At 66.7% G+C, this 56482-nt stretch carries 52 protein-coding genes (2 of these 52 cut by a window edge); 26 read left to right on the top strand and 26 right to left on the bottom strand.

Features of this window, described 5'->3' with window-relative positions; all coding sequences use genetic code 11:
• The 4 genes from arcA to fabY all read left to right on the top strand — a co-directional run.
• Window positions 1-1065, top strand: the 3' portion of a protein-coding gene (gene arcA / locus LT948_RS25975) for an arginine deiminase (protein WP_003111744.1). Its footprint begins 192 nt before the window's first position; the window shows 1065 of its 1257 coding nt (coding positions 193-1257); its start codon lies beyond the left edge, outside the window; it ends in the stop codon at window positions 1063-1065.
• A gap of 79 nt (window positions 1066-1144) precedes the next feature.
• Window positions 1145-2155, top strand: a complete 1011-nt coding sequence (locus LT948_RS25970; RefSeq protein WP_003096197.1) for an ornithine carbamoyltransferase — start codon at window positions 1145-1147, stop codon at window positions 2153-2155.
• Window positions 2156-2215: 60 nt separating this feature from the next.
• On the top strand, window positions 2216-3148 hold the full coding sequence (gene arcC, locus LT948_RS25965; protein WP_003096199.1) for a carbamate kinase: 933 nt from the start codon (window positions 2216-2218) through the stop codon (window positions 3146-3148).
• 452 nt (window positions 3149-3600) lie between these two features.
• Entirely contained in the window at window positions 3601-5505 is a 1905-nt protein-coding gene (fabY, locus tag LT948_RS25960) for a beta-ketoacyl-ACP synthase FabY (protein ID WP_019681080.1), read from the top strand.
• Window positions 5506-5554: 49 nt separating this feature from the next.
• On the opposite strand, the gene LT948_RS25955 is transcribed toward fabY, so the two are convergent.
• The 4 genes from LT948_RS25955 to nudE form a co-directional block, all read right to left on the bottom strand.
• Entirely contained in the window at window positions 5555-5785 is a 231-nt protein-coding gene (locus tag LT948_RS25955; protein WP_123809160.1) for a hypothetical protein, read from the bottom strand.
• A 61-nt stretch (window positions 5786-5846) separates the two neighbouring features.
• Window positions 5847-6548, bottom strand: coding sequence for a hypothetical protein (locus LT948_RS25950; protein WP_073657416.1), 702 nt, complete (start codon window positions 6546-6548; stop codon window positions 5847-5849).
• A 403-nt stretch (window positions 6549-6951) separates the two neighbouring features.
• Window positions 6952-7773 (bottom strand): 3'(2'),5'-bisphosphate nucleotidase CysQ, encoded by an 822-nt coding sequence (gene cysQ, locus LT948_RS25945; RefSeq protein ID WP_003135988.1) that lies wholly within the window; start codon window positions 7771-7773, stop codon window positions 6952-6954.
• Window positions 7770-8336: an ADP compounds hydrolase NudE gene (gene nudE / locus LT948_RS25940; RefSeq protein ID WP_003135989.1), complete on the bottom strand. Its 567-nt coding sequence runs from the start codon at window positions 8334-8336 to the stop codon at window positions 7770-7772. Before nudE ends, cysQ begins: the two co-directional genes overlap by 4 nt.
• A gap of 125 nt (window positions 8337-8461) precedes the next feature.
• On the opposite strand from nudE, the gene yrfG reads away from it, so the two are divergent.
• Complete coding sequence (yrfG, locus tag LT948_RS25935) at window positions 8462-9127, top strand: GMP/IMP nucleotidase (protein ID WP_003135990.1); 666 nt, start codon at window positions 8462-8464, stop codon at window positions 9125-9127.
• A gap of 51 nt (window positions 9128-9178) precedes the next feature.
• Here the strand turns inward: yrfG and lysM are convergent, their stop codons facing one another.
• Entirely contained in the window at window positions 9179-9616 is a 438-nt protein-coding gene (gene lysM / locus LT948_RS25930; protein ID WP_003096210.1) for a peptidoglycan-binding protein LysM, read from the bottom strand.
• Window positions 9617-9789: 173 nt separating this feature from the next.
• Between lysM and LT948_RS25925 the strand changes: the two genes are divergently transcribed.
• The 5 genes from LT948_RS25925 to LT948_RS25905 all read left to right on the top strand — a co-directional run bounded on the left by LT948_RS25925 (window position 9790) and on the right by LT948_RS25905 (window position 15267).
• Entirely contained in the window at window positions 9790-10710 is a 921-nt protein-coding gene (locus LT948_RS25925; RefSeq protein ID WP_033961833.1) for a LysR family transcriptional regulator, read from the top strand.
• Between the two features lie 58 nt (window positions 10711-10768).
• Window positions 10769-11608 (top strand): formate dehydrogenase accessory sulfurtransferase FdhD, encoded by an 840-nt coding sequence (gene fdhD, locus LT948_RS25920; protein ID WP_003135991.1) that lies wholly within the window; start codon window positions 10769-10771, stop codon window positions 11606-11608.
• A 7-nt stretch (window positions 11609-11615) separates the two neighbouring features.
• Complete coding sequence (locus LT948_RS25915; RefSeq protein ID WP_033937898.1) at window positions 11616-13937, top strand: FdhF/YdeP family oxidoreductase; 2322 nt, start codon at window positions 11616-11618, stop codon at window positions 13935-13937.
• Between the two features lie 309 nt (window positions 13938-14246).
• Entirely contained in the window at window positions 14247-14762 is a 516-nt protein-coding gene (locus LT948_RS25910; protein ID WP_003096217.1) for a hypothetical protein, read from the top strand.
• 97 nt (window positions 14763-14859) lie between these two features.
• Entirely contained in the window at window positions 14860-15267 is a 408-nt protein-coding gene (locus LT948_RS25905) for a glycine zipper domain-containing protein (RefSeq protein ID WP_003096219.1), read from the top strand.
• A gap of 68 nt (window positions 15268-15335) precedes the next feature.
• Here the strand turns inward: LT948_RS25905 and LT948_RS25900 are convergent, their stop codons facing one another.
• The gene (locus tag LT948_RS25900; protein ID WP_003096222.1) at window positions 15336-15551 is read right to left on the bottom strand and encodes a carbon storage regulator; all 216 of its coding nucleotides are present in this window, start codon (window positions 15549-15551) and stop codon (window positions 15336-15338) included.
• A 223-nt stretch (window positions 15552-15774) separates the two neighbouring features.
• Here LT948_RS25900 and LT948_RS25895 point away from each other — a divergent pair, with 223 nt between their 5' ends.
• On the top strand, window positions 15775-16332 hold the full coding sequence (locus LT948_RS25895; RefSeq protein ID WP_003118024.1) for a chorismate mutase: 558 nt from the start codon (window positions 15775-15777) through the stop codon (window positions 16330-16332).
• Here LT948_RS25895 and LT948_RS25890 read toward each other — a convergent pair.
• Genes LT948_RS25890 through LT948_RS25875 form a run of 4 tightly spaced genes read right to left on the bottom strand, consistent with a single transcriptional unit; the run spans window position 16314 to window position 20997 of the window.
• Entirely contained in the window at window positions 16314-16757 is a 444-nt protein-coding gene (locus LT948_RS25890) for an acyl-CoA thioesterase (RefSeq protein WP_003141906.1), read from the bottom strand. The two genes, LT948_RS25895 and LT948_RS25890, sit on opposite strands and share 19 nt — an antisense overlap.
• 22 nt (window positions 16758-16779) lie before the next feature.
• Window positions 16780-17943, bottom strand: a complete 1164-nt coding sequence (locus tag LT948_RS25885; RefSeq protein WP_009314468.1) for an iron-containing alcohol dehydrogenase — start codon at window positions 17941-17943, stop codon at window positions 16780-16782.
• A 26-nt stretch (window positions 17944-17969) separates the two neighbouring features.
• Window positions 17970-19760 carry an acyl-CoA dehydrogenase C-terminal domain-containing protein gene (locus LT948_RS25880; RefSeq protein WP_003141910.1) on the bottom strand — a complete coding sequence of 597 codons (1791 nt, stop codon included), beginning with the start codon at window positions 19758-19760 and terminating at the stop codon, window positions 17970-17972.
• A 1-nt stretch (window position 19761) separates the two neighbouring features.
• Window positions 19762-20997, bottom strand: coding sequence for a 3-hydroxyacyl-CoA dehydrogenase (locus LT948_RS25875; RefSeq protein ID WP_003135998.1), 1236 nt, complete (start codon window positions 20995-20997; stop codon window positions 19762-19764).
• 142 nt (window positions 20998-21139) lie between these two features.
• Between LT948_RS25875 and LT948_RS25870 the strand changes: the two genes are divergently transcribed.
• On the top strand, window positions 21140-22048 hold the full coding sequence (locus tag LT948_RS25870; protein ID WP_003096239.1) for a LysR family transcriptional regulator: 909 nt from the start codon (window positions 21140-21142) through the stop codon (window positions 22046-22048).
• 14 nt (window positions 22049-22062) lie between these two features.
• On the opposite strand, the gene LT948_RS25865 is transcribed toward LT948_RS25870, so the two are convergent.
• Window positions 22063-22665 (bottom strand): nitroreductase family protein, encoded by a 603-nt coding sequence (locus LT948_RS25865; protein ID WP_003136000.1) that lies wholly within the window; start codon window positions 22663-22665, stop codon window positions 22063-22065.
• A 253-nt stretch (window positions 22666-22918) separates the two neighbouring features.
• Between LT948_RS25865 and LT948_RS25860 the strand changes: the two genes are divergently transcribed.
• Window positions 22919-23275: a hypothetical protein gene (locus LT948_RS25860; RefSeq protein WP_003109981.1), complete on the top strand. Its 357-nt coding sequence runs from the start codon at window positions 22919-22921 to the stop codon at window positions 23273-23275.
• Window positions 23276-23331: 56 nt separating this feature from the next.
• On the opposite strand, the gene LT948_RS25855 is transcribed toward LT948_RS25860, so the two are convergent.
• Both LT948_RS25855 and hslO read right to left on the bottom strand, forming a co-directional pair.
• Window positions 23332-24873 (bottom strand): phosphoenolpyruvate carboxykinase, encoded by a 1542-nt coding sequence (locus LT948_RS25855; protein ID WP_003096242.1) that lies wholly within the window; start codon window positions 24871-24873, stop codon window positions 23332-23334.
• A 115-nt stretch (window positions 24874-24988) separates the two neighbouring features.
• Window positions 24989-25882 (bottom strand): Hsp33 family molecular chaperone HslO, encoded by an 894-nt coding sequence (hslO, locus tag LT948_RS25850; protein WP_003109983.1) that lies wholly within the window; start codon window positions 25880-25882, stop codon window positions 24989-24991.
• 112 nt (window positions 25883-25994) lie between these two features.
• Here hslO and LT948_RS25845 point away from each other — a divergent pair, with 112 nt between their 5' ends.
• Window positions 25995-26798: a phosphatase PAP2 family protein gene (locus LT948_RS25845; protein ID WP_073657417.1), complete on the top strand. Its 804-nt coding sequence runs from the start codon at window positions 25995-25997 to the stop codon at window positions 26796-26798.
• 37 nt (window positions 26799-26835) lie between these two features.
• On the opposite strand, the gene LT948_RS25840 is transcribed toward LT948_RS25845, so the two are convergent.
• The gene (locus tag LT948_RS25840) at window positions 26836-27231 is read right to left on the bottom strand and encodes an RNA-binding S4 domain-containing protein (RefSeq protein ID WP_003136003.1); all 396 of its coding nucleotides are present in this window, start codon (window positions 27229-27231) and stop codon (window positions 26836-26838) included.
• Between the two features lie 143 nt (window positions 27232-27374).
• Between LT948_RS25840 and rimB the strand changes: the two genes are divergently transcribed.
• From rimB to LT948_RS25825, 3 genes are all read left to right on the top strand, one after another.
• Window positions 27375-27875 (top strand): retropepsin-like aspartic endopeptidase RimB, encoded by a 501-nt coding sequence (gene rimB / locus LT948_RS25835; RefSeq protein ID WP_003109986.1) that lies wholly within the window; start codon window positions 27375-27377, stop codon window positions 27873-27875.
• Between the two features lie 131 nt (window positions 27876-28006).
• Entirely contained in the window at window positions 28007-28912 is a 906-nt protein-coding gene (gene rimK / locus LT948_RS25830; RefSeq protein ID WP_003096254.1) for a 30S ribosomal protein S6--L-glutamate ligase, read from the top strand.
• A 190-nt stretch (window positions 28913-29102) separates the two neighbouring features.
• Window positions 29103-30026: an LD-carboxypeptidase gene (locus LT948_RS25825; RefSeq protein ID WP_023876151.1), complete on the top strand. Its 924-nt coding sequence runs from the start codon at window positions 29103-29105 to the stop codon at window positions 30024-30026.
• A gap of 76 nt (window positions 30027-30102) precedes the next feature.
• Here LT948_RS25825 and amgS read toward each other — a convergent pair whose 3' ends face one another.
• A complete protein-coding gene (gene amgS / locus LT948_RS25820; protein WP_003109988.1) occupies window positions 30103-31422 on the bottom strand; it encodes a two-component system sensor histidine kinase AmgS in 1320 nt (439 codons plus the stop codon).
• Window positions 31423-31516: 94 nt separating this feature from the next.
• Window positions 31517-32260 (bottom strand): two-component system response regulator AmgR, encoded by a 744-nt coding sequence (amgR, locus tag LT948_RS25815; RefSeq protein ID WP_003096259.1) that lies wholly within the window; start codon window positions 32258-32260, stop codon window positions 31517-31519.
• A gap of 188 nt (window positions 32261-32448) precedes the next feature.
• Here amgR and LT948_RS25810 point away from each other — a divergent pair, with 188 nt between their 5' ends.
• The 3 genes from LT948_RS25810 (at window position 32449) to gshA (ending at window position 36979) form a co-directional block, all read left to right on the top strand.
• Window positions 32449-34788 (top strand): Tex family protein, encoded by a 2340-nt coding sequence (locus tag LT948_RS25810; RefSeq protein WP_009878279.1) that lies wholly within the window; start codon window positions 32449-32451, stop codon window positions 34786-34788.
• 38 nt (window positions 34789-34826) lie between these two features.
• Window positions 34827-35189 carry a PaaI family thioesterase gene (locus LT948_RS25805; RefSeq protein WP_042115369.1) on the top strand — a complete coding sequence of 121 codons (363 nt, stop codon included), beginning with the start codon at window positions 34827-34829 and terminating at the stop codon, window positions 35187-35189.
• A gap of 206 nt (window positions 35190-35395) precedes the next feature.
• Complete coding sequence (gene gshA, locus LT948_RS25800; protein ID WP_023094938.1) at window positions 35396-36979, top strand: glutamate--cysteine ligase; 1584 nt, start codon at window positions 35396-35398, stop codon at window positions 36977-36979.
• Between the two features lie 42 nt (window positions 36980-37021).
• Here the strand turns inward: gshA and argA are convergent, their stop codons facing one another.
• On the bottom strand, window positions 37022-38320 hold the full coding sequence (gene argA, locus LT948_RS25795) for an amino-acid N-acetyltransferase (RefSeq protein WP_003096265.1): 1299 nt from the start codon (window positions 38318-38320) through the stop codon (window positions 37022-37024).
• 336 nt (window positions 38321-38656) lie between these two features.
• On the opposite strand from argA, the gene LT948_RS25790 reads away from it, so the two are divergent.
• A complete protein-coding gene (locus LT948_RS25790) occupies window positions 38657-39358 on the top strand; it encodes a MarC family NAAT transporter (RefSeq protein ID WP_003096266.1) in 702 nt (233 codons plus the stop codon).
• On the opposite strand, the gene argE is transcribed toward LT948_RS25790, so the two are convergent.
• The 3 genes from argE to LT948_RS25775 all read right to left on the bottom strand — a co-directional run bounded on the left by argE (window position 39331) and on the right by LT948_RS25775 (window position 42577).
• Window positions 39331-40485: an acetylornithine deacetylase gene (gene argE, locus LT948_RS25785; protein ID WP_003136032.1), complete on the bottom strand. Its 1155-nt coding sequence runs from the start codon at window positions 40483-40485 to the stop codon at window positions 39331-39333. The genes LT948_RS25790 and argE overlap by 28 nt on opposite strands.
• Before the next feature lie 99 nt (window positions 40486-40584).
• A complete protein-coding gene (locus tag LT948_RS25780) occupies window positions 40585-41853 on the bottom strand; it encodes an inorganic phosphate transporter (protein WP_003100079.1) in 1269 nt (422 codons plus the stop codon).
• Window positions 41854-41899: 46 nt separating this feature from the next.
• Window positions 41900-42577 (bottom strand): TIGR00153 family protein, encoded by a 678-nt coding sequence (locus LT948_RS25775; RefSeq protein ID WP_003096272.1) that lies wholly within the window; start codon window positions 42575-42577, stop codon window positions 41900-41902.
• 113 nt (window positions 42578-42690) lie between these two features.
• Here LT948_RS25775 and LT948_RS25770 point away from each other — a divergent pair, with 113 nt between their 5' ends.
• The 4 genes from LT948_RS25770 (at window position 42691) to LT948_RS25755 (ending at window position 47012) form a co-directional block, all read left to right on the top strand.
• Window positions 42691-44055 (top strand): CYTH domain-containing protein, encoded by a 1365-nt coding sequence (locus tag LT948_RS25770; protein ID WP_009314472.1) that lies wholly within the window; start codon window positions 42691-42693, stop codon window positions 44053-44055.
• A 37-nt stretch (window positions 44056-44092) separates the two neighbouring features.
• Window positions 44093-45877 (top strand): GspE/PulE family protein, encoded by a 1785-nt coding sequence (locus LT948_RS25765; RefSeq protein ID WP_003096276.1) that lies wholly within the window; start codon window positions 44093-44095, stop codon window positions 45875-45877.
• 221 nt (window positions 45878-46098) lie between these two features.
• The gene (locus LT948_RS25760) at window positions 46099-46551 is read left to right on the top strand and encodes an NfeD family protein (protein ID WP_003109994.1); all 453 of its coding nucleotides are present in this window, start codon (window positions 46099-46101) and stop codon (window positions 46549-46551) included.
• A 131-nt stretch (window positions 46552-46682) separates the two neighbouring features.
• Window positions 46683-47012, top strand: coding sequence for a DUF2388 domain-containing protein (locus LT948_RS25755; RefSeq protein WP_019485021.1), 330 nt, complete (start codon window positions 46683-46685; stop codon window positions 47010-47012).
• A gap of 34 nt (window positions 47013-47046) precedes the next feature.
• Here the strand turns inward: LT948_RS25755 and gcvP are convergent, their stop codons facing one another.
• The 6 genes from gcvP to LT948_RS25725 form a co-directional block, all read right to left on the bottom strand.
• Complete coding sequence (gcvP, locus tag LT948_RS25750; protein ID WP_031285798.1) at window positions 47047-49923, bottom strand: aminomethyl-transferring glycine dehydrogenase; 2877 nt, start codon at window positions 49921-49923, stop codon at window positions 47047-47049.
• A gap of 173 nt (window positions 49924-50096) precedes the next feature.
• Complete coding sequence (gcvH, locus tag LT948_RS25745; protein WP_003107397.1) at window positions 50097-50486, bottom strand: glycine cleavage system protein GcvH; 390 nt, start codon at window positions 50484-50486, stop codon at window positions 50097-50099.
• A gap of 46 nt (window positions 50487-50532) precedes the next feature.
• Complete coding sequence (gene gcvT, locus LT948_RS25740; RefSeq protein ID WP_003136048.1) at window positions 50533-51615, bottom strand: glycine cleavage system aminomethyltransferase GcvT; 1083 nt, start codon at window positions 51613-51615, stop codon at window positions 50533-50535.
• Window positions 51616-51765: 150 nt separating this feature from the next.
• On the bottom strand, window positions 51766-53385 hold the full coding sequence (locus LT948_RS25735) for an ABC transporter permease (protein WP_023098222.1): 1620 nt from the start codon (window positions 53383-53385) through the stop codon (window positions 51766-51768).
• A 67-nt stretch (window positions 53386-53452) separates the two neighbouring features.
• Window positions 53453-54451: an extracellular solute-binding protein gene (locus tag LT948_RS25730; protein WP_023098223.1), complete on the bottom strand. Its 999-nt coding sequence runs from the start codon at window positions 54449-54451 to the stop codon at window positions 53453-53455.
• A gap of 67 nt (window positions 54452-54518) precedes the next feature.
• Window positions 54519-55433: a LysR family transcriptional regulator gene (locus LT948_RS25725; RefSeq protein WP_015503819.1), complete on the bottom strand. Its 915-nt coding sequence runs from the start codon at window positions 55431-55433 to the stop codon at window positions 54519-54521.
• A 96-nt stretch (window positions 55434-55529) separates the two neighbouring features.
• On the opposite strand from LT948_RS25725, the gene LT948_RS25720 reads away from it, so the two are divergent.
• A protein-coding gene (locus LT948_RS25720; RefSeq protein ID WP_033995448.1) for an MFS transporter crosses the window boundary here: on the top strand, window positions 55530-56482 show its 5' portion. Its footprint extends 241 nt past the window's final position; the window shows 953 of its 1194 coding nt (coding positions 1-953); its start codon is at window positions 55530-55532; the stop codon falls past the right edge of the window.

The raw sequence follows: 56482 nt of genomic DNA, 5'->3' as shown, positions 1-56482 counted from the left end.
CGCGGCATCGACGTCCTCGAGATGCACAACCTGCTGACCGAGACCATCCAGAACCCGGAAGCGCTGAAGTGGATCCTCGATCGCAAGATCACCGCCGACAGCGTCGGCCTGGGCCTGACCAGCGAGCTGCGCTCCTGGCTGGAGAGCCTGGAGCCGCGCAAGCTGGCCGAGTACCTGATCGGCGGCGTCGCCGCTGACGACCTGCCCGCCAGCGAAGGCGCCAACATCCTCAAGATGTACCGCGAGTACCTGGGCCATTCCAGCTTCCTGCTGCCGCCGTTGCCGAACACCCAGTTCACCCGCGACACCACTTGCTGGATCTACGGCGGCGTGACCCTGAACCCGATGTACTGGCCGGCGCGACGACAGGAAACCCTGCTGACCACCGCCATCTACAAGTTCCACCCCGAGTTCGCCAACGCCGAGTTCGAGATCTGGTACGGCGACCCGGACAAGGACCACGGCTCCTCGACCCTGGAAGGCGGCGACGTGATGCCGATCGGCAACGGCGTGGTCCTGATCGGCATGGGCGAGCGCTCCTCGCGCCAGGCCATCGGTCAGGTCGCCCAGTCGCTGTTCGCCAAGGGCGCCGCCGAGCGGGTGATCGTCGCCGGCCTGCCGAAGTCCCGCGCCGCGATGCACCTGGACACCGTGTTCAGCTTCTGCGACCGCGACCTGGTCACGGTCTTCCCGGAAGTGGTCAAGGAAATCGTGCCCTTCAGCCTGCGCCCCGATCCGAGCAGCCCCTACGGCATGAACATCCGCCGCGAGGAGAAAACCTTCCTCGAAGTGGTCGCCGAATCCCTCGGCCTGAAGAAACTGCGCGTGGTCGAGACCGGCGGCAACAGCTTCGCCGCCGAGCGCGAGCAATGGGACGACGGTAACAACGTGGTCTGCCTGGAGCCGGGCGTGGTGGTCGGCTACGACCGCAACACCTACACCAACACCCTGCTGCGCAAGGCCGGCGTCGAGGTCATCACCATCAGCGCCAGCGAACTGGGTCGCGGTCGCGGCGGCGGCCACTGCATGACCTGCCCGATCGTCCGCGACCCGATCGACTACTGACAGACAACCCTCTCTCGAGCTGAACGGCGGCGTCCCCAGGAGGGGCGCCGCCCACCGACTTCCCACAAGGAGATCAATCATGGCTTTCAACATGCACAACCGTAACCTGCTCAGCCTGATGCACCACAGCACCCGCGAGCTGCGTTACCTGCTCGACCTGTCCCGCGACCTCAAGCGCGCCAAGTACACCGGCACCGAGCAGCAGCACCTGCAACGCAAGAACATCGCCCTGATCTTCGAGAAGACCTCCACCCGCACCCGCTGCGCCTTCGAGGTGGCCGCCTACGACCAGGGCGCCAACGTCACCTACATCGACCCGAACTCCTCGCAGATCGGCCACAAGGAGAGCATGAAGGACACCGCGCGGGTCCTCGGCCGGATGTACGACGCCATCGAGTACCGCGGCTTCAAGCAGGAAATCGTCGAGGAACTCGCGAAGTTCGCCGGCGTTCCGGTGTTCAACGGCCTGACCGACGAATACCACCCGACCCAGATGCTCGCCGACGTGCTGACCATGCGCGAGCATAGCGACAAGCCGCTGCACGACATCAGCTACGCCTACCTGGGCGACGCGCGCAACAACATGGGCAACTCCCTGCTGCTGATCGGCGCCAAGCTCGGCATGGACGTACGCATCGCCGCACCGAAGGCGCTCTGGCCGCACGACGAGTTCGTCGCCCAGTGCAAGAAATTCGCCGAGGAAAGCGGCGCCAAGCTGACCCTCACCGAGGATCCGAAGGAAGCCGTGAAGGGCGTGGACTTCGTCCACACCGACGTCTGGGTGTCGATGGGCGAGCCGGTGGAAGCCTGGGGCGAGCGGATCAAGGAACTGCTGCCCTACCAGGTCAACATGGAGATCATGAAGGCCACCGGCAACCCGCGGGCCAAGTTCATGCACTGCCTGCCGGCGTTCCACAACAGCGAGACCAAGGTCGGCAAGCAGATCGCCGAGCAGTATCCGAACCTGGCCAACGGCATCGAGGTGACCGAGGACGTCTTCGAGTCGCCCTACAACATCGCCTTCGAGCAGGCCGAGAACCGCATGCACACCATCAAGGCGATCCTCGTCTCGACCCTCGCCGACATCTGACCGCGCTCCTGCGCCCCGGCCCACGCGGCCGGGCGCAGCCGCCTTCCGGAGGTAACCTATATGCGTATCGTCGTCGCATTGGGCGGTAATGCCCTGCTACGCCGTGGCGAACCCATGACCGCGGACAACCAGCGGGAAAACGTGCGGATCGCCGCCGAACAGATCGCCAAGGTGGCGCCCGGCAACGAGCTGGTGATCGCCCACGGCAACGGCCCCCAGGTCGGCCTGCTGGCCCTCCAGGGGGCCGCCTACGACCAGGTCTCGCCCTACCCGCTGGACGTCCTCGGCGCGGAAACCGAGGGCATGATCGGCTACATGATCGAACAGGAGATGGGCAACCTGCTGCCGTTCGAAGTGCCGTTCGCCACCATCCTCACCCAGGTCGAGGTGGACGGTAAGGATCCGGCGTTCCAGAACCCGACCAAGCCGATCGGCCCGGTCTACTCCAGGGAAGAAGCCGAGCGCCTGGCCGCCGAGAAGGGCTGGAGCATCGCCCCGGACGGCGACAAGTTCCGCCGCGTGGTGCCCAGCCCGCGGCCGAAGCGGATCTTCGAGATCCGCCCGGTGAAGTGGCTGCTGGAGAAAGGCACCATCGTCATCTGCGCTGGCGGCGGCGGTATCCCGACCATGTACGACGAGGCCGGGAAGAAGCTCAGCGGCGTCGAGGCGGTGATCGACAAGGACCTCTGCTCCTCGCTGCTGGCCCAGGAGCTGGTGGCCGACATCCTGATCATCGCCACCGACGTCGACGCGGCCTACGTCGACTGGGGCAAGCCGACCCAGAAGGCCATCGCCCAGGCCCACCCGGACGAACTGGAGCGCCTCGGCTTCGCCGCCGGCTCCATGGGACCGAAGGTCCAGGCCGCCATCGAGTTCGCCCGCGCCACCGGCAAGGACGCGGTGATCGGTTCGCTCGCGGACATCGTCGCGATCACCGAGGGCAAGGCGGGAACGCGGGTCAGCACGCGCAAGGCGGGCATCGAGTACCGCTGATACACCACCCCCAGGGCCGCTTCGCGGCCCTTCTTCATTCTCCTCTGCCGGCATCGGGCGAAGGGCGGATAGCGCCACGCGTCATCCGCCGCCTCCGCGGACGCCCCGGCGCCGCGCCTCTGCGCGCGGACTTTCAAGCAAGTCCCGCAACACTCGCCCACGCACCACCTCTGCCAACAGCCCGGCCATGGGCGTCAATCCCCCCACGGCAGACCGCCAGCACTTGTGGAAAGCCCACGCAACGCGGTATTCAGTAGGAAAATACGTGACTCGATAGTCATGATTCACGTCAGCATAGTCACCCTGATCATTTCAACGGCCACTGGCTCGTGCCCGGGTCCGTGAAGCTCGCCTCGCCGACGGGAAAGGCCGCCATCGCCGCCACGCGCTTCCCGCTCCGGACCAGGCAGCAGCCCGGCACGCGAACGACTATTCGAAGGAGTTTCTGAGTGATGTCTCGACTACCGGTCATTGTTGGTTTCGGTGGCTACAACGCAGCAGGCCGTAGTTCCTTCCACCACGGCTTCCGTCGCATGGTCATCGAATCGATGGACCCGCAGGCGCGCCAGGAAACCCTAGCCGGCCTGGCGGTCATGATGAAACTGGTCAAGGCCGAAGGCGGCCGCTACCTGGCCGAAGACGGCACGCCGCTGTCCCCGGAGGACATCGAGCGGCGCTACGCCGAACGTATCTTCGCCTCTACCCTGGTGCGGCGCATCGAACCGCAGTACCTCGACCCGGATGCCGTCCACTGGCACAAGGTCCTCGAGCTGTCCCCTGCCGAAGGCCAGGCGCTGACCTTCAAGGCCTCGCCCAAGCAATTGCCCGAGCCGCTGCCGGCCAACTGGTCGATCGCTCCCGCGGAGGATGGCGAGGTACTGGTGAGCATCCACGAGCGCTGCGAGTTCAAGGTCGACAGCTACCGTGCGCTGACGGTGAAGTCCGCTGGCCAGCTGCCCACCGGTTTCGAACCGGGCGAGCTGTACAACTCGCGCTTCCACCCGCGCGGCCTGCAGATGTCGGTGGTCGCCGCGACCGACGCGATCCGCTCCACCGGCATCGACTGGAAGACCATCGTCGACAACGTCCAGCCCGACGAGATCGCGGTGTTCTCCGGCAGCATCATGAGCCAGCTCGACGACAACGGTTTCGGCGGCCTGATGCAATCCCGCCTGAAGGGCCACCGGGTCTCGGCCAAGCAACTGCCGCTGGGCTTCAACAGCATGCCCACCGATTTCATCAATGCCTACGTGCTCGGCAGCGTCGGCATGACCGGCAGCATCACAGGCGCCTGCGCCACCTTCCTCTACAACCTGCAGAAGGCTATCGACGTCATCACCAGCGGCCAGGCCCGGGTGGTCATCGTCGGCAACAGCGAGGCGCCGATCCTGCCGGAGTGCATCGAGGGCTACAGCGCCATGGGCGCACTGGCCACCGAAGAAGGCCTGCGCCTGATCGAAGGCCGCGACGACGTGGACTTCCGCCGCGCCAGCCGGCCGTTCGGCGAGAACTGCGGCTTCACCCTGGCCGAGTCCAGCCAATACGTAGTGCTGATGGACGACGAACTGGCCCTGCGCCTGGGCGCGGATATCCACGGCGCGGTAACCGACGTGTTCATCAACGCCGACGGTTTCAAGAAGTCCATCTCCGCCCCCGGCCCGGGCAACTACCTGACGGTAGCCAAGGCGGTGGCCAGCGCGGTGCAGATCGTCGGCCTGGACACCGTGCGCCACGCCAGCTTCGTCCACGCCCACGGCTCCAGCACGCCGGCCAACCGGGTCACCGAATCGGAAATCCTCGACCGCGTGGCCAGCGCCTTCGGCATCGACGGCTGGCCGGTCACCGCGGTGAAGGCCTACGTCGGCCACTCCCTGGCCACCGCCAGCGCCGACCAGCTGATCTCCGCCCTAGGCACCTTCAAGTACGGCATCCTCCCTGGGATCAAGACCATCGACAAGGTCGCCGACGACGTCCACCAGCAGCGCCTGAGCATCTCCAATCGCGACATGCGCCAGGACAAGCCGCTGGAGGTGTGCTTCATCAACTCCAAGGGCTTCGGCGGCAACAACGCCAGCGGCGTGGTGCTGTCGCCGCGAATCGCCGAGAAGATGCTGCGCAAGCGCCATGGCCAAGCGGCCTTCGCCGCCTACGTCGAGAAGCGCGAGCAGACCCGCGCCGCCGCCCGCGCCTACGACCAGCGCGCGCTGCAGGGCGACCTGGAGATCATCTACAACTTCGGCCAGGACCTGATCGACGAGCACGCCATCGAGGTCAGCGCCGAACAGGTGACGGTGCCCGGCTTCAGCCAGCCGCTGGTATACAAGAAGGACGCGCGTTTCAGCGACATGCTCGACTGAGCGCCGCCACAACGGCAAAGGCCCGGCTAGAAGACCGGGCCTTTTCGTTTCAGTGCAGCGCGCGCGCCAGTTGGATCAGTTCGCTGCGCCACTCGGCGAGCCTATCTGGATGCGCTGGATCAGGTGATGGCCAGTTCCAGCGTTTCACCGACAGCCGCTGGAAGTTCACGGGTACGATGCCGATCTGGACTTCCAGCGTCCCATGGATGAACAAACAGCGACGAGGTTCCTGGCGGAGCTGAAAAAGCACGGATCGGCCAATTTTGACATCAAGTTCCACGGTGAAGCTCCCATTGAGTTATCAGGCACTGGATATCCGTTCTGATAGCCCCTCGAAACACCTATTTATTGACAGGTGTTTTCTCATCGCTGGAGGAAAGCACATAGTAAAAAAATACGAACCCCAGCCATAGGGGAAGCATTGCCTCATAATCCCCACTGAAAAAAGAGCAGGCAAACCCTACCAGCCAAACCGCAAGAAGAATTCCACTCAACACCTGTGTGGTCTTACTGCGAAATATCAGTCCTCCAGAGGTACTACGCCAACCTAGAATCAGCAACGGCAGGAGCATAAAACAGACGGTAAAGGCGACCGCGCAAGAGATAAACCAGGAAACTACTATATTGTCCCTCCACGTTGGATACAGCATTCTATCCAGACTCAAAGAGGTTGCTAAAACTTCTGAAAGCACAATGAAAACTGGAGTCGCCAAATAGAGAAAAACCAAAAGCACACGACTTCTCCTCACGACTACCGGAGATGGCAGGAAGAATATAGCGAGCGCCAAAATAAGCGCACAAATCGAATACCGCTCCAGATAGATCTTATCGGTAAGCTGCCGGAGCAACTCGCCTTGAAATTTCTCTTCAGCGGTCAGTCTTGAAGCATAGTCATTCATATTCTCAGGATAGATATCTGCCAACACCTCATAACTTTTTAAAACATCCATGCCCAACGAAGCTGAGAATAGATAAATCGATACGCTCGCCATCACAGCCGCAGCTAAAACACGAAAACGATAGATCGATGGATATATTGGCATAGTGCCCTCCCGCAAACGCGAGAACTCTACGCTCTACATGCTCTCCCCGTGTGCGATTACGATGGAGTTTTCATGGAGCCCATGATCCTCCCCAGGCTTCGGAAAAAATCACACAGGAACTTACTCAGGCGCCACCCCTATCGGCACCGGCCGACAGCTCAACGAAAAGCCCCGCTCATGCGGTCATGCCGTTCACCAAAGTGAATATTTGGTGAGCCACTGCCGAATCCCGCTGTCAGTCATCTGCTGCGGGCTATTTGCATGTTTTCTGTCAGCCCGAGCGGGCAAAACATCGTAATCTCCCATAGAGACCAGAAAACAGATCAGAAAAACGCCGCGCCCCAATTGGGGCGCGGCGTTTTTCTTAAGTAAACAGCATTAGGGTTCGACCAGCTCTTTCGTTTCAGTGCAGCGCGCGCGCCAGTTGGATCAGCTCGTTGCGCCACTCGGCAGCGCGCGGCAGGGCCAGGAATGAGCCGTTGAGGTAGTCCTCGCGCGGCTCGTAGGTGAATGGCGCGCCATGCAGGTCGAGCACCTCGCCGCCGGCGCCTTCCAGCACACCCTGGGCGGCGGCCGTGTCCCATTGCGAGGTTGGCGTCAGGCGCGGATAGCAGTCGGCAGCGCCCTCGGCCAGCAGGCAGAACTTCAGCGAACTGCCGATGCTGGCTCGCCGCAGGTCGCCGAAGCGCTCGCTCAAGCCATCCAGCAGGCGCTCCTGGGCCGGGCTGCCGTGGCGCTTGCTGGCCACCACGGTGAAGGCCTCCTCGGGCTCCAGGCGCACACTGATCGGTTGCGCGCCGCCATCGGCCTCCTCGCGCCAGGCACCGAGACCGGCGCCACCGTAGTAGCAGCGGCCGCTCACCGGCACGCCGACCAGGCCGAACAGCACCCGGCCATCCTCGACCAGGGCCACGTTGACGGTGAACTCCTCGCTACCGGAGATGAACTCCTTGGTGCCGTCCAGCGGGTCCACCAGCCACCAGCGCCGCCAGTGGCCGCGCTCGCTCAGCGGTATCTCGCAATCCTCTTCGGAAAGCACCGGAATGTCCGGCGCCAGCGCCCGCAATCCCGCCTCCAATATATGGTGCGCGGCCAGGTCGGCGGCAGTCACCGGCGATTCGTCGGCCTTCGAGCGCACCGCCACGTCGGCGCGCCAGTGCGGCAGGATCGCCTCGCCGGCGCGCCGCACCAGCGCCACCAATTCGCCCCAAGGCACCGGCCTCATGCCTGGTACTCGCCGCGCTGGGTGAGCAGGTCGCGCACCAGGTACAGCGCGGCCAGGGCGCGGCCTTCGCTGAACTGGGCGTGCTGGGCCAGGCTCGAGAGTTCGCGCAGGCTGATGCGATCGACGCTCATCGGCTCCGGCTCGTCGCCCGGCAGGCGCTCCTCGTAGAGGTCGCGCGCCAGCACCACCTGGATGCGCTGGCTCATGTAGCCCGGCGACAGCGACAGTTCGGTGATGTGCTCCAGTTGCCGGGCACCGTAGCCCGCTTCCTCCTTGAGTTCGCGGTTGGCCGCCGCGAGGATGTCCTCGCCCGGCTCGACCAGGCCCTTGGGCAGCGACAACTGGTATTCGTCGACCCCGGCGCAATATTCCTCCACCAGCACCGCGTGCTCGGCATCGAGCATGGCCACCACCATCACCGCACCGTAGCCCTGGCCCTTGCCGACCAGACGCTCGTAGGTGCGCTCGACGCCATTGCTGAAGCGCAGTTGCAACTCCTCGACAGCGAACAGTCGGCTCTTCGCGACGATCTCGCTGGCGAGTACGGTGGGTTTCTGACGCATGTGGATAACTCCTTGGCGAAGCCGGCGGGTTATCATACCCCGGCTTTTCCGATTATCCCTGTCGGAGATTGATGGGAAGCGACAGATTTCCGCATCGATCGCGACGAACCGCGACAAGAGCCGCCATGCCCACCCTGCCCTGGTCCGCCATCGACACCGTGCTGCTCGACATGGACGGCACCCTGCTCGACCTGCACTTCGACAACCACTTCTGGCTGGAACACCTGCCCCAGCGCTATGCCGAACGCAACGGCCTGAGTCGCGCCGAAGCCGATGCCGTGCTCGAGCCGCTGTTCCGCGAACACGCTGGCCAGCTCAACTGGTACTGCCTGGATTTCTGGAGCCGGGAACTGGACCTGTCGATCCGCGAACTCAAGCACGAGGTGGCGCACCTGATCTCGCTGCGTCCGCACGCCGATACCTTCCTCGCCGCCCTGCGCCAGGCCGGCAAGCGCGTGGCGCTGATCACCAACGCGCACCGCGACTCGCTGTCGCTGAAGCTGGAACGGATCGAACTGGCGCCCTATTTCGACCGACTGATCAGCTCCCACGACTACGGCTACCCGAAGGAGGACGCGCGCTTCTGGAGCGCCCTGCAAGCCGATTTCGGCTTCGACCCACAGCGCAGCCTGTTCATCGACGACAGCCTGCCGATCCTGCGCAGCGCCCGCGCCTATGGTGTCGCCCACCTGTTGGCGGTACGCCACCCAGACAGCCGTGGCCAGGTCCGGGACACCGAGGAGTTCGCTGCCCAGGAGGACTACCGGCGGCTGCTCGAAGGACTGCCGTAGCCGCGGAAACGAAAACCCCGCCACGCGGGCGGGGTTGGCGAAACGCCGGGATCACTCGGGAATGCGCAGGACCTGGCCGGGGTAGATCTTGTCCGGATGGCTGAGCATCGGCTTGTTGGCCTCGAAGATCTTCATGTAGGCGTTGGCATTGCCGTATTCGGCCTTGGCGATGGCGCTCAGGGTGTCGCCTTTCTTCACGGTGACGAAGCGCGCCTCCGGAGCGGCCTGGGCCACGGTGATCTTGTCTTCCACCGAGGAGACGCCGGCGACGTTGCCCAGCGCCAGCAGGATCTTCTCTTTCTCCTCCTGGCTGGCCACCTCGCCCGAGGCGATGACCTTGTCGCCTTCCACCGAAACCTGGATGTTCGGGTTGCCCAGGCCGACCTTGGCGACGTGCTCCTTCAGCGACTCGGCCGCCTGTGCCTCATGCCCCGTCAGCGTATCCCACAGCTTTTCACCGGCTTCCTTCACGAACGCGAAAATACCCATCTTTGGTTCTCCCTTTACGGTTACGGTTGCAAGCGGCCGGCGCAATCCCGATCCGCGACTAGCCAAGTCTAGACTGCAAAAACCGGCGAAATATCCCTAGCCTCCTTCGCCACCCCATAACACTGCGCCCATTCGCGTTAAGATTCGGCGACACCCCCGCCACGGAAGCGCCGATGGACATCAAGCAACTGAAATTCCTCTGCGCCCTCGACGAAACCCGCCACTTCGGCCAGGCCGCCGCACGCTGCCACGTCACCCAGCCGACCCTGTCCATGCGCCTGCGCAGCCTGGAGGAAGAACTCGGCCTGGAACTGGTGCGACGCAGCCAGCGCTTCGAAGGCTTCACCGAGGCCGGCGAGCGCGTACTGGCCTGGGCACGCAGCCTGCTGGCGGCCCAGGAAGGGCTGTACGCGGAAGCCGCCGCCTGCCGCGGGCAACTGGTCGGGACCTTGCGCCTGGGTGTGGTGCCGCTGGCCAGCTTCGACCCGATGCGCCTGGTCCAGCACATGGCCGGGCGCCACCCGGAGTTGCGTTTCCAGCTCTATTCCCTGAGTTCGGAACAGGTACTCGAAGGCCTGGCGCGCAACCAGTTCGATCTCGGCGTCTCTTATCTGGACCGTCTGGACCGCAGCCATTTCGAGGGCATCGAACTGGCGGAGACCCGCATGGGCCTGCTCCATCACCCCAGCCATTTCCCGCTCGACGCCGCGCTGCTGAACTGGGATGCGCTGGCTGGCCTGCCGCTGGGCCTGCTCTCGGCGGGCATGCACTTCCGCCAATCCATCGACCACAACTTCCGCAGCCGCGGGCTGAGCCCCATCGCGCGCCTGGAAACCGACTCGGTGCAGCAACTGCTGCAGGCGGTGCAGCGTGGCTTGTGCTGCGCGATCATGCCGTTGGGCAGCGAAGTCGACGACGAGTTGCGCCTGGTCCCCATCAAGGACGCCCATACCCTGGCAGCGCTCGGCCTGATCATTCGCAGCGGACAACCGCGCTCGGCGCTGGCCGAAGCCTGCTTCGAGGAGGCCCGGACCTGGCTGGCGCCCGCCGGCTTGATAGACCCTGTCGATCAGGGTATCGGCACAACCGATTAGACGCCGCTCCGCGACAGGCCTAGGCTGGCTCCACACCTAGAACGATAGGGCCCAGCCCATGCCTTGCCAGCCTGCATGCCCGGTATCCGCCGATACCTGGGCGCCTTCCGCCGTTCCCGACGTTTACCGCTACGCCGACCTGCACCTGCCGCAGCAGATCGGCCAGGCCTCCCTTGCCGCCGAGTGTGCCCTGGCGATCAGTTACAACGGACTGAACCAGGCGGTGATGATGGCCTCGCCCGAGGACATCGAGGATTTCGTCCGCGGCTTCAGCCTCAGCAGTGGCTTCGTACAGGCCATCGACGAAATCTATGAAATCCGCGTCAGCGGCCAGGGCGAATCCCTCCACGCCGAGGTCGAGATCAGCAGCCGCGCATTCTGGAACCTCAAGCGCCAGCGCCGGCAACTGGCCGGCACGTCAGGCTGCGGCCTGTGCGGCGTCGAAGCCCTGGAGCAGGCGCTGCCGCAACTGCCGGAGCGGTCGTCGCAGGCGCTGCCTCCCGCCGCCCATCTCGGCGCCCTGCGCCAGCGTATCGAGCAGGCCCAGCGACTGGCGCGCCATAGCGGCGCCCTGCATGCCGCGCTGTATTTCGACGGGCATGGCGAGCTGCGCCTGTGTCGCGAGGACATCGGCCGCCACAACGCCCTCGACAAGCTGATCGGCGCCCTGCATGGACAGGGACTGGACGCTGCGCAGGGCTTCGCCGTGGTCACCAGCCGCTGCAGCCTGGAGCTTATCCACAAGGCCGTACGCGCCGGGATCGGCACCCTGGTCAGCCTCTCCGCGCCAACCGCCCTGACCGTGCAATGGGCGCGCCGCCACCAGCTGAACCTGATCCACCAGCCCCATCACAGTGCCCCGCGGGTCTACAGCCCGGCGCCGGCCGCAACCGAGTGAGTCCGTCATGAGCCTGCAACCTCTCCAACCCCGCTACAAGCCCTACGCCGGTGCCGCCGCCGGCTGGGGCGCGCTGCGCAGCGTGGCGCACTTCTGGCTGGACAGCAAACAGCCGTTCAAGAACCTCCGCGCCCTGCTCAAGACCAACCAGAACGGCGGTTTCGACTGCCCCGGCTGCGCCTGGGGCGACTCGCCGGAAGACGGCCGGGTGAAGTTCTGCGAGAACGGTGCCAAGGCAGTCAACTGGGAAGCCACCAAGCGCCGCGTCGACACGGCGTTCTTCGCCCGTTACAGCGTCAGCGCCCTGCGCGAACAGAGCGACTACTGGCTGGAATACCAGGGCCGCCTCACCGGACCGATGCGCTACGACCCGCTCAGCGACCACTACCAGCCGATCACCTGGGACGCCGCCTTCGCCCTGGTCGCCGAGCACCTGCGACGCCTGGATAGCCCCGACCAGGCGGAGTTCTATACCTCCGGGCGGGCCAGCAACGAGGCGGCCTACCTCTACCAGTTGTTCGTCCGCGCGTTCGGCACCAACAACTTCCCCGACTGCTCGAACATGTGCCACGAGGCCAGCGGCGTGGCACTGGGCCGCAGCGTCGGGGTCGGCAAGGGCAGCGTGACCTTCGACGACTTCGAACACGCCGACGCGATCTTCATCCTTGGGCAGAACCCCGGCACCAACCACCCGCGCATGCTCGAGCCGCTGCGCGAAGCAGTGAAGCGCGGCGCCCAGGTGGTCTGCTTCAACCCTCTCAAGGAGCGCGGCCTGGAGCGCTTCCAGCATCCGCAGAATGCGCTGGAAATGCTGACCAACGGGTCCTCGCCGCTGAACACCGCGTTCTTCCGTCCGGCACTGGGCGGCGACATGGCGGCGATCCGCGGGATCGCCAAGTTCCTCCTCGCCTGGGAGCGCGACGCCCAGGCCGAGGGCGGCGAGCCGGTATTCGACCACGCCTTCATCGCCGAGCACACCGACGGCCTCGAGGCCTACCTGGCCGAACTGGATGCCACCCCCTGGGAACACCTGGAGCGCCAGTCCGGGCTGAGCCTGGCGGAAATCGAGCAGGCTGCGCGGATGTACCGGCGGGCGAACAGGGTCATCGTCTGCTGGGCGATGGGCATCACCCAGCACCATCATTCGGTGGCGATCATCCAGGAAATCGTCAACCTGCAACTCCTGCGCGGCAACCTGGGCCGCCCGGGCGCCGGTCTCTGCCCGGTCCGCGGCCACAGCAACGTGCAGGGCGACCGCACCATGGGCATCAACGAGCGGCCGCCGGCGGCGCTGCTCGACGCACTGGAACGGCGCTTCGGCTTCGAAGTGCCACGCCACAACGGGCACAACGCCGTCGAGGCGATCGCCGCGATGCTCGCCGGCAAGTCGAAGGTCTTCATCGGCCTGGGCGGCAATTTCGCCCAGGCCACCCCGGACAGTCTGCGCACCCACGCCGCCCTGGCGTCATGCGACCTGACCGTGCACATCAGCACCAAGCTCAACCGCAGCCACCTGACCACCGGCCGCGACGCACTGATCCTGCCCTGCCTGGGGCGCACCGACATCGACCGCCAGGCCGAAGGCCCGCAGGCGGTCACGGTGGAAGACTCGTTCAGCATGATCCACGCGTCCTACGGGCAACTGGAGCCGCTCTCGCAGCAGATGCGTTCGGAGCCGGCGATCATCGCCGGCATCGCCAAGGCAACCCTGGGCAACCATCCGGTGGACTGGGACGCGCTGATCGCCAACTACGAGCGCATCCGCGAGCTGATCGCCGACACCATCCCCGGTTTCGCCGACTTCAACCGCCGCGTCCGGCATCCCGGCGGCTTCTACCTCGGCAACGCCGCCGGAGAACGGCGCTGGAACACCGCCAGCGGCAAGGCCAACTTCGTCGCCAACCCGCTGCCCCGCGACCTGTTGCCGGCACAGGTGCGCGACAGTGGCCTCGAACCCGACCTGATCCTGCAGACCCTGCGCTCCCATGACCAGTACAACACCACCATCTACGGCCTGGACGATCGCTATCGCGGAGTGAAGGGCCAGCGCGAAGTGGTATTCGCCAACGAGGCGGATATCCGCCGCCTGGGCTACCAGCCGGGCGACAAGGTCGACCTGGTCTCGCTGTGGAGCGATGGCATCGAACGCCGGGTACGCCGCTTCACCCTGCTCGCCTTCGACATCCCGGCCGGCCAGGCAGCCGCCTACTACCCGGAAACCAATCCCCTGGTGCCGCTGGAGAGCGTCGGCGTCGGCAGCCATACGCCGACTTCGAAGTTCATCGCGGTACGCCTGGAAAAGGCCACGGGCGACGGGCGCATTATCTGAAGCCCACGAAAAACGCCGCCTCCTGCAACAGGAGGCGGCGTCTTAAGGAAAAAGTCGATGAAAGGCCTTGAAGGCAGGCCGCTCGTCGGCGTTAGAATGGCCAGCATCCCGCCAGCAAAAATACCGATTTCGACCCTGAAATCGCGTTTCGCATTCGGTTTAAGACCGCCTCCGCCGAAGAAAGTTCCCCATAAAAAACAAGCACTTGGAATATTTCGAGTTTGTTCTACCAATCGTCGGCTGACGCTTGTCAGCGGTTTGGGCCAACCCCAGCATCGCAGCCGTCATCCCCACAGAGAGAAACTCTCTATGAAGTATTCCTCGATACTCCTGTTGTCCCTGAGTCTGGTCGGTGGTACCGCCTTCGCAGGCGACAACACCCGCGCGGCCATCGGCGGCGCCTTGGGCGGGGTGTTGGGTTCGGTCGTCGGCGATGCGGTCGGCGGCAGCACTGGCGCCGCGATCGGTAGCGGCATCGGTGGCGCTGCGGGCGGTGCAGTCGGCGCCGGACGCGGTAACAAGACCGAAGCGGCGATCGGCGGCGGCCTCGGTGCCGCAGGCGGTAACGTCATCGGCCGGCAGATCGGTGGCAGCACCGGTGGCCTGATCGGCGCGGCCCTCGGCGGCGCCGGCGGCGGCGCGCTGGGCAACCATTATGGCGACGGCAACCGCCGCTACGACGACGATGACGACTACCGCGACCGTCGCTACTACCGCCGCGCCGGCTATCGCGATGGCTATTACCGGCATGACAACGGCCATCACTATGGCCGGTACAAGAAGTGGAAGCGCCATAAGCATCATCGTCGCTACTACGACGACTGATTCCTCCGCTCCCCACGACGCAAAGGCCGGGCCTGATGGTCCGGCCTTTGTGCGAACGACCGTATTTCCCTCCTGATTCAACGATGAGGCACGCACGATGCGTAAATCTCTCCTGGTAATCGCGTTCGGCCTGCTGGGCGCACAAGCCGCGTTCGCCGGCGACTCCACCAAGACCGCCGTGGGCGGCGGCGTGGGCGGCGCCCTGGGCAACGTCGTGGGCAACGCCATCGGCGGTAGCACCGGTGCGGCCATAGGTGCCGGCCTAGGTGGCGCGGCCGGCGGCGCGATGACCGCCAAGGACGGGCGCAAGACCGAAGCAGCCCTGGGTGGCGGGCTCGGCGCGGCCGGCGGTTCGGTGATCGGCAACAAGCTGGGCGGCAGCACCGGCGCGACCATCGGTGCGGGCCTAGGGGGTGCTGCGGGTGGCGCGGTCGGTAACAACCTGGGCAAGGACAACGACAGCGGTCACCGCGGCAAGAAACACCGCAAGCACAAGCATCGTTGATCGGCATGCTTGCCGAAGCCGATGTGGAAAAGCCCCGCGACCGCGGGGCTTTTACTTTCTACCGTTCGTCAGCCTTTCGGTGCCGTCTTCAACTCGTCGCGAACGATCAGGACGCCACGCGGCGCCTCGATCCCGACCCGGGCCTGGTTGCCGATGATATCGGTGACCAGGATCCGGATGCCGCCTTCGCGCAATTGCCGAATCAGTTCCTCCGCCGGGTAGTCGGCCTTGAGGGACAGGGTGATGCCTTCGCCTTCTCGGCGGGAGAGTATCAGGAAACCCATGTTCCGCGTCCTTGCCAGTCATAGCAGGGGCAAACCGGCCCCTTTGGTGAATGAAATGGTGTGGAGGGATGGTCACAGAACATTGCTCCAGCGTCGAGACTGCAAACGTTCAATCAGAAATGTCCCATCCAGCGCTTCCTCATCGCCTCACGCCATGTCATGGATTGTCGCACCGGGCTCGCTTTGCTAGCGTGCCCGGCATCAATTCAATCGAGATTTCCAGATGCGCCCGTCGTTCGCCAGTTGGGGCCTGCTTGCCCTCCTGCTCCTGCAAGGCCCGTTGCTCCAGGCCCAGCCGCTGTCACCGGCTCTCCAGCAACTGTTGAGCCTGAGCAGCCAGCGTTTGCAACTAGCCGATCAGGTAGCCCAGAGCAAGGCCCAGTCGGGCAAGGCGGTACAGGACAGCCCGCGGGAAGAACAACAGTTGCAGATGCTCGCCGGACAAGCCGGGAGCCACGGGGTCGGCGCCGAGCAGGTGCGCCTGCTGTTCGCCGCGCAGATCGAGGCGAACAAGCTGGTCCAGTACCGCCTGCTCAGCCGGCCGCTACCGGACGCTGGCCAGGCGGTCGACCTGGAGCGCATCCGCAGCCGCCTCAATCAGCTCAACCTGGAGCTGCTGCGCGGCTACGCCCCGGCGCTCGCCGAACTGCGCGTCGACGACTGCCGGCCGAGGCTCAACCAGGCGCTGCAACGGCAGGTACGCGACGATCGCCTGGACGAGCTGCACGCCATCGCCCTGTCACGGGCGGCGGGCGATCTCTGTCACTGGGCCGCGCTCTGAAGCGCGGCCAGCGCATCGCGTAGTCCCTGCGGAATGGCCACCGGGCGGCTGCTTCGGCGCTCCACGAAGACATGCACGAAACGCCCGGCCGCGCAGGCCTCCCGCTCCCCTTCGAGGAACAAGGCCAGTTCGTACTGCACCGAGCTGTTGCCCAGGCGCGCCACCCGCAGGCCCATCTCGATCCGCTGGGGGAAGGCCACCGGCGCGAAATAGTCGCAACTGGAACTGACCACCAGGCCGATCACTTCGCCGCCCTGGATATCCAGGCCGCCGCGCTCGATCAGGTAGGTATTCACCGCCGTGTCGAAGAACGCATAGTAGGTCACGTTGTTCACGTGTCCGTAGATGTCGTTGTCGTGCCAGCGCGTGGTGATCGGCTGGAAATGAAGGTACTGCTCGCGCAGCGGTCGCGGGGCGGTCGCCATGCCCGGTCCTCGTAGAAGGGATTCAGTATGCCGCGCGATAGATCGCCAGGGCGTCCGCCTCGCCGACCTCGCGTGGGTTGTTGACCAGCAGACGCTGCTGGAGCATCGCGTCGGCGGCCAGGCGCGGCAGCATCGCCTCGTCCACCCCGGCGTCGCGCAAGCGGCTCGGCAGGCCGTTGCGCGGACTGAGCTGGGCCAGTTCGTCGATCAGCTGCGCGGTAAGCGCGTCGCGATCGCCCGGACGCAAGCGGTCGCCCAGCAGCAGCGGCGCCAGCTCGGCATAGAGTCCAGCGGCAGCGGGAGCGTTGAAACGGATCACCTCCGGTAACACCAGCGCGTTGCTCAGGCCGTGGGGAATGTGGAAATGCCCTCCCAGCGGATAGGCCAGGGCATGTACCGCCGCCACCGGCGCATTGGCGAAGGCCTGCCCGGCCAGGCAGGCGCCCAGCAGCATGGCCTGGCGCGCCTCGCGGTCGCCGCCGTCGCCTACCGCGCGTTCCAGGTTGGCCGCCAGCAAGCGCAACGCCTCCCGCGCCAGCAGGTCGGACAGCGGGTTCTTCTTCAGCTTGCTGGTATAGCTCTCGATCGCATGCACCATCGCGTCGATACCGGTCGCCGCGGTGACCGCCGGCGGCAGCCCGAGGGTCAGGTCGGCATCGAGCAGCGCCAGATCGGGCAGCAGGTAGGGCGAGACCACACCCATCTTGGTGGTCTCGCCAGTGGTGACGATGGCGATCGGCGTCACCTCGGAGCCGGTCCCGGCGGTGGTCGGCACCTGGATCAGCGGCAGGCGCGGCCCGCGTGCGTTGCCGACCCCGAAGACCTCGCCGAGCCCCTGCCCTGCCTCTGGATGGGCGAGCAGCGCGACCAGCTTGGCCACGTCCATGGAACTGCCACCGCCGAAACCGACCACCAGCTCGGCAGCCATGGCCCGCGCCCGCCCGAGCGCGGCCTCGACCACCGATTCAGGCGGATCGGCGAGCACCTGGTCGTACACCTCGACGGCCAGGCCCAGGCGCGGGAAGCCGGGCAGGATCGCATCCAGCAAGCCGAGCCGGGTGATCCCCGGGTCGGTCACGATCAACACGCGGCGCGCCCTTCGCTCGCGGCAGAGTTCAGCCAGGCGGATGGCGGAGCCGACCTCGCAGAGGATCTGCGCGGTAGTGGCGAAACTGAAAGCTTGCATATCGGTCTCCCTGGGCGAGACGCCCGTCAGAACGAGAAATGCTCCTCGGGCAGGGCCATCAGGCAGTCGGCGCCGCCGAGCAAGGCTTCGCGGTGCATGCTCGCCCGCGGCAGGATGCGCCGCAGGTAGAAATCGGCGCTGCGCAGCTTGGCCCGATAGAAATCGCCCTCGCCGGAGCCGCCGTCCAGCGCTTCCTGGGCTCGTGCAGCGGCTTGCAACCAGAGGGCCGCGAGCAATACGTAGGCGCTGTACTGGAGGAAGTCCACGGAAGTGGCGCCGATCTCCTGGGGATCGCGGGCGCAGGCCTCGAGTACCTGGCCGGTGAGCTGCCGCCACTCCTCCAGGCGTTGCAGCACCGGCTCGACCAGCGGCGCCAGCGCAGCACGCCCTTGCAGCGCCTCGCTGGCCGCCGCCAGTTCGCCTTGCAGCGCCAGCAGTTCGCCGCCCTGGTCGCCGAGCAGCTTGCGGCGGACCAGATCGAGCGCCTGGATGCCATTGGTGCCTTCGTAGATCTGGGTGATGCGACTGTCGCGCATCAATTGCTCCATGCCCCATTCGCGGATGAAGCCGTGACCGCCATAGACCTGTACGCCGAGGCTGGCGACTTCCTGGCCGACATCGGTAAGGAAGGCCTTGACGATGGGGATCAGCAGCGCTGCACGGCGCGTCGCCGCGCGCCGGCCGTCGGCATCCGGATGGCCGTGTTCCAGGTCGAGCTGGCGTGCACAGCAGGCCGCCAGCATGCGGCAGCCTTCGACCAGGGTCTTCTGGGTCAGCAGCATGCGCCGTACGTCGGGGTGCACGATGATCGGGTCGGCGGCCTTGTCCGGTGCCTGCGGGCCGACCAGGGCGCGCGACTGCAGGCGCTCGCGGGCGTAGCCGAGGGCGCCCTGGAAGGCCCGTTCGGCGATACCCAGGCCCTGCAGGCCGACCTGGAAGCGCGCATCGTTCATCATCGTGAACATGCAGGCCAGGCCCTGGTTCGCCTGGCCCAGCAGCCAGCCCCTGGCGCCGTCGAAGTTCATCACGCAGGTGGAAGCGCCCTTGATCCCCATCTTGTGCTCGATGGCGCCGCACCCCAGGCTGTTGCGCTCGCCCAGGGAGCCATCGGGATTGGCGACGAACTTCGGCACCAGGAACAGACTGATGCCCTTCACCCCGGCCGGCGCGTCCGCCAGGCGCGCCAGCACCAGGTGGACGATGTTCTCGGTGAGGTCCTGCTCGCCACCGCTGATGAAGATCTTGCTGCCGCTGATCGCGTAGCTGCCGTCGGCCTGCGCCTCGGCGCGGGTGCGCAGGAGGGCGAGGTCGGTGCCGGCCTGGGGTTCGGTCAGGCACATGGTGCCGGCCCATTCGCCGCTCACCAGCTTGGCCAGGTAGTCGCGCCGCAACGCCTCGTCGCCATGCTTGTACAGGGCCAGCACGGCGCCCTCGGTCAGCCCCGAATAGACGCGGAAGGACAGGCTGGCGGCCATCAGCATCTCGTGGAAGCACGCGGAGACCATCTGCGGGAAGCCCTGGCCGCCGTACTCGGTGGGTCCGGTCATGCTCGCCCAGCCGTTCTCGCTGTACTGCCGGTAGGCTTCGCGAAAGCCGGTGGGGGTGGTCACCACGCCATCCTTCAGCTTCGCGCCTTCCTCGTCGCTGTTGCGATTGAGCGGCGCCACCACCTGGCCGGTGTAGCGCGCGCCTTCCTCGAGCACGCCGTCGATCAGTTCGCGATCGATGCCGTTGCCCAGCAGTTCGCAATGCGCGCCGACATCGAACAGTTCATGGAGAACGAAGCGCATGTCGCGCAAGGGGGCCTGGTAATCCATCTCAGCGCACCTCCTGCAGGTCGGCGAAGGCTCCGCCCTCGGCGGCCAGGCGCTCGACCAGGGACGCCGGCTTCCAGCGCGCGCCGTGGCGCTGTTCGAGGAAACGCAGGCGTTGCAGCAGCTCGGCCACGCCGAGGCGATCGGCCCAGGCCATGGGACCGCCCTCCGCGGCGGGGAAGCCGTAGCCGTTCAGGTAGACAGTGTCGATGTCGGCGCTACGGGCGGCGATACCCTCGTCGAGGATCTTCGCGCCCTCGTTGACCAGCGCCAGCAGGCAACGCTCGAGGATTTCCTCGTCGGCGAAATCGCGCCGCGGGTAGCCCAGCGTCTCGGCGACCCGGAGCACCAGGGCATCCACCTCGGTATCGTGCTCCGCCTGGCGGCTGCCCGGCGCGTAGCGGTAGTAACCGGCACCGCTCTTCTGGCCGAAGCGGCCCAGCTCGCAAAGGCGGTTGTCCACCTGCACGGCCGGCTGGTCCTGGCCGACCCCGGCCAACTCGCGGGCGCGCCACTCCAGGTCGATACCGACCACGTCGTACATGCGGAACGGCCCCATGGCGAAACCGAACGCCTGGAGAGCCCGGTCCACCTGGTACGGCAGGGCGCCTTCCAGCAGCATCAGGCGGGCCTCGGTGGCGTAGGGTTCGAGCATGCGGTTGCCGATGAAGCCGTGGCAGTTGCCGGCCACCACGCTGACCTTGCCCATCCGCTCGCCCAGCGCCAGGGCCGCCTCCAGCACCGCCGGCGCGGTCTGCGCGCCGCGCACGATCTCCAGCAGCCGCATGATGTGGGCCGGGCTGAAGAAGTGCAGGCCGAGCACCTGACCCGGACGCGCGGTGACCGCGGCGATGGCGTCGATGTCCAGGTAGGAAGTATTGCTGGCCAGCACCGCGGAGGGCTTCAGCGCCGCGTCCAGCTCGCGGAAGATCGATTGCTTGAGTTCCAGGTTCTCGTAGACCGCCTCGATCACCAGGTCCGCCTCGCGCATCGCGGCGAGGTGCTGGACCGGCGTGATGCGGGCGCGGCGCGCGGCCGCTTCCTCTTCGCCGATGCGCCCCTGACGCACGTTGTGCGCGTAGGTGTCGGCCACGGCGCCGAGCGCCTGGTTGAGCATCTGCGGGTTGCTGTCCAGCCACTGCACGTCGAGACCGGCGTTGGCCAGGCACATGACGATACCGCGACCCATGGTGCCGGCGCCGATCACCGCGGCCTGGCGGAAGGAAAAGTTCTGGCTCATGGTCTTGTCCTCGTTGTAGCGAGCGCAGGAGGAACGGTGGATGAAACCTGGGGCAGTCCGACCGCACAAAAAGCGACCACTACCTTAGGGGAAGGTCGTACTATTTTTGAAATTTAGTCTTGTGATAGCTGGAATTCAGGCAATGAATATCCAAACCTTCGACCTCAACCTGCTACGCGTCCTCGACGCCCTGCTGCGCGAACGCAACGTCTCGCGCGCGGCGGAGCGCCTGGCGCTGAGCCAGCCGGCAGTGAGCAATGCACTGAACCGCCTGCGCGAGCTGCTCGACGACCCGCTGCTGGTCCGCGCCGGTCGTGCGATGCAGCCGACGCCCCGGGCGCTGGCGCTGGAAGCGCCGATCCGCGCGGCGCTGCGGCAGATCGAACAGAGCCTGGGCGACGGCGAGGGCTTCGATCCCGGGCGCAGCCGGCAGCGCTTCACCGTAGCGGTGACCGACTACGTCGAACTGATCTGCATGCCCGCCCTGATGCGCCGCCTGAGTGAGCGGGCGCCGGGAATCTCCATCGCCATCCAGCACCTGACCCCGACCTTGCCGGCCGAGGCGCTGGACAAAGGCGAACTGGACCTGGTGCTAGGCCGCTTCGAAAACGTCCCGGCGCGCTTCCAGCGCCGCCATTGGGCCAGCGAGACCCTGCAACTGGTCGCCCGACGTCAGCACCCGCTGCTGGCGCAGGCTCCCGACCTGGCCACCTTTCTGGAGCTACAGCACCTGTGGGTGCACGGCGGGCAGACCAAGGGGATGGTCGACCAGTGGCTGGGCAGCCAGGGGCTCAAGCGGCAAGTGGCCTACACCACACCGAACTACCTGCAGGCAGCGCACATCGCCGCGTACAGCGACCTGGTCGGCGTCCTGCCGCGACAACTGGCGCACTACTTCGAACGATTGCTGCCCCTGCAATCGTTCGACCTGCCGTTCGACCTCGGCCCGTTCCACCTGGAACTGGTGTTTCTGGCCCAGCGCGAACGCGACATCGCCCTGCAATGGCTGGTCGAACAGATCCGCCAGGTCGGGGCCGCCGGACCGGACTAGGGGAATCCGGGCAGTCAGAAGCGGTCGCGGATGACCAGTTCTTCCCGCGGCAGCTTGCCGCTGCGCGGCCAGGGTTCAACGGCCTTTTTCCCGACCGCGACCATCAGGCCGATCACATGGTTGTCCGGCAGGTTGATCAGCCGGGCCACGGCATCGAAGTCGAAACCATCCATCGGACACGAATCCAGGCCCTGGCCGCGGGCGACCAGCATCAGGGTCTGCGCCAGCAGGCCGCAACTGCGCATGGCTTCGTCGCGCTGTACCTGGGGCTTGCCGCGGTAGTAGGTGTCGATGGCGCCTGCCATGAACGCCTGTACCGCCTCGGGAGCACCGTCCCAGACCCGCTGCGCGTTGCGCTCCCAACTGTCGAGCTGGGCGCACACCACCACCAGCATCGCCGCGTCGGTGACCTGCGCCTGGTCCCAGGCCACTTCACGCAACTGCGTGCGCAATTGCGGATCGCTGACCTCGACCAGCCGCACGTGTTGCAGGTTGAAGGCGGAAGGCGCATGCAGTGCCAGGTCCAGGAGATGGTCCTTCTCTTCGCGAGTCAGGCTGAAGGATGAGTCGTAGCCCTTGATGGCACGGCGACTCCGAACGGCGTCTTCGATATGCATGGGGGAAATCCACTGCGAGGGAACAAAGGGGCGCCCACTCTAGAGCATTGGCGAGAAGATAAACCAGACTTCAATAAATCCGACGCAGCCCCACAGCAGCTACTTACAGAATTAAGACTAGGACTATTCCTAGGAAGGAATTTTCCTAAGGAATTGTCCTATATTCCACTCCAATGCCAGCGCCTGGGAGAGGGCCCCTCCCGGGACGCACGAACGCAGAAAAATAAGGATGAACTCACGTAGGAGTAAGCTCATGAACAGGATGGGCCAACTGGCTTTGTTCGGTCTTCTTGTAGGAACTTCCAGCAACCTGTTCGCCGCCCCCGGCAGCATCAGCGGCGTCATCCGCTTCACCGGCGCCATTGTCGAGCCACCATGCTCGATGAGCGCTCCCCGCCAAGACGAAAGCAAGGGCAGTTTCCACCTCAGTGGCTGTCCCATGCAGGCGCGCACCGCGGATGTCAGCATCCGTTCGATGAAGACCGGCGAGGTGCGCCACTTGCAACCCAGCGATACGGTCATCGGTGAACGGGATTTCTCGGCGCGCTATGAGCTGGCCGGAAGCGGTCGCCGCTCCGGCAACTACCTGATCACCGTCACCTACCCCTGACGTTCGCCCATGAAAAAACCGCCCGAAGGCGGTTTTTTCATGGTGCCGAAACGTGCTTACAGCTGCGGGCCGGCGGCCTTGATCGCATCGGAAACCTCGAATTTCTTGAAGTTTTCGATGAACTGCTTGGCCAGGCCCTTCGCCGCCTCGTCGTAGGCAGCCTTGTCGGCCCAGGTGTTGCGCGGGTTGAGCAGATTGGTCTCGACGCCCGGAACGGCCTTCGGCACGTCCAGGTTGATGATATCCAGGTGCTCGGTTTCCGCGCCGATCAGCGCGCCGCTCTGGATCGCCGCGATCACGCCACGGGTGGTCGGGATGTTGAAGCGCTTGCCGACGCCGTAGCCACCGCCGGTCCAGCCAGTGTTGACCAGGTAGACCTTGGAGCCGAAGGCCTTGATGCGCTTGATCAGCAGCTCGGCATAGACGCCGGCCGGACGCGGGAAGAAAGGAGCACCGAAGCAGGTGGAGAAGGTCGACTTGATGCCGCCGCCGGAACCCATCTCGGTGGAGCCGACCAGCGCGGTGTAGCCGGACAGGAAGTGGTAGGCCGCCTGCTCGTTGTTCAGGATCGATACCGGCGGCAGTACGCCGGTCAGGTCGCAGGTCAGGAAGATCACCGCGTTGGGCTCGCCGCCGAGGTTCTTCTCCGAACGCTTCTCGACGTGCTCCAGCGGGTAGGCGGCGCGGCTGTTCTGGGTCAGGCTGTCGTCGGCGTAGTCGGGCACACGCTCTTCGTCGAGAACCACGTTCTCCAGCACGGCGCCGAACTTGATGGCTTTCCAGATGACCGGCTCGTTCTTCTCGGACAGGTCGATGCACTTGGCATAGCAACCGCCTTCGACGTTGAACACCACGCCCTCGCCCCAGCCGTGCTCGTCGTCACCGATCAGGTAACGGCTTTCATCGGCGGACAGGGTGGTCTTGCCGGTGCCGGACAGGCCGAAGAACAAGGTCACATCGCCCGCTTCGCCGATGTTGGCAGCGCAGTGCATCGGCAGCACGTCGCGCTCGGGCAGCAGGAAGTTCTGCACGGAGAACATGGCTTTCTTCATCTCGCCGGCATAGCGCATGCCTGCGATCAGCACTTTCTTCTGGGCGAAATTGAGGATCACGCAACCGTCGGAGTTGGTGCCGTCGCGCTCGGGCACGCATTCGAAGTTGGCGACATTGAGGACCTGCCACTCGTCCTTGCCGGCCGGGTTGTACTGCTCCGGCTCGATGAACAGGCAACGGCCGAACAGATTCTGCCAGGCGGTAGCGGTGGTCATCTTCACCGGCAGGTAGTAAGCCTCGGCGGAACCTACATGAACATGGGAAACGAAATGGTCCTGGGCGTTGTTGAACGCTTCCACGCGGGCCCACAGCGCATCGAACTTGTCGGCCGGGAACGGACGGTTGATGTTGCCCCAGGCGATCGCGTCCTTGGTGCTCGGCTCTTCGACGATGAAACGGTCGACCGGCGAACGGCCGGTGCGATGGCCGGTGCGTACGACCAGCGAGCCGTTGGCGGCCAGTTCGCCCTCACCGCGGCGAATGGCTTCTTCTACCAGTTGGGCGGCGCTGATATCGGTGTACACGGCGTTGTTGGCTTGCGTCATGTGGTTCCCCGTCGGCCAGAGGCCGAGTCCTCCAAACTTCGTAGCGCTTCAAAAAACTCACTACAGGAAAAAAGTGGCGGGATTATGCCAGAAAAGCCCGCTGGATGAAAAATCGTCAGTGGCGGGTCTCGGAAGGCCCCTGGCTGCCAGCGCCAGCGAACAACTGGGCGACGTCGGAGGCGTCGAACAGGTAGCGCTGGTTGCAGAACTGGCAGTCGATGGTGATCGAGCCTTCTTCCTCCTCGAGCAGCCGCTCGCAGTCGGCCTGCCCGAGACTGACCAGGGCGTTGGCCGAACGTTCCCGCGAGCAACTGCAATGGAAGACCAGCGGTTGCGGCTCGAACAGGCGCACGGTTTCCTCGTGGTAGAGGCGGTGCAGGACGGTCTCGTTGTCCAGCGCCAGCAGCTCTTCGGCGGTCAGCGTGTCGGCCAGGGTGGTCAGGTGCTGCCAACTGGCCTCGCGGGCCTCGGGGTCCTTCAGGCGGTCGGCGGGAAGCTGCTGCAGCAGCAGGCCGCGGGCGCGGCGGCCGTTGGCGTTGAGCCAGAAACGGGTCGGCAGCTGTTCCGAGCTGGCGAAGTAGTTGGACAGGCATTCCGCCAGGTTCACCCCCTCCAGGGCGACGATCCCCTGGTAGCGCTGGCCCTTGACCGGGTCCACGGTGAGGGTCAGCACGCCTTCGGGCATCAGCTCCTGCATGCCGGCGTCGGCGCCGATGGACTCCGCCGAATAGCGGGCCAGGCCACGCACCTGGCGGTCGCTGGAACACTCCACCATCAACAGCGGAACCGCGCCGCTGGAGCGCGCCTGCAATACCAGCAGGCCGTCGAACTTGAGCGTGCCGCAGAGCAGCGAGGCCGCCGCGAGCATCTCCCCGAGCAGTTGCGCGACCGGTTCCGGATAGGGATGTTTGGCCAGCACTTCGCTGTAGCTACGCTCGAGATCGACCATCTCGCCGCGCACGTCGGTATCGTCGAAAAGGAAACGCTGGCTCTGATCTGAATGGGACATGCGGGACACAACGCTACGAATGAGGGAATGACAAGTGAGTGACAAAGGCCTATAAAAGCGCGCTTCGTGACAGTCGTACGCCGACCCGGCGCCGATAGGGGGAAACGATTTTATGGATAATGCCTCTCCGTTCCAAGCGGCCTGGCAATGGCGCAAGTTCGCCACCTGTCATCTTCTGGCGCTCCTGCTGCTGATCCTGTGGCTCTGGGGCCCCACCCGCGAGCTGATGAACGGCTTCGACTTCTGGCTCTTCGACAAGCTCAACGGCTCCCTCGCCCTCAACGAAACCTGGCTGAAACTCTGGGGCCTGCTCAGTACCCGACCGTTCGACGCGGTGGTCGGGGTGATCCTGCTCTGCCTGCTGATTCGCGGCGACTGGCTGCTGCCAGCGAACCAGGTACGGCGGCTGACCTTCGGCTTCATCGTGACCCTGCTGATCCTGGTGGTGATCCGCGTGCTCTACGCCAAGATCGCCCACCACCTGCACTGGCAGCACGCCAGCCTGTCGATGCTGATGGACAAGGCCATCCACCTCAGCGACCACTTCCCGGACTGGGAACGCGTGTGGGAAATCAAGGACCGCTCCAAGCGCAGCTTCCCCGGCGACCACGCCTCGGTGCTGCTGGTCTGGGCGCTGTTCATGTCGCTGTTCGCCCGCCGCGCCGGGCAGTTCCTGCTGATCTGGACCCTGGCCGTGCTGTTCATGCTGCCGCGCCTGATAGCCGGCGCGCACTGGGGCCAGGACGACTACATCGGCGGCCTGCAGATGGCCCTGCTGGCCCTCGCCTGGGGCTGCTACACACCGCTGGCGGCGAAGGCCAGCGGCTGGCTGGTGCAGGTGACCGAACCGCTGTTCCGCCTGCTGGCGAAATTGCCGCTGATCGGCCGCCTCGGCGTGGTCCGCGACTCGGCCTGAGGCCATCCCGGTCTCCCCTGCGGGAGATCGGCGCTTCTCAGTCCTGGCCGCCGCGCAACTGGTGGATCTGCCGCCGCTGCTTCTTGCTCGGCCGCCCCTCGGTCTGTACGCCCAGCGCCCCGGCCTTGCGCATGGCCGCCGCGCGCTCGCGGCTTTCCACGCTGTCCGCGGTTTCCTCGTAGAGAGCCTGGGCCTCCGGCGCGCCACGCCGGACTACGGAAAGCGCGCGAATCGTCACGGTTCGCTCGTCGAAGCCCGTACGAATGGTCAATTCCTCCCCTACCCTGGGTTCCTTGCTCGGCTTGCACCGCTCGCCCCGGCAATGCACCTTGCCGCCCTCTATCGCGGCCTTGGCCAGCGCCCGGGTCTTGAAGAAGCGCGCCGCCCAGAGCCACTTGTCCAGGCGCACCTTGTCGTCGTCTTTCTCGCTCACTGGCATTTCCCGTATTCGTTCCGCCGCTGTCTCGCGACTGTCATCGACAGCCGCTAGGTTCGTCTTCGGCATCCTCGGGCAGCCGTCTGGCGGCCGCCCATAGCCCTGCTAGAATGCCGGCAAAACGCCTGGAATGCCTACCCGTGAAGACATTCGACCAGCTTTCCGTCATCGGTCTGCGCGAGTGGATCGCCTTTCCCGAACTGGGCATGGTCGGGCTGCGCGCGAAGATCGACACCGGCGCCAGCACCTCCAGCCTGCATGCCTCGGACATCGTTCCCTTCGAGCGCGACGGCGAGAAGTGGGTGCGCTTCACCGCCCACCTCGGCACGCTGGTACAGCGCCGGCACCGTTGCGAAGCGCCGATGGTCGCGCGCAAGACCATTCGCAGCTCCAACGGCCAGGCCCAGACCCGCTACGTGATCCGCACCACCCTGGCGCTGGGCGATCGCATGTGGCCGGTGGAGTTCACCCTGGCCTGCCGCAAGTCCATGCGCTATCGCGTGCTGCTCGGCTCCAAGGCGCTGATCGCCGGGCAACTGGTGGTCAACCCGGCCCTGGCCTACGTCCAGGATCGTCCCGAGTCGCCGGCCGCCCTGCCCGCGGCGACGGGCATCAACCTGCTCGACGGGAGTCCGGTTTGAGCCATTCGCCGGCAGCACCTGTCCAACCTCCATCCATTCCCGAAACGGCCGGTCCAATGCCTGCCGCGACGACAACCCACAGCCTCGCCGCCGCTGCCCGCCAGCCGGTCCAACCCATCCACAGGTGCTGAATGAAAATCGCCGTGCTGTCGCGCAATCCCCGGCTCTACTCGACCCGTCGCCTGGTGGAGGCCGGGCGGGAGCGCGGCCATGAAATGGTGGTCATCGATACGCTGCGCGCCTACATGAACATCGCCAGCCACAAGCCGCAGATCCACTACCGGGGACAACCGCTGGAGGGCTTCGACGCGGTGATCCCGCGCATCGGCGCCTCGGTGACCTTCTACGGCTGCGCGGTATTGCGCCAGTTCGAGATGATGGGCGTGTTCCCGCTCAACGAGTCGGTCGCCATCGCTCGCTCGCGGGACAAGCTGCGCTCGCTGCAACTGCTCTCGCGCAAGGGCATCGGCCTGCCGGTGACCGGCTTCGCTCATTCCCCGGACGATGTCCCGGACCTGATCGAGATGGTCGGTGGCGCACCGCTGGTGATCAAGCTGCTGGAGGGCACCCAGGGCATCGGCGTGGTCCTCTGCGAAACCGAGAAGGCCGCCGAATCGGTGCTCGAGGCTTTCATGGGGCTCAAGCACAACATCATGGTCCAGGAGTACATAAAGGAAGCCGGCGGCGCCGACATCCGCTGCTTCGTGGTCGGCGACAAGGTGATCGCCTCGATGAAGCGCCAGGCAGCGCCCGGCGAGTTCCGCTCCAACCTGCACCGCGGCGGCAGCGCCAGCCTGATCAAGATAACCCCGGAAGAACGCATGACCGCCATCCGCGCCGCTCGCGTGATGGGCCTGAACGTCGCCGGGGTGGACATCCTGCGCTCCAACCATGGTCCGCTGGTAATGGAGGTGAACTCCTCGCCGGGCCTGGAAGGTATCGAATCCACCACCGGCAAGGACATCGCCGGAATCATCATCCAGTACCTGGAAAAGAACGGCGGCCCCCACCTGGCCAGGACGAAGGGAAAGGGGTGAGCCGGACCAGACAACGCATGCGTTGTCCCGGCGCATCGGACGCACCGCATTACGCTGGCGATCCCGGCCTCGACAGAAGGTCCATGCCACGCTTGAATGAAGCACCGCCGCAACCGATGCCGGAAACCCCGCCGAACCCCGGGCTCTTCCGGCACTCGAATCCTTTCCTGACGCTTCATGGAATCGCCGCATGACCTCTCGTCCCTCCTCCGACCAGACCTGGCAGCCCATCGACGGCCGGGTGGCGCTGATCGCGCCAGCCTCGGCCATCGCCACCGACGTGCTGGAGGCGACCCTGCGGCAACTGGAAGTGCACGGTGTGGACTACCATCTCGGCCGCCACGTCGAAGCCCGCTACCGCTACCTCGCCGGGACGGTCGAGCAGCGCCTGGAAGACCTGCACAACGCCTTCGACATGCCGGACATCACCGCGGTCTGGTGCCTGCGCGGCGGCTACGGCTGCGGCCAGTTGCTGCCGGGCCTGGACTGGGGGCGCCTGCAGACGGCCTCGCCGCGGCCACTGATCGGTTTCTCCGACATCTCGGTGTTGCTCAGCGCTTTCCACCGCCACGGCCTGCCTGCGATCCACGGCCCGGTGGCAACCGGACTCGGTCTGTCGCCGCTGAGCGCCCCCCGCGAGCAGCAGGAGCGGCTAGCCTCTCTGGCCTCGGTCAGCCGCTTGCTGGCCGGAATCGACCATGAACTCCCGGTGCAGCACCTCGGCGGACACAAGCAACGCGTCGAAGGCGCGCTGATCGGCGGCAACCTCACCGCCCTGGCCTGCATGGCCGGCACCCTCGGCGGCCTGCACGCCCCGGCGGGGTCGATCCTGGTCCTGGAGGACGTCGGCGAACCCTACTACCGCCTGGAGCGCAGCCTCTGGCAATTGCTCGAAAGCATCGACGCGCGCCAGCTCGGCGCGATCTGCCTGGGCTCGTTCACCGATTGCCCGCGCAAGGAAGTCGCCCACAGCCTGGAGCGGATCTTCGGCGAATACGCCGCCGCCATCGAGGTGCCGCTCTACCACCACCTGCCCAGCGGGCATGGTGCGCAGAACCGGGCCTGGCCTTACGGGAAGACCGCGGTGCTCGAGGGAAACCGGTTGCGCTGGTAGGGACGGGGCGCGCCCCTCTCCGTAAGCGCGAGAGGGGTTGGGAAGTGCCGCTGGAACGGCACAAACCCGTCGAGTATCAGGCCGCGCCGCGCGGTAGCAGCAACCCCAGCGGCAGGCAGACCCGCGCTTCCAGGCCGCCGCCATCGCGGTTGCGCAGTTCGACGCTGCCGCCGTGCTGGGCGGCGATGCGCTTGACGATCGCCAGGCCGAGGCCGGTGCCCTTGCCGCCACGCGCCTTGTCGCCGCGGATGAAGGGATTGAAGATGCTGTCCACTTCCGCGGGATCGATGCCCTGGCCGCGATCGAGCACACTCAGCACCACGTAGGGCGCCGCGCTTTCGCCGGCCACGTAGCTGGCCACCTCCACCGAGCCGCCACCGTGGTTCAGGGCATTGTCGATCAGGTTGCCCAGCAGACGCTTCATCGACACCCGCCGCAACGGCATCGCCGGTACCGGCTGCAAGGCCATGCGCACCTGCTCGCGAGTCTGGTTGAACGGTGCCACCACCTCGCGCACCAGGTCGGTCAGGTCGCCCTCCTCCACCGGCTCGTCGCGGCCGTCGCGGATGAAGGCGAGGAACTGGTCGAGGATCGCATCCATGTCCTCGATGTCGCGGACCATGTCCTCGACCATCTCCCGTTCGCTCTCCGGCAGCAACTCCAGCGACAGGCGCAGGCGTGTCAGCGGGGTGCGCAGGTCGTGGGAGACACCGGCCAACATCAATTCGCGTTCGCGCCCGCCCTGCTCGATGTCCTCGGCCATCTGGTTGAAGGCGCGATACACCTCGGCCATTTCACTCGGCGTCTCCGGCCCCAGCGGCAGACGCACGCTGCGCCCCTGGCCGAACTGGCGGGCGGCGACCACCAGGCGCTTGAGCGGCTGGCTGAGCTGGCGGACGAAGATCCAGGCGGCGGCGGTGGAAAGCAGGCCGATGCCGAGGAACCAGCCGAGCACGCTCCAGATCCGTTGGCCACGCAAGGGATGCGGATACAGCGGCACCGCCAGCCAGCCTTCGCCGAGGCTCGGTGCGCGCACCCAGAGCTGCGACGGCTGGTGGATACGCAGGCGGGTCTCGGTGTCCGGCCCCAGCTCCATCTGCATCTGCCGCTGGAAGATTTCCGTGTACGGCCAGTGCTGCTCGCCGGGCTGGTCGGCGCTGCTCGGCACCCAGCGCAGGCCGGAAGCCTTGGCGATGGCCGCGCGCGACTCCTCGTCGGCAGCCCAGAACGCGCGGATGGTCAGCGCCGCGCCGTGGCTGTACTGGCGGTCGACGATCACGTCCTCGTTCATCAGCAGGTAGACCAGGGTCAGCGCCTTGGAGAACAGCACGACGATCAGCACCAGCCAGAGGGTGCGGGCGAAGAAGCTTTGCGGGAACCAGAGCGGGGTTTTCATCGATCGGACCGGTTGCGCGCCGGCGGACGGGGCCGACGCCTGTTGCGGGTAAGACGACGCGGCCGGTGCATCGCTGCACCGGCCGCGCGGAGACTCAGGCCTTGCGCGCGTTGCCGTCCGGCACGAACACGTAGCCGACCCCCCAGACCGTCTGGATATAGCGCGGCTTGGACGGGTCCGGCTCGATCAGCCGGCGCAGGCGCGAGATCTGCACGTCGATGGAACGCTCCAGGGCATCCCACTCGCGGCCACGGGCGAGGTTCATCAACTTGTCCCGGGTCAGCGGTTCGCGGGCGTGCTGCACCAGGGCCTTGAGCACGGCGAACTCGCCGGTGGTCAGCATGTGTACCTCGTCGCCCTTCTTCAGTTCGCGGGTGGCGAGGAACAGCTGGTAGTCGCCGAAGGTCACCACCTCGTCGGCACCGGCAGGCGCGCCGGGCACCAGCGGTGCCTGGCGGCGCAGCACGGCCTTGATCCGCGCCAGCAGTTCGCGCGGGTTGAACGGCTTGGCCAGGTAGTCGTCGGCGCCCAGTTCCAGGCCCTGGATGCGGCTGCCCTCGTCGCCCTTGGCGGTGAGCATGATGATCGGCACCTGGTTGTTCTGTTCGCGCAGGCGGCGGCAGGCAGTGAGGCCGTCCTCGCCGGGAAGCATCAGGTCGAGCACAACCAGCTGGAACAGTTCGCGGGATAGAAGGCGATCCATCTGCTCGGTGTTCTCCACCGCACGGACGCGGTAGCCCTGCTCGTCGAGGAAACGTTCGAGCAGGCGGCGCAGGCGGGCGTCGTCGTCGACGACGAGGATCTTTTCACCTTCGGCCAGGGCGGCAGGGTTCGACATAGAAACTCCCAGAATGAGTCAGGCGGGCATTATCGCCCAGGTAGCGGCTGGGCCGGACTGTCCATTGTTAGCAGATTTTTCCCCGACCAGCCGCCCTCCAAGGCGAAACTTGGCAGGTATAATGCGGCGCTTTTGCGGCGGGGCGTTGTCTACACGGCCCGTTTTCGTTCGTTTTACCAGGTGGATCAATGGACAGCATCAACACCCGTATCGCCGAAGAGCTCTCCGCACTGCCCTCCGGCCGCGTTCAACCGCAGCAAGTCGCCGCTGCCGTCGCCCTGCTCGACGAAGGCTCCACCGTTCCCTTCATCGCCCGTTACCGCAAAGAGGTCACCGGCAGCCTCGACGATACCCAGTTGCGCATGCTGGAAGAGCGCCTGCGCTATCTGCGCGAACTGGAAGAACGCCGCGGCGCGATCCTCGCCAGCATCGAGGAACAGGGCAAGCTGACCCCCGAACTGGCCCGCGACATCAAGCTTGCCGACACCAAGACCCGTCTCGAAGACCTCTACCTGCCTTATAAGCAGAAGCGCCGCACCAAGGGCCAGATCGCCCTGGAAGCCGGCCTCGGCGCGCTGGCCGACGCACTGTTCGACGACCCGACCCTGGTCCCGGAAAGCGAGGCCGCGCGTTTCGTCGACGCCGAGAAAGGCTTCGCCGACGTCAAGGCGGTGCTGGAAGGCGCCAAGTACATCCTCATGGAGCGCTTCGCCGAAGACGCCACGCTGCTCGACAAGCTGCGCGTGTTCATGAAGAACGAAGCGACCCTGACCGCCCGCGTGGTCCCCGGCAAGGAACAGGAAGGCGCCAAGTTCAGCGACTACTTCGAACACGACGAGCCGCTGAAAAGCGCCCCGTCGCACCGCGCCCTGGCAATCTTCCGCGGACGCAACGAAGGCGTCCTCAGCGCCTCGCTGAAGGTCGGCGAGGAAGCGCCGGGCACCCTGCACCCATGCGAGGTCATGATCGCCGAGCGCTTCGGCCTGTCCAACCAGGGCCGCGCCGCCGACAAGTGGCTGGCCGAGGTGGTGCGCTGGACATGGAAGGTCAAGCTCTATACCCACCTGGAAACCGACCTGTTCGGCGAGCTCCGCGACGGCGCCGAGGATGAGGCGATCAGCGTGTTCGCGCGCAACCTGCACGACCTGCTGCTGGCCGCCCCGGCCGGCCCGCGCGCCACCCTCGGCCTCGACCCGGGCCTGCGCACCGGGGTCAAGGTCGCGGTGGTCGACGCCACCGGCAAGCTGCTGGACACCGCCACCGTCTACCCGCATGCGCCGAAGAACCAGTGGGACCAGACCCTCGCCGTGCTCGCCGCGCTCTGCGCCAAGCACCAGGTCGAGCTGATCGCCATCGGCAACGGCACCGCCAGCCGCGAGACCGACAAGCTGGCCGGCGAACTGATCAAGAAATATCCGGGCATGAAGCTGACCAAGATCATGGTCAGCGAAGCCGGCGCATCGGTGTATTCCGCCTCCGAACTGGCGGCGAAGGAGTTCCCCGAGCTGGACGTGTCCCTGCGCGGCGCCGTGTCCATCGCCCGCCGCCTGCAGGACCCGCTGGCGGAGCTGGTGAAGATCGAGCCCAAGTCGATCGGCGTCGGCCAGTACCAGCACGACGTGTCCCAGCTGAAGCTGGCGCGTAGCCTGGACGCGGTGGTCGAGGATTGCGTGAACGCCGTCGGCGTCGACGTCAACACCGCCTCCGCCGCCCTGCTGGCACGCATCTCCGGCCTCAACTCGACGCTGGCGCAGAACATCGTCGCGCACCGCGACGCCAACGGCGCGTTCCGCACCCGCGACGAGCTGAAGAAGGTCAGCCGCCTGGGCGAGAAGACCTTCGAGCAAGCCGCCGGCTTCCTCCGCGTGATGAACGGCGACAACCCGCTGGACGCCTCGGCGGTGCACCCGGAAACCTATCCGCTGGTGCAGCGCATCGCCGCCGACACCGAGCGCGACATCCGCTCGCTGATCGGCGACTCGGCGTTCCTCAAGCGCCTCGACCCGAAGAAGTTCACCGACGAGACCTTCGGCCTGCCGACCGTCACCGACATCCTCAAGGAACTCGACAAGCCCGGCCGCGACCCGCGTCCGGAGTTCAAGACCGCAGAGTTCCAGGAAGGCGTCGAGAGCCTCAAGGACCTCAAGCCGGGCATGGTCCTGGAGGGCGTGGTGACCAACGTCACCAACTTCGGCGCATTCGTCGACATCGGCGTCCACCAGGACGGCCTGGTGCACATCTCGGCGCTGTCCGAGAAGTTCGTCAAGGATCCGTACGAAGTGGTCAAGGCCGGCGACATCGTCAAGGTCAAGGTCATGGAAGTGGACATTCCGCGCAACCGTGTCGGCCTGTCCATGCGCATGAGCGACACCCCCGGCGAGAAGGTCGAAGGCCAGCGCGGCGGGCGTCCCGCCGGCAGCGGCCAGCCGCGCCAGGAGCGTGGCGCCCCGCGCGGACAGAGCGCGCCGCCGGCGAACAACGCCATGGCCGCGCTGTTCGCCAACGCCAAGCAACTGAAGAAGAAGTGACGGAGCCGTCCATGAGCGAGATGCCCGCCCGCGAGCAGATGATCAGCGCCTACAGCGAACTGGTCGGCCTGGACCCGGTCAGCCTCGGCGACGGAGTCGCCGAGGTACGCCTGCCGATGGCCGCGCACCTGCGCAACCGCGGCGGGGTCATGCATGGCGGCGCGCTGTTCTCGCTGATGGACGTGACCATGGGGCTGGCCTGCTCCAGTTCCCATGGTTTCGACCGCCAGAGCGTCACCCTGGAATGCAAGATCAACTACATCCGCGCCGTCGCCGACGGCGAGGTGCGCTGCGTCGCCCGCGTCCTCCATGCCGGGCGCCGCAGCCTGGTGGTGGAAGCCGAGGTGCGGCAAGGCGACAAACTGGTCGCGAAAGGACAAGGTACCTTCGCCCAGTTGTAAACCGGCGCGGCCGCCATGCGGCAGAGTGGCGCGCAACGGCGATCCCGATCCGTGCCGGGCGCCCGCCTCGACGGCTCCCGCCGAAGGCGCGGCGACCGGCCCCCGGACGAAGCGAAAACGCATTTACGTCCTCCCTCTTGTAGACCGCTCGGTCCACCCTCATATTGGGGCGACCGATCTGGGACGCGATCACAAGGAATCCCGACTTGAGCGATCTTCTCTCCCGCCGCCTGGCTCTGCTCGGCGCCGCAGCCAACCTGCCCCTGCTGACCGAGTGCCTGCATGGCATCGAGCGCGAATGCCTGCGAGTCGATAGCGACGGCAAGCTGGCGCTCACCCCCCACCCCCGGGCCCTGGGTTCGACCCTGACCCATCCACAGATCACTACCGACTACTCCGAGGCCTTGCTGGAGTTCATCACGCCCACGGAAACCGACGTCGCCGACACCCTGGCCGATCTCGAGCGCATCCACCGCTTCGCCAGTTCGAAGCTGGACGGCGAATACCTGTGGAGCCCATCGATGCCCTGCGAGCTGCCGGACGAGGAGAGCATCCCGATCGCCCGCTATGGCAGCTCGCTGATCGGCCGCCTGAAGTACGTCTACCGCAAGGGCCTGGCGCTGCGCTACGGCAAGACCATGCAGTGCATCGCCGGCATCCACTACAACTTCTCCCTGCCGGAGAGGCTCTGGCCGCTGCTGCGCCAGGCCGAAGGCAGCGAGCTGTCGGAACGCGACTACCAGTCCGCCGCCTACATCGCCCTGATTCGCAATTTCCGCCGCTACAGCTGGCTGCTGATGTACCTGTTCGGCGCCTCGCCGGCCCTCGACGCCGGCTTCCTGCGTGGCCGCCCGAGCCAGTTGGAGCGTCTCGACGAACACACGCTCTACCTGCCCTACGCCACCAGCCTGCGGATGAGCGACCTGGGCTACCAGAACAACGCCCAGGCCGGCCTGACGCCCTGCTACAACGACCTGCAGAGCTACATCGACAGCCTGCGCCAGGCGGTCAGCACGCCCTACCCGCCCTACGAGAAGGTCGGCACCAAGCAGGATGGCGAATGGGTGCAGCTGAACACCAACATCCTGCAGATCGAGAACGAGTACTACTCGAGCATCCGGCCAAAGCGCGTCACCTACACCGGCGAGCGTCCGGTGCAGGCCCTGGCCGCTCGCGGCGTGCAGTACGTGGAAGTGCGCTGCCTGGACATCAACCCGTTCCTGCCGCTGGGCATCGACCTGGACGAGGCGCGCTTCCTCGACGCCTTCCTGCTGTTCTGCGCGTTCAGCGACAGCCCGCTGCTGAATGGCGAGTGCAGCGACGCCACCGACAACTTCCTCGCCGTGGTCAAGGAAGGCAGGCGGCCGGGCCTGCAATTGCAACGTCGCGGCCAGCCGGTGGAATTGAAGGTCTGGGCCAACGAGCTGCTCGAACGAATCGCCGACACCGCGGCGCTGCTCGACCGCGCACGCGGCGGCGAAGCCCACGCGGCGGCGCTGGCAGCGCAGCGGGCTAAGGTGGCCGATGCCGAACTGACGCCTTCGGCGCAGGTGCTGAAGGTCATGCGCGAGCGCGGCGAGAGCTTCGAAGCGTTCTCCCTGCGCCAGAGCCGCGAACACGCGGAGTATTTCCGCCAGCATCCGCTGGCCGCCGAAGAGCAGGCACGCTTCGAGAAGATGGCCAGCGACTCCCTGGCCGAACAGACGGAGCTGGAACGCGACCAGGATGGCGACTTCGATACCTTCGTCGCCGCCTACCAGGCGAGCATCCTCGGCCTGATCAGCAACTGAGCGAAGCCGGCGCGCCCCTGCGCCCAGGGACGCGCCGGCGGATCACAGGCTCTTCTCGAATACCTGCGAATTGCGCTGGAAGTTGTACAGCGAGGCCCGCGCCGCCGGTAGCCGCTCTACGCTGCTGGGCTGGAAGCCGCGCTCGCGGAACCAGTGCGCGGTCCGCGTGGTGAGCACGAACAGGGTCTTCAGGCCGAGTCCGCGCGCGCGCTCCTCGATCCGCTCCAGCAGTTCGTCGCCACGCCCGCCGTGGCGGTACTCCGGGTTGACCGCCAGACAGGCCAGCTCGCCCGCCTCGGAATCGGCGATCGGGTAGAGCGCGGCGCAGGCGATGATCAGCCCTTCGCGCTCGACGATGCTGAACTGTTCGATCTCGCGTTCCAGCACCTCGCGGGAACGGCGTACCAGGATGCCCTGCTCTTCCAGCGGGCGGATCAGCTCGATCAGCCCGCCAACGTCCTCGATGCCCGCCTCGCGCAACTGTTCGAACTGCTCTTGGGCGACCAGGGTGCCGTTGCCGGTGCGGGTGAACAGCTCGCTGAGCAGCGCGCCGTCCTCGGTGTAGCTGACGATATGGCTGCGCTTGACCCCGGCCCGGCAGGCCTGCGCCGCGGCGTCCAGCAGCTCGGCCTGGTAGCTGTTGCCCAGCCGTTGCAGGTGCGCGGGCACCTGCTGCGGGCGCAGTTCGCGGACCAGCTTGCCGGATGCGTCCAGCAAGCCCTGTTCGGCGCCGTAGAGAATCAGCTTTTCCGCTTCCAGGTCGATGGCGGCGCGCATGGCCACGTCTTCGCAGGCCAGGTTGAAGATTTCCCCGGTCGGCGAGTAGCCCAGCGGCGAGAGCAGGACGATGCTGCGCTCGTCGAGAAGGCGGCCAATGCCCTTGCGGTCGATGCGACGGACCTCGCCGGTATGGTGGTAGTCGACACCCTCGACCACGCCGATCGGCCGCGCGGTGACCAGGTTGCCGCCAGCGACCCGCAGGCGCGCGCCCTGCATCGGCGAGGCGGCCATGTCCATCGACAGCCGCGCCTCGATGGCGATGCGCAGACTACCCACGGCGTCGATGACGCATTCCAGGGTCGGCGCATCGGTCACTCGCAGGTCGCGGTGATAGCGCGGAGCCAGGCCGCGCGCGGCCAGGCGCGCCTCGATCTGCGGGCGCGAACCGTGCACCAGCACCAGGCGCGCGCCGAGGCTGTGGAGAAGGACCAGGTCGTGGACGATATTGCCGAAATTGGGATGCTCCACCCCTTCGCCGGGGAGCATGACCACGAAGGTGCGGTCCCGGTGCGAGTTGATGTAGGGCGAAGCGTGACGTAACCAGTTGACGTAGTCGGGCATGGTGGGGAAAGCCTGTCGTTTCGTGAGCGAGAGCAAAGCGTGAGCGGCCGGGACGGCCCGAAGGGCGCCGTTATCGTCGTCGCAGCAACATCGACAGGCTTCTCCTCACTTTCTGGTTAACGAGACGGATGGATCACGCGCGAGTTTAAACCCTCGGCGGCCCCGCAGCGGCGGGATTCGACCATGGTACGGGGCTTGGGGCCGGACCGAACCGTTTTACCACTATTTCTGAAAAAAACTATCCGAAAACCCCGGTTAACTCGCGCAGCGCTTTTTCGCTAGGCTGCCTCGTTCGCCGTGCCGTCCGGCGCGCAACCACGCGAACGAGGAAAATCCATGAGCGAATACTTCCATCACGTCCTGGTCGGCCTGCTCGCCGTGCTCCCGGTAGCCAACCCGCTGACCAGCGTCTCGCTGCTGCTTGGCCTCGGCGGCAGCCTACCGCCGGCGGAGCGCAACCGGCAGATATTCAAGGCCAGCCTCTACGTGGCGCTGATCATGCTGGTCAGCTTCTACGGCGGCAGCCTGGTGATGCAGGTGTTCGGCATCTCCATTCCCGGCCTGCGCATCGCCGGCGGGCTGATCGTCGCCTATATCGGCTTCACCATGCTGTTCCCCGCCACCACGCCGGACGAGACCGAAGTCCAGCACGACCTGCTGTCGGACGAGGAAAAGATCACCCCGCACTTCCGCGACCTGTCCTTCGTTCCGCTGGCCCTGCCGGGTACCGCGGGGCCGGGGACCATCGCCCTGGTGGTCAGCTCGGCGTCGACGCTGCAATCCACCTACGGAAGCATTCCGCTGTTCATCCACCTCGCGGCGATCACCGTCACCCTGCTCACCGCGCTGATCTTCTGGATCGCCCTGCAAAGCTCCGGGCGCATCATGAAGTTCCTCGGCGAATCCGGGATCGACGCCATCTCGCGAGTGGTCGGCTTCCTGCTGGTGGCGATGGGCGTGCAGTTCGTCATCAACGGCGGCTTCGAGCTGGTCGCCGGCCACGCCGCGCTTCAGTCGGCGGCGGGCGTCAGGCAGTAATGCTGGATCAGCCGGCGCAGCACGCCGACCATCGGTTCGATACGCGCCAGTTCGAGGTGCTCGTCGGGCTGGTGGGCACAGGCGATGTCGCCGGCGCCGAGGACCAGGGTCTCGCTGCCCAGGCGCTGGAAGTACGGCGCCTCGGTACCGAACGCCACGGCCTCGGCGCGATGCCCGGTCAGGCGTTCGGCGACGCGTACCAGTTCGCTGTCCTGCGCCTGTTCGAACGGCGGCACGGCAGGGAACAGCGGCTGGTAGTCGATGCTCACCTTGTGCCGTTCGGCCAGCGGCCGCAGGCGCTGGCGGATCGCCTCGCGCAACTGCTCGGGCTGCATGCCGGGTAGCGGGCGCAGGTCGAATTCCAGCGAACACTGGCCGCAGATGCGGTTGGGATTGTCGCCGCCGTGGATGCAACCGAAGTTCAAGGTCGGCTGGGGCACGCTGAACTGCGGGTTGTTCCAGGCCTGCTGCCATTCCCCGCGCAGCGCCATCAGCTCACCGATGGTCGCGTGCATCGCCTCCAGGGCGCTGCGCCCGAGGTTTGGATCGGACGAATGGCCGCTCTGCCCGAGAATCTCGATGCGCTCCATCATCACCCCCTTATGCAGGCGGATCGGCCGCAGGTTGGTCGGCTCGCCGATCACCGTGGCGCGACCCAGCGGTCGCCCGCTTTCGGCGAGGGCACGGGCGCCGGCCATCGAGCTTTCCTCGTCGCAGGTGGCGAGGATCATCAGCGGCTGGCGGAACGGCTGGTCGAGCAGCGGCAGCAAGGCCTCGATGGCCAGCGGGAAGAAGCCCTTCATGTCGCAACTGCCGAGGCCGTACCAGCGGCCGTCGCGCTCGTCCAGGCGCAGCGGATCGCTGCTCCACAGCGCTTCGTCGTAGGGCACGGTATCGGTGTGGCCGGCCAGCACCAGCCCGCCGGGACCGCTGCCGTAGCTGGCCAGCAGGTTGAACTTGCCCGGCGAGACTTCCCGGATCTCGCAGCGGAAGCCTAGATCGCCCAGCCAGGAGGCCAGCAGGTCGACCACCGGGCGGTTGGTCTGGTCCAGCTCGGGCTGGGTGCAACTGACGGAAGACGCGGCGATCAGCGCGCCGAACTGGTCTTTCAGAGACGGCAACGGCATGGGACTCTCCACACGGATCGAGCCCCATCATGGCCTATCGCGGCGGTGGATAAAACCGTCCGTTCCGGTTCCGCCTGCGCCAGCCGACGAAGACCGCGCTCAGGCACCGAACAGCGCGCGCAGGACCAGGAAGAACAGGATCGCCAGCACCGCGCCGGCCGGCAGGGTCACTACCCAGGACAGGAAGATCGAGCCGATCACCCGCAGGTTGAGCGCGCCGATGCCGCGCGCCATGCCGATGCCGAGCACCGCGCCGACCAGGGTATGGGTAGTGGACACCGGCAGGCCGATGGCCGAGGCGCCAACCACCGTGGAGGCGGTCGCCAGCTCGGCGGCGAAGCCGCGGCTGGGGGTCAGCTCGGTGATCTCCCGGCCGATGGTCGCGATCACCCGGTAGCCATAGGTAGCCAGGCCGATGACGATGCCCACCGCGCCCAGCAGCAGTACCCAGGACGGCACCGGCGAACGGCTCACCAGATCCAGGTCGCCGCCGGCCTGGACCACCGCGACGACCGCCGCCACCGGGCCGATGGCGTTGGCCACGTCGTTGGCACCATGGGCGAAAGCCATGGAGCAGGCGGTGAAGATCATCAGCACCGCGAAGACCCGCTCGACGCTGGCGAAGCCGCCACGCGGATCGGCTCCGCCAGTGGGTCGGATACGCAACAGCAGGACGATACCCAGGCCCATCACCAGGCCGCCGGCGAGCAACGCCAGACCCAGCGTCTGGAGGCCGGAAAGCTCCAGGCCGACATGCTTCAGGCCCTTGCCGACGGTCATCAGCGCGACCATGAAGCCCGCCAGGAACATGTACAGCGGCACGTAGCGGCGCGCGCTGCGGAACGGGTCCTCGGCATGCAGTACCAGCCACTGCACGCTCCTGAACAGGGCGAAGGCGAGCAGCCCGGACAGCACCGGCGTCACCACCCAACTGGCGACGATCGGGCCGATCGCGCCCCAGTGCACCGCGTGCACCGAGACACCGACCGAGGCGAAGCCGATGATCGCGCCGACGATGGAGTGGGTGGTCGACACCGGCCAGCCCTTGATCGTCGCCAGCAACAGCCAGACCCCGGCGGCCAGCAAGGCCGAGAGCATGCCGAAGACCAGCAGGTCGGGGGTCATGTACTGCGGATCGACGATGCCGCTCCTGATCGTTTCAGTGACCTCGCCGCCGGCGAAGTAAGCACCGCAGAACTCGAAGACCATCGCCACCAGGATCGCCTGGCGGATGGTCAGCGCCCGTGAGCCCACCGAGGTGCCCATAGCGTTGGCGACGTCGTTGGCGCCGACGCCCCAGGCCATGAAGAAACCGAACAGGCAGGCGAGTACGAGGAAGGCGAAGCCGTGGTCGGCGATCAGGGACATGGGCGGGGATCCGTATGCGGGCAGAAGGCGGAAAGAAACCTGGCGCTCAACGCGCCAGCAATTGCTCCAGGCGGTTGCCGACCCGCTGGGCGCGGTCGGCGACATCGCCGATCCATTCGATGATCTGGTAGAGGAACATCACGTCCACCGGCGGCAGCTCGCTTTCCAGGCGGAACAGCTCGCGGCGCACCTCGACCTGGATGCGGTCGGTGTCGTTCTCGATCGCCTCGAGTTCCTCCACCATGCTTTCCACCAGACTGGTCTCGCGCCCGCCGAAGCCGGTCTCGAGCAGTTCGTTGAGTTCGTTGACTACCCGCAACGCCTGGGCGCTGGCGTCCACCGAGCGCTGCACGTAGGCGAGCATCTGGCCCTGCAGCGGCAGCGGGATGCGCATGCGCCGGCCGAGCATCAGCCCGGCGATGTCCTTGGCGCGATTGGCGACTTTGTCCTGTACACTGAGCAGCTCCAACAGATCGGAGCGCGGCACCGGAAGGAACAGGCTCTTGGGCAGGTGCATCCGGACGTTCTTCTTCAGCCGATCGGCTTCCTGCTCCAGTCGCACCATGTCCTGCTGAACCTGTTCGACCTGCGCCCAGTCCTCGGCGATCACCGCGCGGAAGAACGGCAACAGGCCGGCCGCGCATTCGTGGGCCTTGGCGATGTGCTGCTGCATCGGCCCGATCGGCGAACGGCCGAACAGGCTGATGAACGGATTGGTCGGCATGGAACGCCTCCCTGGTGGAAATGCCGAAAAGTATAGGCCACCCACCCCGCGCGCCTTTGATCTGGAACACCTTCACCCGCGGACGCCTGGCGTCCCGAGCCGGACATCGCCCCATGCAGAAAGAAACCGAAATCAAACTCCGCGTCAGCCGCGCCACCCTGGAAGCCTTGCAGGAGCACCCGTTGCTGAAGAAACGCAACAAATCGGGCTGGGAGCGCCGCGAACTGTACAACCAGTACTACGACACCCCCGGCCGCGAGCTGGCCCGGGCCAAGGTCGCGCTGCGCATGCGCCGCGACGGCGAGCAGTACATCCAGACGCTGAAGAGCCGCGGGCAGAGCGTGGCCGGGCTGTCCGAACGCAACGAGTGGGACTGGTACCTGGAAAAGAACAAGCTCGACCTGAAGAAACTCGACGACAAGTGCTGGCCGGCGGCCCTCAAGGACCTCGACAAGAAGCAGCTCAAGCCGATCTTCAGCACCGACTTCGTCCGCCAGCGCGCCGAGATCGCCTGGGGCCGCGGCAAGGCCAGGGTAGTCGTGGAGGCGGCGCTCGACCTGGGCAAGGTGGTCGCCGGCGACAACCAGGAGGAAATCTGCGAACTGGAGCTGGAACTGCGCCAGGGCGATGCCGCCGCGCTGCTCGAGCTGGCCGCGGAACTGGCCGCCGACCTGCCGCTGATGCCCTGCGACATCAGCAAGGCCGAGCGCGGCTACCGCTTGTTCGACCCGAACAGCTACGAGGTCGATCCCCCGGCGCAGAAACTGCTGGCGGAAACCCCGCTGGACGGTGCCTTCGCCGCCATCGCCTGGTACCTGCTCGGCAGCAGCCAGCGACTGGCCGAACAGTATCGCTTCAACGGCCACTGGCGCCTGCTGGAGGACTGGCTGCAACACCTGCAGGACCTGCGTACCCTGCTCGGCAGCCTCGGCCAGGCGGTGCCACGCGCCAGCAGTCGCGAGCTGCGCGAAGCGCTGGACGCTCTCCTCGCCGACTGGGCGCCGCGCATCGAGCGCGGCCGTGACGACGAGACGCTACGCCAGCAGGCGCCGCAACTGTTCCGCGGCGAACTCGACGAGACCCGCTGGGGCCTGTTCTCCCTGAATGCCTCGCGCTGGCTGCTGGCCAAGGCCTGGACCGAGTCGCGCAACGAGCGCGGCAACCGCCAGGGCGCCGCCGCGCTGGGCAAATGGCTGCTGCGCAGCCTTGCCGAAGAAGCCCAGGCCACGCCGCTGGCGCGCGCCCACCAGCATCCCGAGCTGCTTCCCGACCAAGCGCCGCGCCTGCAGCGCATGCTTACCTGGTTGCGCCTGGCGCGCGGCGTGCTCGACCTGCCGGAAGCCGACCGCCTCTACGGCGAACTGGCCAAGTTGCTGGAGCTGCTGCGGCAACCTGTCGATGCCGAGCGCCTGGCTGACCGCGCCACGCAGGCCCATACTGTGCTGACGCTCAAACCCTGGAAGGCGCTGATGAAATAAGCTTCGCCGCTACCGCCATCATCCGAAGGGAGTCTGCATGTCCGTGTTCGCCACCGCCGCCCAGGACCGCCTGCTGGACCTCGGCGACCTGCTCCGCGAGCTGGTCGCCCAGGGCCGGGTCGGGCAGGAGCAGGCCGAACAGTGCCTGGCGATCCGCCGCAGCGCGGTGCGCAACCAGCAGCATCCGCTGGAGTTCCTCGCCGCGCAGCAGGTCGAGGATCTCAAGCGCCCCGGACGCAAGCTCGACCTGGAGACCCTCACCCAGTGGCTGGCCGAGTATGCCGGCCAGCCCTACCTGCGCATCGACCCGCTGAAGATCGACGTCGCCGCGGTGACTCCGCTGATGTCCTACGCCTTCGCCCAGCGCCATGGCATCCTCGCCGTCGCGCTGAGTCCGGAGGAAGTCACCATCGCCAGCGCCCAGCCCTTCGTACAGGGCTGGGAAAGCAACCTGGTGCATGTGCTCAAGCGACCGATCAAGCGGGTGGTGGCGAACCCGGCGGACATCCAGCGCTACACCGTCGAGTTCTTCCGCCTGGCCCGCTCGGTCAGCGGCGCCACCTCGCCGGACCAGAAGATCAGCGGCGTCGGCAACTTCGAGCAGTTGCTCAACCTCGGCGCCGCCGACCAGGAGCCGGACGCCAACGACGCGCACATCGTCACCATCGTCGACTGGCTGTTCCAGTACGCCTTCCAGCAGCGCGCCAGCGACATCCACATCGAGCCGCGCCGCGAGCAGGGCACCGTGCGCTTCCGTATCGACGGCGTGCTGCACAACGTCTACCAGTTCCCGCCGCAGGTGACCATGGCGGTGGTCAGCCGCCTGAAGTCGCTGGGACGGATGAACGTGGCGGAGAAACGCAAGCCGCAGGACGGCCGGGTCAAGACCAAGACCCCGGACGGCGCCGAGGTGGAGCTGCGCCTGTCGACCCTGCCCACCGCCTTCGGCGAGAAGATGGTGATGCGCATCTTCGACCCCGAGGTGCTGCTCAAGAGCTTCGACCAGCTCGGCTTCTCCGCCGACGACCTGCGCCGCTGGCAGAGCATGACCAGCCAACCCAACGGCATCATCCTGGTCACCGGCCCCACCGGCTCGGGCAAGACCACCACGCTCTACACCACGCTCAAGCAACTGGCCACCGACGAGGTGAACGTCTGCACCATCGAGGACCCGATCGAGATGATCGAGCCCTCGTTCAACCAGATGCAGGTCCAGCACAACATCGACCTGACCTTCGCCAGCGGCGTACGCGCCCTGCTGCGGCAGGACCCGGACATCATCATGGTCGGCGAGATCCGCGACCTGGAGACCGCCGAGATGGCGATCCAGGCGGCGCTCACCGGGCACCTGGTGCTCTCCACCCTGCACACCAACGACTCGCCCACGGCGATCACCCGCCTGCTCGAACTGGGCGTGCCCTACTACCTGATCCGCGCCACGGTGCTCGGGGTCATGGCCCAGCGCCTGGTGCGCACACTCTGCCCGCACTGCAAGGCGCCGATGCAACTGGCGGACAGCGACTGGCACGAACTGACCCGCCCTTGGAGCGCCCCGCCGCCCAGCGGCGCGCACCAGGCCGTGGGTTGCCTGGAGTGCCGCGACACCGGCTATCGCGGGCGCGCCGGCGTCTATGAAATCATGCTGCTCAGCGATAGCCTGAAAGAACTGATCACCGCCGACACCGACCTGGTCGCCCTGCGCCGCCAGGCGTACAAAGAAGGCACCCGCAGCCTGCGCCTGTCCGGCGCGCAGAAGGTCGCCGCGGGTATCAGTACGCTGGAGGAAGTACTGCGGGTGACCCCGCAGAGCGAACAGAAGTAGCGGCACATCCCGTCGGCGGAGTTCCGACGGTTGCACGGCACAACGCCGGACGGGCCTGCCAGGCCCACAGACAAGGATGTAGACGATGACGAGCGCTCCCCCCGCCGTCCCCGCGCCGACGCTCCCCAGCCCCGGCGCACCGCACCTGCGGCGAGCCGCGAGCGGCGTCCCTGGCCCGATGTGGCTCGGCCGGCCGCCGAGCCGGCGCTGAGGGCCGGCCGATGGAAATCCTGCTGCTACGCCTGGACTTCTGGGACTGGCTGGCCTTCGGTACCGTCCTCCTGCTCCTGGAAATCTTCGGTGCCGGCGGCTATCTGCTGCGGGTCGGCCTCACCGCCGCTTGTGTCGGTGCGCTCGGCGCGCTCCTGCCGGGACTGGCCTGGCCCTGGCAGGTAGGGCTGTTCGTCCTGCTCTCCGGGCTGGTCGCCGCCTTGCATCGACGCCGTCGCCGCAAGGCCGGTAGCGTCGAGGAAACGCCAGGGTTGCAGCGACGCGGCGACGACCTGTTCGGCCGCACCTTTCCCTTGCACCGGGCGATCGTCGGCGGGCTCGGCGAGCTGCGCGTCGAGGACGCGTTATGGCTGGTCAGCGGTCCCGACCTGCCGCGCGGCGCCCTGGTCCGGGTCACCGGCCAGGACGGCGCCCTGCTGCACGTCGAGCCTGCCGCGCCCTGAATCGCTGTAGCTCCCGGCCGGCGGGGGCTGTACGGCAGCGGAAAAAGCGACCGGACGGTCATCCCCGCTGGAACTCCGGGACGGCAAACGCGATCTGATGTAACACGCAGCCCCCTATCAGGAGTTCCCCCATGCGTTCCGTCAAACTCGCCGCCGCCACCCTGGTCATCGCCGCCCTGCCGCTGGGCTCGGCCACGGCCGATACCTTCTGGCGCAACATCATTTCCTCGGGTGCCACCACGGCCTCCACCTACCTGACCTTCCGCCACGACCACAAGCTGATCGTCGCCGCGCAGGACGACGCCGGCAGCTACATCGCCAGCGACGGCGCGATCCGCGGGCCGTACCTGGAAGCCGCCCTGCAGAAGCTGCGCAACGACAACCCGGACCTGCAGGCCAGCGACATGGAACTGGCCAGCGCGATCCTCGCCGGCGGCGAGCAGTCCGCCGTCCAGCAGTAGGCCCCGGCGACCTCGCCTCCGCCCGGAGGCGAGGTCACTCGCGGTAGTCGTCCAGCGGCACGCAGGCGCAGAACAGGTTGCGGTCGCCGTAGACGTTGTCCACCCGGTTAACCGCCGGCCAGTACTTGAACGCCCGCGCATGTTCGCTCGGGGTCACCGCCTCGGCGATCTCGTAGGGTCTCTGCCAGATCCCGGTAACGTCGGCCAGGGTATGCGGCGCCCGTTTCAGCGGGTTGTCCTCCGCCGGCCAGTCGCCGCTTTCCACCTTGCCGATCTCGGCCCTGATGCTCAGCATCGCCTCGACGAAGCGATCCAGCTCCGCCTTCGACTCGCTCTCGGTCGGCTCCACCATCAGCGTGCCCGGTACCGGGAAGGACATGGTCGGGGCGTGGAAGCCGTAGTCCATCAGGCGCTTGGCCACGTCTTCCTCGGTGATCCCGGTCTGCGCCTTGAGCGGTCGCAGGTCGAGGATGCATTCGTGGGCGACGCGCTCGTTGCGCCCGCGGTAGAGCACCGGGAACGCCCCGTCCAGGCGGTTCGCCAGGTAGTTGGCGGAGAGGATCGCCACCTCGCTGGCGTCGGCCAACTGCGGGCCCATCATGGCGATGTACATCCAACTGATCGGCAGGATGCTGGCGCTGCCCCAGGGCGCCGCGCTGACCGCGTCGTTCAGCGGGTTCGGCCCTTCGACGCGGATCACCGGGTGGTTGGCGACGAACGGCGCCAGGTGCCGCTTGACCCCGATCGGCCCCATGCCCGGCCCGCCACCACCATGGGGGATGCAGAAGGTCTTGTGCAGGTTCATGTGCGAGACGTCCGCGCCGATGTCCGCCGGTCGCGCCAGGCCGACCTGGGCGTTGAGGTTGGCGCCGTCCATGTAGACCTGGCCGCCGTGGCGGTGGACCACTTCGCAGATCTCGCCTATCCCCTCCTCGTAGACGCCGTGGGTCGAGGGATAGGTGATCATCAGGCAGGACAGCCGGTCGCCCGCCTCGGCCGCCTTGAGGCGCAGGTCGTCGAGGTCGACGTTGCCGCGGGGATCGCACTCGACGATCACCACCCGCATGCTGGCCATGATCGCCGAGGCCGGGTTGGTGCCATGCGCCGATGCGGGAATCAGGCAGATGTCGCGCTGGCTATCGCCGCGGCTCTGGTGGTAGCGGCGGATCGCCAGCAACCCGGCATACTCGCCCTGTGCTCCCGAGTTCGGCTGCATGCAGATGGCGTCGAAGCCGGTGATCGCCCGCAGCCAGGCTTCCAGTTCGTCGATCATCCGGCGATAGCCCTCGGCCTGCTCGCGCGGCACGAACGGATGCAGTTCGGCGAATTCCGGCCAGGTGATGGGGATCATCTCGCTGCTGGCGTTGAGCTTCATGGTGCAGGAGCCGAGCGGGATCATCGCCTGGTTCAGCGCCAGGTCCTTGCCTTCCAGCTGGCGCAGGTAGCGAAGCATCTCGGTCTCGCTGTGGTGGGCGTTGAACACCGGATGCTGCAGGTAGGCCGAAGTGCGTTGCAGGACCGCCGGAATGCCGTCGGCCACCGCCCCGCCATCCAGGTGTGCGACATCCAGCCCGTGGCCGGCACCGAGGAAGATCTCGAACAGGGTCGCCAGGGTCGCCGCGTCACAGGTTTCGTCGAGGCTCAGGGCCAGCCGCCGGTCGTCGACCACGCGCAGGTTGACCCGCGCCGCCCGCGCCCGCTCGAGGATCGCCGCCTGACGCTCGCCGACCTCGTAGGTCAGGGTGTCGAAGAAGTACCGGTTGAGCCGCCGCAGTCCCTTGCTTTCCAGGCCCGCCGCCAGCAGCGCGGTCAGGCGCTGGACACGTTGGGCGATGCGTTTCAGCTCCTGCGGCCCATGGTAGACGGCATACAACGAAGCAATGTTGGCCAGCAGCACCTGGGCGGTGCAGATGTTCGAGTTGGCTTTTTCCCGACGGATGTGCTGCTCGCGGGTTTGCAGGGCCATGCGCAACGCCGGGTTGCCGCGGGCGTCGCGGGAAACGCCGATGATCCGCCCCGGCATTGCCCGCTTGTACCCTTCGCGGGTGGCGAAGAACGCCGCGTGCGGCCCGCCGTAGCCCATCGGTACGCCAAAGCGCTGGGCGCTGCCGAGCACCACGTCGGCACCGAGTTCCCCCGGCGGGGTCAGCACCAACAGGGCGAGCAGGTCGCTGGCGACGCAGGCCAGCGCCTGTTGACCGTGCAACGCCTCGATAAGCGGGCGCAGGTCGCGGATCTCGCCACGACTGTCCGGGTATTGCAGCAAGGCGCCGAACACCGCGTGGGCGGCAAGATTGTCCGGCTCGTCGACGACCAGTTCGAAACCGAACGCCTCGGCGCGGGTGCGCAACACCGAAACGGTCTGCGGATGGCAATGCGCATCGACGAAGAACCGGTTGCTCCTGGCCTTCGCCACCCGCCTGGCCAGGGCCATGGCCTCGGCGGCGGCGGTGGCTTCGTCGAGCAGCGAGGCGCTGGCCAGGTCGAGTCCGGTGAGGTCGATGGTCAGCTGCTGGAAATTCAGCAGCGCTTCCAGGCGGCCCTGGGCGATTTCCGGCTGGTAGGGCGTATAGGCGGTGTACCAGCCGGGATTCTCCAGCACGTTGCGGAGGATCACCGGCGGCGTCACGGTGCCGTAGTAGCCCATGCCGATCAGGCTGGTCCAGCGCTGGTTGAGCCCGGCGTAGCCGCGCAGGCGCGCCAGGGCGGCCTGTTCGTCGAGCGCGGCGGGCAGTTCCAGCGGCCGGTTGAGGCGGATCGCCGGCGGCACCGTCTGCACGATCAGTTCGGCGCGAGTGGAAACTCCGAGGAAATCCAGCATGGCCTGCTGTTCCGCCGGATCGGGGCCGAGGTGGCGGCGCAGGAAGGCATCGGCGGGCTGGAGCTGGGCGAGGGACGGCGTCTGCGACATGGCTTCGGTCTCGTTGGGGGCGGCATCGCCCTGCCAGCGATCGTCGCCGAACGGATATCGAATGAGAAAGCAACGACGGCGAAAACGCATTTCGCCGCTGCAAAAAGAACAAAGCCTCGAATGATCGAGGCCTTGTCCAAGGATAGCGGGTTTTGTCGCGACTACGCGGCGGCTCAGCCTTCCGCGTCGACGGCGGCCTGGTAGCCAGCGGCGTCGAGCAGCTTGTCCAGCTCGGCCGGATTGCTCGGCTTGAGCTTGAAGAACCAGGACGCGTACGGGTCGTTGTTGACGTCTTCCGGGGTGTCGGCCAGGGCTTCGTTGATAGCGATGACTTCGCCGCCGATCGGCGAATAGATGTCGGAGGCGGCCTTCACCGACTCGACCACGCCCGCTTCCTGGCCGGCGGCGAGGGTCTTGCCCAGCTCCGGCAGCTCGATGAAGACCACATCGCCAAGGGCTTCCTGGGCATGGTCGGAAATGCCCACGGTAACGCTGCCGTCGGCTTCCAGACGAGCCCATTCGTGGCTCTGGGCGTAACGCAGTTCGGCGGGAATATTGCTCATCTTGTTTTCCTCGAAGTCGGGGGCGACGGCGGTCGCCATTGCCAGGTTAGATCAGGGGCTTGCCGTGACGCACGAAACTGGGCTGGACCACCCGTACCGGGTACCACTTGCCGCGGATTTCCACCTCGGCGCGGTCGCCGGTGGCGGCCGGCACGCGGGCCAGCGCGATGGACTTGTTCAGGGTAGGCGAAAAGCTGCCGCTGGTGATCTCCCCCTCACCAATGCCAGCTACCCGCACCACCTGGTGGGCGCGCAGCACGCCGCGCTCCTCCAGAACCAGGCCGACCAGCTTCGGCTGGTCGCCGGCGGCCTTCTGCGCTTCCAGCGCGCGGCGGCCGACGAAGTCCCGCGCAACCGGCTCCCAGGCTACGGTCCAGCCCATGTTGGCGGCAAGCGGGGAAACGCTTTCGTCCATGTCCTGGCCGTAGAGATTGAGCCCGGCCTCCAGGCGCAGCGTATCGCGCGCCCCCAGGCCCGCCGGGGATATCCCGGCGCCAACCAGCTCGTTGAGGAAGCCCGGCGCCTCGGCGGCCGGCAGCATGATCTCCAGGCCGTCCTCGCCGGTGTAGCCGGTGCGGGCGATGAACCAGTCGCCCTCGGCACGGCCCTGGAACGGCTTGAGTTCGCGTATCAGCGCGGCGCGTGCCGGGGATACCAGTTCGGAGCTGTGCACGCGGGCGTTGGGGCCCTGGATGGCGAGCATCGCCAGGTCGCCGCGTTCCTGCAGGTCGACCTTGAAGCCGGCGGCCTGCGCCTGCATCCAGGCGATGTCCTTGTCGCGGGTGGAGGCGTTGACCACCACCCGGTAGCCGTTCTCGGTCAGGTAGACGATCAGGTCGTCGACCACCCCGCCCTCTTCGTTGAGCATCGCGCTGTAGAGCGCCTTGCCGGTCTCGCCGAGGCGCGCCACGTCGTTCGCCAGGAGATGCTGCAGATAGGCCGTGGCCTGCTCGCCGGCGACGTCGACCACGGTCATGTGGGACACGTCGAAGACGCCGCAGTCACGCCGGACCTGATGGTGCTCCTCGACCTGCGAACCGTAGTGCAGCGGCATGTCCCAACCGCCGAAATCGACCATCTTGGCGCCGAGCGCGACGTGCAGCTCGTAAAGCGGGGTGCGCAATCCCATGGGTATTCTCCTTCCGGGCGTAGCGGGTGCCGTCGGCAGAGACCGCCGGCACGAAATCGCGCGCATTGTAGCCGCAAGCCCCGGAGCAGGACACCATGGAAGCGTGCCGCGATCTGTGCATAGACCCTACGGCCTGCATGGATACTAGGCTCAGCGATCGGAATGATGGGCAGAACGACGAATCAACCCGACCACCGGTAGCAGGCCGACCAGCACCAGGGTCAGGGCCGGCAGCGAGGCGCGCGCCCATTCGCCCTCGCTGGTCATCTCGAAGATCCGTACGGCCAGGGTGTCCCAACCGAAGGGACGCATCAGCAGGGTCGCCGGCATCTCCTTGAGCACGTCGACGAAGACCAGCAGCGCGGCGCTCAGCGAGGCCGGCAGCAACAGCGGCAGGTAGACCCGCAGGAACAGCAGCGGGCCGCCCACGCCGAGGCTGCGCGAGGCTTCCGGCAGCGACGGGCGGATCCGCGCCAGCCCGCTTTCCAGCGGCCCGTAGGCCACCGCCATGAAACGGATCAGGTAGGCCAGCAGCAGGGCGAACAGACTGCCCAGCAGCAGCGGCTTGCCGGCGCCGCCGAGGGCGCTGGAAAGCGGGATCACCCAGTGATTGTCCAGCCAACTGAAGGCCAGCATGATCGAAACCGCCAGGACCGAGCCCGGCAGCGCATAACCGAGGTTGCCCAGGCCCACCGCGCCGCGGATAGCGCGGGTCGGCACCAGGCGCACGGCGAAGGCCAGCAGCAGGGCCACGGCGACCGTCGCCAGCGCAGCGATGCCGCCCAGCGTCAGGGTATGGCCGATCAGGTCCCAGTAGCGCTCGTCGAGGTCGAAACGGCCCTGGCGCCAGAACCAGACAACCAGTTGCGCCACGGGAATCACGAAGGCGCAGAGGAACACCAGCCCGCACCAGGCGCTCGCCGCCAGCGCCCTGGCGCCGCGCAGGCGGTACAGCGGCGCGCCGCGCGGACGCTCGCTGGCGGCCTTGGCTCGGCCTCGCGTGTGGCGCTCGCCGAGCAGCACCAGGCATACCCCGAGCAACAACAGGCTGGCCAGCTGGGCGGCGCTGGAGAGGCTGTAGAAGCCGTACCAGGTCTTGTAGATGGCGGTGGTGAAGGTGTCGAAGTTGAACACCGATACCGCGCCGAAGTCGGCCAGGGTTTCCATCACTGCCAGCGCCAGGCCGGCGCCGATCGCCGGCCGCGCCATCGGCAGGGCGACCCGCAGGAACGCCTGCCAGGGCGACAGGCCGAGGACCCGCGCGGCTTCCATCAGGCCCTTGCCCTGGGCGATGAAGGCGCTGCGCGCGAGCAGGTAGACATAGGGATAGAACACCAGCACCAGGACCAGGATCACCCCGCCGGTGGAGCGTACGCGCGGCAACCGCAGGCCGCTGCCGAACCACTCGCGCAGCAGGCTCTGCACCGGTCCGGCGAAATCCAGCAGGCCGACGAAGACGAACGCCAGGACGTAGGCCGGGATCGCGAACGGCAACATCAGCGCCCAGTCCAGCCAGCGCCGCCCGGGGAATTCGCAGAGACTGGTGAGCCAGGCCAGGCTGACCCCGAGCAGAGTCACGCCGATGCCGACGCCGAGCACCAGGGTCAGGGTGTTGCCGAGCAGGCGCGGCAACTGGGTATCCCACAGGTGGCTCCAGATTTCCCGGTCGATCTCCAGCCAGCTCAGCAGCAGCACGCTGAGCGGCAGCAGCACCAGCGCGGCAACGGTGAAGGTGATGGGGTACCAGCGGCGGGGAGCGGGATGGGCCACGAAATCCTCGGTGCGGAACGAACGACGCCCCGCTCGGACGAGCCGGGGCGCCGAGTATAACCGGCGGTCAGTTCCAGCCGGCGCGGTCCATCAGGCGAATCGCCTCGGCCTGGCGCTTGCCGGCGACTTCCACCGGGATGCTGTCGGCCTTGAAGCTGCCCCAGCTGGCGACTTCGGCTGACGGCGCGACCTGCGGGTTGGCCGGGAATTCCTGGTTGATCCCGGCGAACAGCGCCTGGGCGTCGGGCCCGGTCATCCATTCCACCAGCGCCTTGGCTGCCTCGGGATGCGGCGCGTGGCGAGTCAGGCCGATGCCCGACAGGTTGACGTGGACGCCGCGGTCGGCCTGGTTCGGCCAGAACAGCTTGACCCGCAGGTTCGGGTTCTGCTTGTGCAGGCGTCCGTAGTAGTAGGTATTGACGATGCCGACGTCGCACTGGCCGGCGTCCACCGCCTGGATCACCGCGTTGTCGTCGGCGAATACGTCGGTGGCCAGGTTGTTCACCCAGCCCCGGAGGATTTCCTCGGTCTTCTGCGCCCCGTGGGTCTCGATCAGGGTCCCGGTCAGCGACTGGTTGTAGACCTTCTTCGCCGTGCGCAGGCACAGGCGGCCTTCCCATTGCTTGTCGGCCAGGGCTTCGTAGGTGCTCAGCTCTTCCGGCTTGACCCGCTCGGTGGAGTAGACGATGGTCCGCGCGCGCAGCGACAGTCCGGTCCAGCTATCGGTGCTGGAACGATACTGCGAGGGAATGTTCCGTTCGATGGTGGCCGACTTGAACGGTTGCAGCAGGCCCATCTGCTCGGCCTGCCAGAGGTTGCCGGCGTCCACGGTGAGCAGCAGGTCGGCCGGGGTGTTCGCGCCTTCGGCCTTGATCCGCGCCATCAGCGGCGCTTCCTTGTCGGTGATGAACTTGACCTTCACGCCGGTCTTGCTGGTGTAGGCATCGAACACCGGCTTGATCAGCTCGTCGATGCGCGAGGAATACACCACCACTTCGTCGGCGGCCTGGGCCAGGCCGGTGATGCCCAGAGCCAGGGCGGCGAGTAGAGCTTTGCTTGCCTGCATGAAGAACAGCCTCGTCAGCGGAACGTAGGCACGAATGATAAGAAATCTCGCTTGCGAACCCGCGCGACTAAATGTGTCGGGGTGTTTCGCCTGCGTCCAGGCCGCCGAGGATGGCGAGAAACGCCTCCACCGCGGCGCTGCGGCCATGGCGGCGGGTGAAGACGAGGAAATCGGCCAGCGCCTCGGGCTCGGCCAGCGGGCGATAGACGACTCCGGCCCGGGCCAGCGCGGTGCTGCAACGCGGCACCAGGGCAACGCCCTGGCCGGCCGCGACCAGGGCGATGATCGAGGTGATCTGGCGTCCGGCCGGTCCCCTCGTCAGCGCCAGCCCGGCCTTCCGGTAGAGGCGCTCGATCAGTTCGTTGAGGCCGGAGCCGTAGTCCAGCGGAAACAGGATCAGCGGCCGATCACGCAGATCGTACAGGCCGATCCGCTCTTGCCGCGCCAGCGGATCGCCGTTGGGCACGGCCACCACCAGCGGCTCGCCGCCCAGGGCCAGCACCTCGATGCCGACCTGGCCTTCCGGCGGCGGCAGGCGCCCCAGCCCCACATCGATGCCGCCTTCGGCGATCTGCGCCCATTGCGCCGCCGAAGCGCCTTCGAGCAGCTCCAGTTGCACCTCCGGATGGCGCTCGCGGAACAGTCGGATCGCCTCGGTGAACAGGTCCGACAGGGCGATGGAGCTGGCGTAGCCGAGGGTCAGGTGGCCGGCCAGCCCCTGCGCCAACTTGCGGGCGAAGCCGGCGGTGCGCTCCAGTTGGTCCAGCAGGCCGCGTGCGTAAGGCAGGAACAGGCTGCCCTCGGCGGTGAGGGTCACCGCCCGGCTGGAGCGGTCGAACAGGCGAAAGCCCAGCTCTTCCTCCAGCGCGGATATCTGCCGGGTCAAGGGCGGCTGCGCCATGTGCAGGCGCTGGGCGGCGCGGCCGAAATGCAGGGTTTCGGCAACGGCTGCGAAGCAGCGCAGGCGGCGTAGGTCGAGCATGCGGTTCCTCGGTATCGATCGGTCCTGAATCGGTATTGGCCAGCCCGTCGGGAGCGCCCCTATAACAGGGGGTTTCTCGTCCAGGCAGAGCGTTCCATGAATTCGTCCCAGGGTTTCCCCCGCCTCGCGCTGTTTCTCTGCGGTTGCGCTGCGTTCCTCAATCTCTATACCACCCAGGGCATCTTCGACGAACTGGCGGCGAGCTTCCACATCAGCGCCCATCAATCGAACTGGAGCATCACCGCCACCACCCTGGCGGTGGCCCTCGCCGCGCCCTTCGTCGGCCGGCTCAGCGGCGGCCGCGAGCGCAGCCGGGTGATCGCCTTCGCCGCCAGCCTGCTCTGCGTGCCCATGCTGCTGGCCGCCCATGCCGGCAGCTTCGCCGCCTTCCTGCTCTGGCGCTTCGCCGAGGGGATGCTGATTCCCCTGCTGTTCGCCAGCAGCGTGGCCTACATCGGCGAGCGCTGGAGCGGCGGCGCGGTCATCGAGCTGACCAGCCTCTATGTCGCCGGGACCATCCTCGGCGGCTTCGCCGGACGCTTCCTCACCGGCCTGCTGACCGAGGAGTGGGATTGGCGCGTCGCCTTCCGGATCCTCGCCGGGCTGACCCTGCTCATCGCCGTCGCCATCCGCGCGCTGCTCCCTGCCAATTCTGGCAGGCACTCGCCCGCACCCGGGAAACGCCCCTTAGTATCCCGTGAACTGTTCCGGGCTCCGCTGCTGTCGTCCTACGCGGTGGGGTTCTGTGTCCTCTTTTCCCAGGTCGCCATGTTCACCTATATCGGCATCCATCTCAGCCGTCCGCCGTACAGCCTGGACACCGCTCAGCTCGGCTCGATCTACGCGGTGTTCCTCCTCGCCCTGCTGGTGATTCCCGCCAGCGGCCGCCTGGCCCGCGCCCGCCCGCACCGCCAGTTGCTGCTGGGCGCATCGCTGCTGGGCGTCTGCGGCTCGCTGCTGACCCTGGCGCCGGGCCTGCCGACGATTCTCGTCGGCCTGGCTCTCAGCGCCACCGGCGTGTTCCTCGCACAGTCCACGGTCAACGCTTT

The sequence above is a fragment of the Pseudomonas sp. CP-1 genome, from assembly GCF_021213715.1.
GTDB classification, from domain to species: domain Bacteria; phylum Pseudomonadota; class Gammaproteobacteria; order Pseudomonadales; family Pseudomonadaceae; genus Pseudomonas; species Pseudomonas aeruginosa.
This window is presented reverse-complemented; position numbering and strand designations above follow the sequence as displayed.

Coding starts and splice junctions, on each gene's coding strand:
- LT948_RS25970 (WP_003096197.1), top strand. CDS start 1,145: ATGGCTTTCAACATGCACAACCGTAACCTGCTCAGCCTGATGCACCAC.
- arcC (WP_003096199.1), top strand. CDS start 2,216: ATGCGTATCGTCGTCGCATTGGGCGGTAATGCCCTGCTACGCCGTGGC.
- fabY (WP_019681080.1), top strand. CDS start 3,601: ATGTCTCGACTACCGGTCATTGTTGGTTTCGGTGGCTACAACGCAGCA.
- LT948_RS25950 (WP_073657416.1), bottom strand. CDS start 6,548: ATGCCAATATATCCATCGATCTATCGTTTTCGTGTTTTAGCTGCGGCT.
- cysQ (WP_003135988.1), bottom strand. CDS start 7,773: ATGAGGCCGGTGCCTTGGGGCGAATTGGTGGCGCTGGTGCGGCGCGCC.
- nudE (WP_003135989.1), bottom strand. CDS start 8,336: ATGCGTCAGAAACCCACCGTACTCGCCAGCGAGATCGTCGCGAAGAGC.
- yrfG (WP_003135990.1), top strand. CDS start 8,462: ATGCCCACCCTGCCCTGGTCCGCCATCGACACCGTGCTGCTCGACATG.
- lysM (WP_003096210.1), bottom strand. CDS start 9,616: ATGGGTATTTTCGCGTTCGTGAAGGAAGCCGGTGAAAAGCTGTGGGAT.
- LT948_RS25925 (WP_033961833.1), top strand. CDS start 9,790: ATGGACATCAAGCAACTGAAATTCCTCTGCGCCCTCGACGAAACCCGC.
- fdhD (WP_003135991.1), top strand. CDS start 10,769: ATGCCTTGCCAGCCTGCATGCCCGGTATCCGCCGATACCTGGGCGCCT.
- LT948_RS25915 (WP_033937898.1), top strand. CDS start 11,616: ATGAGCCTGCAACCTCTCCAACCCCGCTACAAGCCCTACGCCGGTGCC.
- LT948_RS25910 (WP_003096217.1), top strand. CDS start 14,247: ATGAAGTATTCCTCGATACTCCTGTTGTCCCTGAGTCTGGTCGGTGGT.
- LT948_RS25905 (WP_003096219.1), top strand. CDS start 14,860: ATGCGTAAATCTCTCCTGGTAATCGCGTTCGGCCTGCTGGGCGCACAA.
- LT948_RS25900 (WP_003096222.1), bottom strand. CDS start 15,551: ATGGGTTTCCTGATACTCTCCCGCCGAGAAGGCGAAGGCATCACCCTG.
- LT948_RS25895 (WP_003118024.1), top strand. CDS start 15,775: ATGCGCCCGTCGTTCGCCAGTTGGGGCCTGCTTGCCCTCCTGCTCCTG.
- LT948_RS25890 (WP_003141906.1), bottom strand. CDS start 16,757: ATGGCGACCGCCCCGCGACCGCTGCGCGAGCAGTACCTTCATTTCCAG.
- LT948_RS25885 (WP_009314468.1), bottom strand. CDS start 17,943: ATGCAAGCTTTCAGTTTCGCCACTACCGCGCAGATCCTCTGCGAGGTC.
- LT948_RS25880 (WP_003141910.1), bottom strand. CDS start 19,760: ATGGATTACCAGGCCCCCTTGCGCGACATGCGCTTCGTTCTCCATGAA.
- LT948_RS25875 (WP_003135998.1), bottom strand. CDS start 20,997: ATGAGCCAGAACTTTTCCTTCCGCCAGGCCGCGGTGATCGGCGCCGGC.
- LT948_RS25870 (WP_003096239.1), top strand. CDS start 21,140: ATGAATATCCAAACCTTCGACCTCAACCTGCTACGCGTCCTCGACGCC.
- LT948_RS25865 (WP_003136000.1), bottom strand. CDS start 22,665: ATGCATATCGAAGACGCCGTTCGGAGTCGCCGTGCCATCAAGGGCTAC.
- LT948_RS25860 (WP_003109981.1), top strand. CDS start 22,919: ATGAACAGGATGGGCCAACTGGCTTTGTTCGGTCTTCTTGTAGGAACT.
- LT948_RS25855 (WP_003096242.1), bottom strand. CDS start 24,873: ATGACGCAAGCCAACAACGCCGTGTACACCGATATCAGCGCCGCCCAA.
- hslO (WP_003109983.1), bottom strand. CDS start 25,882: ATGTCCCATTCAGATCAGAGCCAGCGTTTCCTTTTCGACGATACCGAC.
- LT948_RS25845 (WP_073657417.1), top strand. CDS start 25,995: ATGGATAATGCCTCTCCGTTCCAAGCGGCCTGGCAATGGCGCAAGTTC.
- rimK (WP_003096254.1), top strand. CDS start 28,007: ATGAAAATCGCCGTGCTGTCGCGCAATCCCCGGCTCTACTCGACCCGT.
- LT948_RS25825 (WP_023876151.1), top strand. CDS start 29,103: ATGACCTCTCGTCCCTCCTCCGACCAGACCTGGCAGCCCATCGACGGC.
- amgS (WP_003109988.1), bottom strand. CDS start 31,422: ATGAAAACCCCGCTCTGGTTCCCGCAAAGCTTCTTCGCCCGCACCCTC.
- amgR (WP_003096259.1), bottom strand. CDS start 32,260: ATGTCGAACCCTGCCGCCCTGGCCGAAGGTGAAAAGATCCTCGTCGTC.
- LT948_RS25810 (WP_009878279.1), top strand. CDS start 32,449: ATGGACAGCATCAACACCCGTATCGCCGAAGAGCTCTCCGCACTGCCC.
- LT948_RS25805 (WP_042115369.1), top strand. CDS start 34,827: ATGATCAGCGCCTACAGCGAACTGGTCGGCCTGGACCCGGTCAGCCTC.
- argA (WP_003096265.1), bottom strand. CDS start 38,320: ATGCCCGACTACGTCAACTGGTTACGTCACGCTTCGCCCTACATCAAC.
- LT948_RS25790 (WP_003096266.1), top strand. CDS start 38,657: ATGAGCGAATACTTCCATCACGTCCTGGTCGGCCTGCTCGCCGTGCTC.
- argE (WP_003136032.1), bottom strand. CDS start 40,485: ATGCCGTTGCCGTCTCTGAAAGACCAGTTCGGCGCGCTGATCGCCGCG.
- LT948_RS25780 (WP_003100079.1), bottom strand. CDS start 41,853: ATGTCCCTGATCGCCGACCACGGCTTCGCCTTCCTCGTACTCGCCTGC.
- LT948_RS25775 (WP_003096272.1), bottom strand. CDS start 42,577: ATGCCGACCAATCCGTTCATCAGCCTGTTCGGCCGTTCGCCGATCGGG.
- LT948_RS25770 (WP_009314472.1), top strand. CDS start 42,691: ATGCAGAAAGAAACCGAAATCAAACTCCGCGTCAGCCGCGCCACCCTG.
- LT948_RS25765 (WP_003096276.1), top strand. CDS start 44,093: ATGTCCGTGTTCGCCACCGCCGCCCAGGACCGCCTGCTGGACCTCGGC.
- LT948_RS25760 (WP_003109994.1), top strand. CDS start 46,099: ATGGAAATCCTGCTGCTACGCCTGGACTTCTGGGACTGGCTGGCCTTC.
- LT948_RS25755 (WP_019485021.1), top strand. CDS start 46,683: ATGCGTTCCGTCAAACTCGCCGCCGCCACCCTGGTCATCGCCGCCCTG.
- gcvP (WP_031285798.1), bottom strand. CDS start 49,923: ATGTCGCAGACGCCGTCCCTCGCCCAGCTCCAGCCCGCCGATGCCTTC.
- gcvH (WP_003107397.1), bottom strand. CDS start 50,486: ATGAGCAATATTCCCGCCGAACTGCGTTACGCCCAGAGCCACGAATGG.
- gcvT (WP_003136048.1), bottom strand. CDS start 51,615: ATGGGATTGCGCACCCCGCTTTACGAGCTGCACGTCGCGCTCGGCGCC.
- LT948_RS25730 (WP_023098223.1), bottom strand. CDS start 54,451: ATGCAGGCAAGCAAAGCTCTACTCGCCGCCCTGGCTCTGGGCATCACC.
- LT948_RS25725 (WP_015503819.1), bottom strand. CDS start 55,433: ATGCTCGACCTACGCCGCCTGCGCTGCTTCGCAGCCGTTGCCGAAACC.